The following is a 56,234-nucleotide window of genomic DNA, read 5'->3' on the forward strand; positions in this document are numbered from 1 at the left end:
TCTGCGATGCCTGACTCCTTGGAACTGGGGTCCATTCCGGTGCCGGACACTGCCGATTCCGGCAGCGCACACGGATCCCACAGCGCCCCCTCGTCGGATTTCGCGCTCGTACTGGCCGCCGCGCTCCCGGTTCCCGAGGTCTGCCCGCTGTCCGGGCTGGTCGCCACGCTCTCCACCGCCGTTGGCGAACCCTCGGTCGACCCGGAGCACCCGGCAACCCCGAGCATCGCTGCCGCGAGCAGGACCGCTCCGCGTACGCGCCCGGCGCAACGGAACCCGCTGTTGTCCACGGACACGTAGCCCCCTTCAGTACCCATAAAGGCCGCCGCGAGCCGACACCGACCGGCTCGGCCCACCCGACACATTTCCCCAGCACGCTACCGCCCACCCCGACCCCCAACAACCCCGGGAGCTTCACGCCGATGTGGAGGTCGCACACCGTATAGCGAGCTCGCACTGGCTAGAACCTATGCGAACTCGCGGTAGCCTGTGCGACCTCGCCATACGGTGGCGGACGCCGCGCGCCAGGGCCGGGCGGCGATTACTGAGGCTCTGGCCAATGGTGCCGGAGCGGCCTCGATTGGTAGCGTGGATCGACCAGAGCACGATCAGGGCGGGGTGGGATGAGCGACGACTACGAGGAGTACCGGCGCAAAGTCATCGATGCGCAGCGGCAGTGGAATCAGGATCGGTCGGCGATCTATATCGGGACAGCGCTCGTCGCCTCGACATTCGATGGGCAGTACGAGGATCCGCGGATCAAAGGGCCCGATAACTACGACACGATGACGCTGGCCGAGATGGTGCAGAAGGTCAACGAGATGAAGCCGGAGCTGGTCGAGGCCGCGGGGGCGGCCTGGTGGCAGATCGGCAAGGACATCAAAGACGCTGCGGCGGCGTTCAACACCGAATTTCAGAAGACGGTGGGCGGCGAAGGCAAGGCCCCGGCGTGGGGTGGCGTTTCCGGAGCGAAGGCCGTCGAGGCGGTCAATACCTATGCGACCCGCACAGAACCGCTCAGCACCGCTGCCCATCTCGTCGGTAACAAGCTGCACGAGCTGGTGACCGGCCTGCACCAGACCAAAGCGCTGATGCCCACCGCCGAACCGCCGAAAGACCTGGACGGCAAGGTTCTTCCGCCCGACGGGATCATGAAGGAAGGCGATTACACCGCCGAAGAAGCCGAGGACGAGGGGCGGCGGATTCTGCGCACCGTCTACGGGCAGGTCGCGCATCAGACCGACCATGGTGTTCCGGTGCTGCCCGCCGCGCCGAAGGTCGTCGACGACGGGCCGGATCAGCCGTACGTTCCGCCTGGTGAGGGCGGCGGCGAGAACGGCGGCGGGGGCGGCGACAACGGTGGCGGCACGGGTGAGAACGGTGGGGGTACCGGTGAGAACGGTGGCGGCACGGGCGAAACCGGCGGTGGCGAGGACACCGGTGGCGAGACCAGCACCGAACCGGAAGACACCGGCACCACCGCCGCGAGCACCGAAACCCAGAGCACTCCACAAACCACCAGCACACCGACCGACACCGGACGGCCGACGACGACGGGAACCGGCACGCCGACCGGCACCGGCTACCTGCCCGGCGGCTCCGGAGGTTCGGGGTCGGGTTCCGGATTCCCCGGGCGCGGCGGCGGTTCGGGCGGCGGTGGATCGGCTGGCGGCAGCGGCCAGCCGGGGGCGGGACGCAGCTTGCCCGGCGGTGGGCAGCCCCAGTCGGGCGCGGCGCCCGCGCCGGCCGCGGCCGGGCGTGGTGGTGCGGCCGGAGCCGGCCGGATGGGTATGGGTGGTATGCCGATGGGCGGCATGGGCGGCGCGCGGGGCGGCGGCCAGGACGAGGAGAAGTCGGGTACCTCGGGGATCAAGGATTATCTGATCACCCAGGAACACGGCGAGGAACTCACCGGGCTGGATTCGATACCCAAGACCGTGCCGCCGGTGATCGGCGAGGGGTGAACCGCATGAACGAGCCGACCATCCACATTCTCGCCGGCCCCCACCTGGCATCGGGAATCGAATCGTGCCGCCCGAGCGCGGCCTCGGGCCGGATCCCGACCGCTACATCCTGGCGGCCGTGCAGAGGCATCCGGAACCGGCGGATTCCGAGTGCACCGCGTGCCGTCGAGGTGCGGGCATGAGCGAATGGCGTTTCACCGGCCTGCAATTCCAGATCCTGTGGTCCGCTTACGGTTCCGATCGCCTCCCCTATCCGCTGCGCTACCGGCCGGTCGCCGACAGCTTCGAAGACCTGCGGATGCAGCGTGAGGCGGCGGTGGCACAGCTGCTGGACGGGTTCTACTCCGTCGAGCTCATGCGGGTGCTCGAGGTGCTGCGTGAACCCGAGGCGCGGGTGGAGATCAAAGGCTTCGGGGAGCAGGGATCGGGGACGACCTACCGATTCCACGGGGCCGTGAACGGGTACGCGGGCGCGGCGCTGGTGCAGTTGGCGGGGACGGCCGAGGACATCGGAGGTGACGTCGTCGTCACCGCCTGTGCGGCCGATCAGTTGCCCGCGCAAGCCCTTGCGGCACTGCCGAAAGCGCAGGCCGGCACCGCGCCGCCGCTCGAGGTGCGGCGCGAAGAACTCGCCGCCGACCGCTCGCGGTACGTGCGCGGCCACGGCGAGGCGAGCCTCACCCAGCAGCTGGACCGGGTCTTCAAACGCACCCGGCGCTCGTTCGGCGAGATCATGGTCTTCCCCGGCCCCGCCGTCGACGCACGCCCCTCCTTCGGCCGCAGTTTCTGGTGGATGGATTACGACGACGGCCGCTACTACGTGAAAACCGGCGACCCGATCGTCGCGAAACCGGCGAGCCCGGCGGCGCTCGGCAACGAAATCGGCAGATTGATCTCGATCACCCAGCGGTTCTATCGGGAAGACCGCGACCACGACGAATACCTGCGGACCCGCAGGTAGCGGGTCCGCAGGTCCGGAACGGATAACACACACCCGCCGACACGGAAGGCACCCTGGGAGCGGGCACAAACCTCGACGGACGGCCTCCCCCCATAGCAGCGCACGGTGTTTCGTAGACGCGATGCCGAATCACCCACTACCCGAAAAACATCGCCTCCTGCACGCCTGCCGCACCGAGATGTACACCGATCATCCGATGCTGCGGCTGGCCTATCAGCTCACCACGTTGCACGAACGTCGGCTGTGCAGTGCGCGCGAGAGCATCGACGACCGCAAGGCGATCGACGACCTCGATGCCGAGCGCCTACGCCACATCCGCGCGATCGACACCTGGGTCAACAGCCAGATCCCGCCGACTCCCGGTTCCGCGCACCTGCACACCGAAACCCTCGGCACCATCGTCGACCGCCTGGCCCGATACACCGCCCAGGCCTATGCGGCGCTCGCCGACGGCTCCGGCGAACTCGGCGACGCATGGGAGCGACTGGCCGAACTCGCGGTGGGTTACGACGATCTCGCATCCGAGGTCGCGGCCGGGCGGCGCCGACTCCCCGGGCCCCTGTAGCGCATCAGCTCCGGGCGTCCCCGCTCGTCCAAGGCGGCTTCCGATAGTAGGAATTTGACGCCGTCGACGATATTGCGGCGCCACTCACCATCAGCCCTCGACCACAAGCCAGCTCGCAGCAGCACCTTATCTCGCGATGAAATCCACGGCGGTTTCGACATTACCCGGCTGCATTCCGGTATCCGTCAATACCTTGAAGTCGCACCTGCTCCGAAGCCGATACCAACGCCCCTGGTCGATCCGAACACTGGAGTGGAGTAGATAGTCCGGCGGGATTTCAGGATGGTTATCCGAGTATCCGGCAATTCCGCCTATCGTGGTTCGACAGCTCATCGATCCGTACACGACCTTCTGAGCGGCGGGCTTGAGCTTCAAGGACCAAGCGAAAGTCCCTGTACTGTAGTCCACCTGGCCGGTGAATCTCGCCACATTATTGTCATGGTCATCGTGCGGCTTGCTTCTGGAAAATTCCATGTCTACGGGATTTGGAGCCGCCTCGGCGGATACTGGCACCGCAGCCAGCAGTATAGCGGCGACTATTGAAGCTAGAGAAACCTTATTCATTTCATCCCCCCGGCAATAAGGTACTGCTAATTAATCCACGTTATTCGAACAGCACGCAAACTGTGCGAATCCTGCTGAGCATTCTCGTACTCGACTTCGACTGCATCCTCGAGGTTGATATCGTCGAAATTTCTACCCCACAAGGAATCCACGCCGAACCAGATTTGATCACCAGCTGTGGATAGGACTATGCCCGTTGCGCGCTTTCGGTTCCAGCGCCATATCTTCCCCCTGGTGGTGTGCACCCCCTCCTCCTGCATGCTGTGCAGCGTATCGGAGTGGGAGGGGACAAGCAACGTCGCCTTCGATCTACAGCTAATCCGATGCGCCGCAGCGCAATCCGGCTCGGCATGCCTGACTGCGCGGCGCAGTAGCGCGAATAATCTGCGGTCAGAGACCCGCCCAGTTGCAGGGACCACGGCGTTGCCAGTGGCATACGGCCGGTACCCGATCGGCGGTCAGCTCGCCGCGGCGCTCGCCGACGGCTCCGGCGAACTCGGCGACGCATGGGAGCGACTGGCCGAACTCGCGGTGGGTTACGACGATCTCGCCTCCGAGGTCGCGGCCGGGCGGCGCCGGCTCCCCGGGCCTCCGTGAAACGCGCCGGGCAATCCGGGCCACCATCGGACTCCGGCCTGCCGTTCTCGCACCGAACGCCACCGAGCCGATCTTGGTACCGTGATCAGGCAGGAGTCGATCACCGAGGGAAGTACACGATGGCGCTGGTGGAAGCGGGCCGGAGTGGCCTCGACGAAGTGCTGGCCGGGTTGCAGTGGCGGTTCGTGCGCCGCGACGTGTTCGAGCGCGGGGCCGGCGAGTGGGAGTTCCTGTCCGGTCGAGCGAACGCGATCCTGGTGCTCGACGGGCTGATCCGGGTCGAAGGACTCGGCGAGTCCGAGGATCTGACACCCGGCGACTTCCTGTTCGTACCGCATGAGGATCGCTTCGCGCTGCACGCGCTCTCCGAAACCACCGTGCTGCGCCTCCAGCTCGCCCCGGCGCGCACCGGCGCGGCCATGGCCGCGCTGCCGCAGCGGGTGCTGCTCACCGAGTTCGCCAGGCACACGCCGCTGGCGGCGACGATGATGCGGCACCTCATCGAGGAATGCGCGGAACCGGAAGGGGTGCAGGGCGATCGGGTGGCCACCTTGATCGCATCGATGGCGATCGAATCCTGGCACCAGCGCGGGTGCGCGCCGAAACGGTGGCTGTTGCGGGTGAACGAGCCGGGGGTGGCGCGGGCGGTGGCCGCCATGCACGCAGACCCCGGCAAGGACTGGACGGTCGAAGCGCTCGCACGGGTGGCGCTGGCCTCGCGGTCGGGGTTCGCCGCGCGGTTCCAGGCGGCCACCGGGCTCACGCCGGGCCGCTATCTGACGCAGCTGCGGGTCGAACGAGCGCAGCGGTTCCTGACCGAACAGGACGCCTCGGTCGGGGCGGTGGCCCGGCGCCTTGGATACCGGTCCGAGACGGCGTTCGGGCGGGCGTTCCGCAGGCATACCGGCCGCACGCCGTCGGAATGGCGGCGCGCGGCCGGTACCTCGACGTAGCGGTCAGCCGGCGGCCCGGCTCAGCGACAGGCGCAGCGTGATCGCGCCGAACACGGCAGCGGCGGCGGCCACGCCGTAGGTCGCGGCCAGGCCGATGCCGTCCACCCCACGTCCACCGACGGCCGAACCGAGAATGATCGCGAGCTGGAATCCGCCCACCAGCAGCCCGCTTCCGGCTTCCACCCGATCCGGCAGCACCCGCGACACCCACACCTGCACGACATTGAGGATGCCGCCGAACGCACCACCCCAGATCACCACCGCGACATAGGCGAGCGGGGCGAGGGCGGCGGAACCGATGATCGCGAGCAGTGAGCCGCCGATGGCCACCGGCACCGCCACCAGCAGCATGCTCAGCCGGCGGTCGGCGAGTGAACCGAGCACGAAATTACCGACCAGGCCACCGATGCCGAACAGCGCCAACAACACCGGGATCGCCGTCGGCCCCGCGCCGAGCAGCTCGTCGAGCGCCGGACGGATGTAGGTGTAGCCGGCGAAATGTCCGCCGATCACGGCGACGACGCTGATCAGGCCCAGCGCCGCACCCGGTGCGCGCAGGGCGCCACCCATGGCCGACCAGCCGACACCCTGCGTCGGCGCGATCGGTGGCAGCACCACCTGCACCGCGACAGCCGCCACCAACGTCAGCGCCGCGGCGACCACGAACACGACCCGCCATCCGGCGAACGTGCTCAACAGCACTCCGAGCGGGACCCCGGCCACCGTGGCCACGGTGGTGCCCGCGTTCACGATCATCATCGCCTTGCCGAGCCGCTCGGCCGGCACCAGTTGGGTGGCGATCACCAGCGCCATCGACCAGTAGCCGCCCACCGCCACACCCAGCATCAGCCGCGCGATCAGCAGCAGGACGATGTTCGGGGCAAGTGCCACAACCAGGTTCGATACCGCGGCACCGACGGTCAGCACCATGAGCAGGGTGCGCCGATCGGCCCGCGGGAACAGCGAACTCAGCCCGAGCGCCGCCAGCAGCGCGGTCAACGCCGTCGCGCTCACCGACAGCCCGACCACGCCTTCCTGGACACGGAGATCCTCCGCGAGCGCGGTCAGCACTCCCGGCGGCAGGAACTCCGAGGTCACCAGGGTGAAGCTGCCGAGGAACATGGTGAGCAGAGCCGGCCACGCTCGCCGCGCGAAAGCCGGCGCCGAGGGTGCGGCGGTGAGAGTCGTCGTTGTCATGCCAGAGGCAACGCCCGCCGCACCCCACCCCACGCGACCGAAACGCCAAGTCACTCGCCCCAAACGCCAAGTGTCCCGTGGAGTAGCCCAGGCCGAGAGCGCCAGCGCAACCTCACGCGCCCGGCTCGACCCGCCGGACAGTGCCCACCGTGCCGATTCCCTTGTCGAACGAGGCGACCGGCGAACCCGGATCGGACTCGGCCAGGGCCACCAGGTAGGCATCGGCGAACGAGAGCCGGCCGCCGGCGATGTCACAACGTCCGACGCGGCGAGCCGGGCCCCGAAGAGCCCGGGCCCGCTCGGTTGCCTCGATCAGCGCGCGTTGGCGGTGCAGACGACGTCGACGACCTTGGCGCCGCTCAGGTCGGCCGAGCCGACATTGGCCAGCAGTGCGGTCGGGTGGTGCTCGGCGAGCTTGCGGAACGCGGCGCGCTCGGCCTCGTCCCGGTTCGCGCCGGCCGCCGCGGCCACGCCTTCGTTGTTCTCCACCAGCACGCCACAGCCGTTGGCCCAGGAGATCATCACCTGGCAGTCGGCCTGACCACAGTTGGCGAGCGCCGCGTTGCGCGCAGCCTCATCGCTGGGCTCATCGACGCTGACTCCGTACAGCACGGTCTGGCCGCTGAACGCGATCGCCGCGAACTGCCCCTCCGCACTCGCCGAGCCGGCACCGAACACCGACCCGGCCGCCAGGCCGAACGCCACCATGGCAAAGCCGACCTTGTTCTTCACACTCATCGAAAGATCTTTCCGCTGGAAAAAGCTCCGGAACCGGAGTCGCCGTATCTTTACAGGCGGCCGAAAGCTGGGCAATTTCTGCCCGATTCGCCGACCGATGTCCGCCTCAGCAGGGCCGGATCGTCGGTGCCGACGGTGTGCCGCCCGCGCGATCTCGGGTCACGGGGCGGGTTGTGGCCGGCGATCGTTGTTCGAGCGGCGGGCGATGCTGTGGACGAGCAGGCCGAACAGCACGATCACGAGGACGGGGGCGGCCACGGGGACCCACGCCAGGTGAAGGGGTAGCAGGGCAGCGGCCGCGGCGATGACGGTGAACGCTACGGCGCCGGTGACGGAGGGGATGGTGGTCGGGACCACGCCTACCGGGGCGGTGACGGTTGCGGTATTGAGCAGGTAGGCGGTGGCCACCAAACCTGTTGCGGCGGCAGCCAATACACCAGTGTCAGACCAGGCCAGCACACCGACGGCGAGCAGTACGGCAGCTACCGCGGCGGGGCGGAACCACCAGCCCGCGGCGACAAGAGCGATGGCGGGCAGGCCCGCCCACGGGATCATCAGGGTGATCGAGCCGATGAGCAGCACACCGGAAAGGACGGCGAGGAAACGGATCATCGGCGCACCCGGACGGTTCGGCGGTGTTGCGGCAGCAGGCGCATGATCTGATCCAAACGAGTGTCTTCGGGCCAGGACACGATGTCGACGCCGACGGTGCCCATATCGCGGTACATGGTGGCGCGTTCGAGCTGCCACATGCGGGCCAGCGTCGGGTCGAGACCTTCGGCGAACGGGGTGCCGCGCAGGACGTCGACCACCACCACGACGTGGCCGCGTTTGCGCAGGTCGATCAAGGCGAGCGCGAACTGGGTATCGAGCAGGGTGGAGAACGCGATGACGATCGCGCCCAGCGGCACGGCGGCGTGCGGGGCCAGGGTGCCGGTGGTGGGGATGTGCTCGTCGCCGACATCGAGGACGGTGTCGACGATGCGGTAGAACTGGCGGCGGCCGATATCGGGGCGCAGCCAGCGCGGATCCTGTCCGAGGCAGACCACGGCGGTGCGATCGCCCGCCTGCAACGTCGACTGCACCACCTGCGCCGCACCGCGCACCGACAACTCCAGCGAATCGGTGGCCGGGCCGGGCGCCTGCAAGGAGGTGTCGATCAGCACGACGACGTCGGCGGAACGGTTGGTGAGCCGCTCGGTGACGTACAGCCGGCCGCGGCGCGCGCTGACCGGCCAGTTCACGATCCGCAGCTGATCGCCCGGCGCGTACGCGCGGATATCGGCGTACTCCACACCCGGCCCGTGTTTGCGGGTCAGGTGCACACCGAGCCGTTCGGGAAGTTCGGTGCGCGGCAACCGCATTCGCTGTGGATCGGTGATCGGGTACACGAACAGCTGCCCGGCGGGCCGCCGCACCGTGGCCACCGCGAGACCGGCCGGGCTCAACGCCGATACCCGCACGTTCACCGGATAGCGGCCCCATCGCGTGGCCGACAACGCCAGCCGCAGGCCGGCCGGCGCCGCACCGGAATCACTGGCCTCCTCGATCACCGTCTCCAGCCCCTTGGTCGGCTCGGGGGTGCAGCGCAGCAGCGCATGACCTTCCTCGACGAACGCCGCGACCGTCAGCACCACTTCCTCGGTCTCGAAGCAGCGCTGGGTCGGGCCGCCGTCGATCTGGATGCGGGTGCGCGACTGCTGCCACGGCGCCGTGGCCAGCACCCCGAGCAGCGGCGCCGCGAACACCACCAGCTGCCAGCTGTTCACCGCGATCGCCAGGACCAGCGCGACGGCCGCGCATCCGGCCAGCATGTACACCAATGGTGCCGGGCGCCACTCTAATTCGGCCTCGAGCGCGGTGCTCGAGTCGCGATGCCTCATGGCGTGGCGGCGCGCGGGACGGGCAGTCGACGCAGCAGTTCGGAAATCACGTCCTCACCCCGGATCCGGCGCACCCACATCTCCGGGCGCAGCGTGATCCGGTGCGCCATGGCCGGAATCGCCAGCGCCTTCACATCCTCGGGGATGACGTAATCGCGGCCGAGCAGCAGCGCCCGCGCCCGTGACATCTGCACCAGATCCAACTCCGCACGCGGGCTCGCACCCACCTCCACCTGCGGATGGCCGCGGGTCGCCGCGGCGAGCGCGACGACATAGCCGACGACGTCCGGGTGCACGGTGACGAACTCGACCGAATGCCGCATCTCCATCAGGCCGTTCGCGTCCACCACCTGGCCCACCTGCGGGACCGTCGCGCCGCGTTCGAGCCTGCGCCGGATCATCTGGGTTTCATCGCGCTCGGACAGATAGCCCAGCCGCAACTGGATGGCGAACCGGTCCAGCTGCGCCTCCGGCAGCGGATAGGTGCCTTCGTACTCGATCGGGTTGTCGGTCGCCAGCACGATGAAAGGCTGTGGCAGCGGGAAGGTTTCACCGTCGATGCTGACCTGGCCCTCGGCCATCGCCTCCAGCAGCGCCGCCTGGGTCTTCGGCGGGGTCCGGTTGATCTCGTCGGCCAGCAGCATGTTGGTGAACACCGGGCCGCGACGGAAGGTGAACCGGCCGGTCGACATGTCGTAGATGGTCGACCCGAGCAGATCCGCTGGCAGCAGATCCGGGGTGAACTGCACCCTGGCGAAATCCAGGCCCAGCGCGGCGGCGAACGATCTGGCGATGAGCGTTTTGCCGAGGCCGGGCAGGTCCTCGATCAGCACATGCCCGCCGGAGAGCACCGCGATCAAGATGAGCTGCAACTCGTCTCGTTTGCCGACCACGACCCGGGACAGCTCCCGTAACACGGCCTCACTGCGTTGGACGGTCACGTCCAAAGGCATCGTCATTTGTCTACTCGCACTTGCTCAACCCGTTTCACATTCTCTGCAGTCGGCGCAGGATCTCGTCCAACGCCTCCCGCCCCGGTGCGCGACCGACCTGGTCACGCAATTCCGAGTTCGCCGGATCCACCCAACGCCACAGTTCGGTACCGAACTGGTGGATTCCGGCGGCCTCGATCGCCCTGCGGTTCTTGGCGACCCGCACTCCGGCCGACAATTCGAACTCCTTGGCCAGCAGGGGACGTAGGTAGCGGTCCCAGTCCGCGCGGGTGCCGTCCGCGCGGTCGGCGAGCATCTGCGCCCTGGCATGCCAGCGGTGCAGCATCTCGGCGGGGCCGTTCTCGATCTCGTCGGGCAATTCGGGCTCACGCGGGCCGGAACGGCCGAGCAGGGACCACACCAGCCAGGCCAAGGCGACCGCCACCGGGACGCCGGCGGCGGCGAGCATCGCCTCGCGGGCGCGACCGAGGGTGACCAACTCGATCACCACGACCACCAGTACCGCCGTCACGATCATGCTCAGGCGGGTCATGTGGGCACCACCTCCCCTTGCAGGTCGGCGAGCACGATGCGCAGCAACTGTTCGGCGCGCATGCGTTGCCATTCCATCATGGAGTGGGGGCTGAACCTGGCCTCTTCGAACAATGCCACCAGCTCGCGCGCCGACGCGTCGTGCAGGGCGCCGTGCTCGAACGCGCGGGCCAGCACCTCCATCGGAGTGTCGGAGGCCAGTGGGGCCGCCGAACGGGCCGCCGAGAGGCCACGCTCCATGGCGACGTAGCAGGCGATGATCGCGGTCCGCGGGTCCTGGCCGGGTGCGGCCATGGCGGCCAGGCCCATCTCGGCGGCGCGGGCCAGCGAATCGGCAGCGGTCTCCGCGGGGGGCGCGACCGGTTCGGGTTCGGGGGCGGGTGTGCGGCGGGTGGTGACGGCGACGACCACCAGGCCCGCGATGGCCACGGCCACCAACGTCACGGCGGCGACGATGGCCAGCACCAGTGCGGTGCCCGCGAGTTCGGCGGGTTCGGTAGCGGTGGCCGGGTCGGAGGGCTGGGTATCGCCGGTGGTCGGGCTCGGGGTGGCGGTGCCCGTCGGGGGCGCGACCGAGGTATCGGCGTCCGGTTGGACGCCGACGAAGTACACGGCCGAGACGAGGGCGAACAGCAGCGCCAGCGCGGTGAGGATGCCCAGCACGATCAGCCCGGCGCGGCCCAGCTTCCAGGGTTCGCGATCGGTATCCGGATCGGGTTCGGGCATGGCCAGCGGCAGCCGGTGCTGGCTGGCGATGACACCGGCCAGCAGGATGACCACCGACACCGTGAGCAGCACGGGCATGAGCGCCACGGCGATGGCGGACATGGCCGACGGGCCGTCGTCCTCGGATTCGGTGACGCCCGGCAGATAGCCGCGCAAGGCGATAACGGCGCAGACGAGCAGCGTGATCACCACGATCACGCGCGATATCGGCGCTCGCGACCGGACCACTGCGTTACCCCATACTTGTGTACTGCCCAAAACAGCCACATAGTTACATGCCGAACGGTCCGCTCGGGAGGGAATCGATTACTTCGGAGAACGTCCGTTTTAACTGCCCCGTCCCAGGTCGCGGCGGGCGCGGCGGACCTTGGTTCAGCTAACTGACAGCGACCGCCTCGGTTTGTGACAACTCACCAAGACGGCTCGCCGCTCTTGCGATATCCGGCACGCCGCGCACGCCGTCGACCAGCTCAGCGACCGGCGCCTGCGCGTAGACGGTGAGGGTTCGATCGGCGTCGTAGAGGACGTCGACAAGGTTGACCAGACGCATGGCCCAATCGGGTGGGATTTCGCGCAGGAGCGGGACGCCGTAGAGGTTCCAGGTGTGGAAACGCTCGGCGAGGTCGACATAGTCGGCGGCGGACGTGGGGACGGCGCACAGGTCGGCGAAATCGAGGGTGATGGTGGTGGCGTCGACGGCCAGCGCCCGCACGGTCCGGCTGCCCACTGCGACCTCGACTCGCGGACCGGTGCTGCCCGGCGAATCGTGGACCGCCGCTGCGTCGGCACGGTTCCCGTCAGCCGGCACTCGACCGGGGGCATTCGCTACGCCGGGTTCGATCCGCGCGCTCGCACGGGAGGGCACGGCCGGACCGGGCATGCGACCCACCTGACCGGGCCGGCCATCGGCGGACACAACCGGATCCGGCGGGTGACCGACGTGCCCGGGCCGGCCATCGACGGGCACGACCGGATCTGGCGTGCGATCCACCCGCCCGGGCCCGCCATCGACGGGTACGGCCGGATCCGGCATGCGACCCACCCGCCCGGGCCCGCCATCGACGGACACAACCGGATCCGGCGGGTGACCGACCTGCCCGGGCCGGCCATCGACCGGTACGGCCGGATCTCGCGTGCGACCCACCCGCCCGGGCCAGCTATCGACGGGTACGGCCGGATCCGGCATGCGACCGAACCGGCGGAGTGCACCATCGCCGGGCGCGCTCGACGCCGGACCGCTGATACGGCCGGAACCGGGCTCGGTGCGCGGCGGCGGGCCGACGATGTAGCGGCCGGCACGGAAACCGGTCGCGCGGCCGTGCGCGACGGTGCGGTAGTCGAGCGGGCCGTCGAGGGATACGACGTCGAGTTCGGCGACGATGCGTTCGATGGTGGGCAGGAAATGGTCGTGGAACAGCGGGTTCGGCAGGAGTTCCGCCGGCGCGTAGTTCGAGGTGACGACGAGCGTCAGGCGGCGGGCGAACAGAACATCGAGCATGCGGGCGATGAGCATGGCGTCGCCGATGTCGTGGACATGGAATTCGTCGAAGCACACCAGCTGGGCGTTGCCGAGCAGGGTGTCGATGGCCTTGTCGATGGAGCCGCGGGCGTGGTTCTCGGCGTGCAGGCTCGCGAAGAAGGTGTGGAAATGGAAGCGACGCTTGCGTTTCGAGCCGACGGAGGCGAAGAAGCGGTCCATCACCATGGTCTTCCCACGGCCCGGGCGGCCGTGCAGGTAGACGCCGCGATGATGTTTGCGCGGGCGATGATGGCGGTCCAGCAACCGGCCGAGTGCAGCGGCGGCGCGTTCCTGATCGGCGTCCCATCGGATTGTTTCCATGACACCTCCTCTACAGATGTAGAGTAGTGGTGGTCCGGCACGGCGCCATGGTTACCTCGGACACACCGACTGCTGCGGCGTCGGTCCGTTTCGGGCACATGCGGAGGCTGGGTTGCCCCACACGGGCGCTTCGGACGGCGCCGACCGACATAAACGGTCCGGGCCGAACGAACGACGCGCGCCGACACGATCAGCGCGAATCCACACAAGCCGTGCGGCCGACACGAGCCGGGCCCGCCGACACGAACGGTGGGGGCCGACACGAACGGGCGCGGCGGTCGGGGCTCCCGGCAGGAACCGAAAAGGACGAGGGATGGCTCTTCAGGATCGACGCACACTGATCGTCGATGCGGCGATCGAACTCATTGCCGCGCAGGGTATTCGCGCGCTCACGCATCGCGCCCTCGACAACGCGCTCGCCCTGCCCGCGGGCTCGACCTCGTACTACTTCCGCACCAAACGCGCCCTACTCGAGGCAGTGGTCGACCACATCACCGCACGCACCCGCGATGACTTCCTCGCCGCATTCCCCGACAACCCGCCGACGCCGGAGGCAGGCGATCATGCGCAGGTGATCGCCCAACTGGCGGGCGGAATCGGCGCCTGGCTGGACGACCTGCTGGCCCGCCGCCGCGCGCACCTGATCGTCCGCTACGCGCTCACCATCGAACTGAGCGCCGACCCCGAACTGCACCGCCGCCTCGTCGGCAGCCTCTTCTCCCACCCCCGCGCCCGCGCCCTGTTCGAGCACCTGGGCGCCGAGGACCCGGACACCGCGGCCGCCGACTTCATCGCCGTCATCGAAGGCGCCACCTTCGACCGCTTCGCCGGGGCACGGACCGGCCTACCTACCGGCACTCCGGACAGCGCGGTCCAGCTCGCCGGCGTTCTCAGCGCCTACCTGCGCGGGGCACTCCCCTGATCGTTGTCCGATGGTCCGCCACGCGCACGCTGCCACGGGTCGTCGTCATCCAAACGCCGAGAAGACCTCTCGGCCATGTGACCCTCGGTGACTCAGGCGGCGCTGAGCACCAGACCCGAGGTCGGGACGCCCGTCCCCGCGGTGACCAGAATGTTGGTGAGGTCTTCGACCTGGTTCACCGACGTGCCGCGGATCTGGCGGACGGCTTCGGCGATGCCGTTCATGCCGTGGATGTAGGCCTCGCCGAGTTGGCCGCCGTGGGTGTTGAGGGGCAGGCGGCCGCCGAGTTCGATCGCGCCGTCGGCGATGAAGTTCTTGGCTTCGCCGCGGGGGCAGAAGCCGAGTTCCTCGAGCTGCATCAGGACGAACGGGGTGAAGTGGTCGTAGAGGATGGCCGCCTGCATGTCCTCCGGACGCAGGCCGCTCTGGGCCCACAGCTGGTCGCCGACCAAGCCCATTTCGGGCAGGCCGGTCATGGCGTCGCGGTAGTAGCTGGTCATCACGTATTGGTCGGCTCCGCTGCCTTGGGCGGCGGCGGTGATGACGGCGGGACGGTTGGGCAAATCCTTGGCCCGCTCGACGCTGGTGACCACGATGGCGACGCCGCCGTCGGATTCCTGGCAGCAATCCAGCAAATGCAGCGGCTCGGCGATCCAGCGGGAATTCTGGTGATCCTCGAGCGTGATCGGCTTGCCGTAGAAGAAGGCATTCGGGTTCACCGCCGCGTGTTTGCGGTCGGCGACGGCGATGCGGCCGAAATCCTCGCTGGTGGCGCCGTATACGTGCATATAGCGGCGCGCGACCATGGCGACCTGCGCGGCCGGGGTGCCGAGACCGTGCGGATACGACCAGCCCGCATCCACACCCGAGGAGGTGGGGGCGGTCGCCAGAGCGGTGGAGAACTGCCCGAACCGCGATTCCGAGCGCTCGTTGAACGCCCGATACGCCACCACCACATCGGCCACCCCGGTGGCCACGGCTATGGCAGCCTGCTGCACCGTGGCACACGCGGCCCCGCCGCCGTAGCGGATGTCGCTGAAGAACTTCAGCTGCGGAATCCCCACCGCCCGCGCGACCGCGGCCTGGGTGTTGGTGTCCATGGTGAAGGTGGTCAGGCCGTCGACGTCGGCGGGCGTCAAGCCCGCGTCCGCGAGGGCCGCAGTGACGGCCTCGGCGGCCAGCCGCAATTCACTGCGCCCGGAATCCTTGGAGAAATCGGTGGCGCCGATTCCCGCGATCGCCGCCCGGCCGGACAGCGCCGACTGTGCACTCATCTAGGCACCTGCTTCCGAAGAACGAATGGCGATCACGACGGTGGCGACGATGTGGTCGCCCAGGCTGTCGCGCCCGGTGACGGCGAGGTGGATGTCGTCGCCGTCGATGGCGGTGACCTTCCCGGTGAGGGTGAGGGTGTCGCCGGCGTACAGCGGAACCCCGAGGCGCAGCGCGATCTTCTTGACGATGGTGCGCGGCCCCGACCAATCGGTGACGAAGCGTTGCACCAGCCCGGTATCGGTGAGGATGTTGACGAAGATGTCCTTGGAGCCGCGCTCGACCGCCTTGTCGCGATCGTGGTGCACATCCTGGAAATCCCGGGTGGCCAGCGCGGAACTGATGACGAAGGTGGGATCGGCGTGGATCACCAGCTCCGGCAATTCGGTACCGACCGCGATGGTGGCCGGTTCGATGGTGGCGGGCTCGTGCCCATTCGCATGAGCGGGACGCCCTCCGTGGTTACGCAAGCTGCCTCCTACGGGCGCTGACCCGCTCATGCGGCGATCACCTTCCAGAACGGCAGTGCCGTCTCGTCGTCGAGTTTCTCGAAGTCCACCTGCACCGGCAGTCCGACCTCGACCTTGCCGGGTTCGATGCCCCGCAGTTCACCGAGCATGCGCACGCCTTCCGCCAATTCGACCAGCGCCACCACGAACGGCAGCTGACGGCCCGGCACCTTCGGGGCGTGATGCACGACGTAGCTGAAGACTGTGCCGCGTCCCGAGGCGACCAGGTAGTCGACCGGCTCGGATTTGTCCTGCCAGATCGCGGGCACCGGCGGATGGCGCAGCGTCCCGTCTGGCATGCGCTGGATGCGCAGCTCACCGGCACGCGTTCCGGCCCAGAAGAATTCGGTATCGCGCGAGACCAGCGGACGCACCCGCGCCGACAGATCGGGCTCGGGCTCGGTGGCCGGCTTCGCGGTGCCCGGCGCGAATTTCAGCATCCGGAACAGCATTTCGGTGACCAGCTCGTCACCGACGTACCAGCGGGTGGCGAAGGTGATGAACCAGCCCTCCCCCAGCCCGGTGCGCTTGGGCCCGGTGATGTCGGTGAGCGCGCTGGTGACGGTGACCTGCTCGCCCGGCACCAGGTACCGGTGGTAGGTCTGCTCACAGTTGGTGCCGACGACGGAGGTGAAACCGGCCTCGTCGAGCAGCGCCATGGTGGCGTTCATCGGATCGTCGGGGGCGCGGTGGCCGTGCAGGCCGGGCATGGTCCACACCTGGGCCATGGCCGGCGGGGCGACGATTCCGGCGAAACCGGCGGCGCGGGCGGCGTCCTCGTCGACGTAGACGGGATTCTTGTCGCCGATCGCCTCCAGCCAGTTGTTGATCATCGGCTGGTTGACCGGGTCGCGGCCCGCGCGATGCGAGGATTCGCCCCCGGCGATGATCTTCTCACCGGCCGCGATGATCGCTTCCGGAGTGAGTGTTTCCGGCACGCGCTGCTCCTTCGTTGGTTGATGCTTGCTATCTGGGCACGCGCGGCAAGCGCAGACCGGCGGTGGCGACGAGCTCACGCATGACCTCGTTCACGCCGCCGCCGAAGGTGACGACCAGGTTCTGTTTGGTGCGCCGATCCAGCCAGGTCAGCAGTTCGGCGGTGGCCGGTTCGGCCGGATCGCCGTAGCGGCCGACGATCTCCTCGGCCAGCCGCCCCGCCTCTTGCAGCGATTCGGTGGAGTAGACCTTGGTGGCCGAGGCGTCGGCGATCACCTGGGCTTCGTCGCCGCTGCCGTGGGTGGCGGCGACCTGCCAGTTCAGCAGTTCGTTCAACCGCACCATGGCGTGGATGCGGCCGAGCGAGCGGCAGACGTCGGGCTCGTCGAGCAGGCCGCGCGGGCGGGCCCAGGTGACGACCTTGTCGTAGAGCTGCTCGATCTTGCCGGACGGCCCGAGACTGACCCGCTCGTGGTTGAGCTGGGTGGTGATCAGCTTCCAGCCCCGGTTTTCCTCGCCGACCAGCATGTTCGCCGGGACGCGCACATTGTCGAAGTAGGTGGCGTTGGTGTGGTGGGCGCCGTCGCAGGTGATGATCGGCGTCCAGGAGTAGCCGGGGTCCTTGGTGTCGGCGATCAGGATGGTGATGCCGCGGTGGCGCGATTCCACCGAACCGGTGCGGCAGGCCAGCCAGATGTAATCGGCCTCGTGTGCGCCGGTGGTGAAGATCTTCTGCCCGTTGACGATCCAGTCGCCGGACTCGTCGCGCACCGCACTGGTGCGCAGGGCGGCCAGGTCGGTGCCTGCCTCCGGTTCGGAGTAGCCGATGGCGAAATGGATATCGCCGGACAGGATGCCCGGCAGGAACTTCTGCTTCTGCTCCTCGGTGCCGAACTGCTGCAGCGTCGGGCCCACGGTCAACAGGGTGACCAGCGGCAACGGTACGTCGGCGCGGACGGCCTCGTTGAAGAAGATCTGCTGTTCGACCGGCCCGAAACCCTGCCCGCCGTACTCCTTGGGCCAGCCGACGCCGAGCCAGCCGTCGCGCCCCATCCGGCGCACCACCTCGCGGTAGGCGTCACCGTGCCGGTTCACCGCCATCGCGGCTTCTTCTTCGGGCGTGACGAGATCGGCGAAGTAGGAACGTAATTCGTCACGCAGCTTGCGCTGCTCGATGGTCAGATCGATGAACATCTGGCCCCCAATCGGTCGAGGCGCAGCGACTCGCCGCCCAGCCAGCGGGCGAGATCTTTGGCCTGGGAGTAGTAGCGGTGCATCGAATGCGTCACGTCGACGCCGATGCCACCGTGCAGGTGATGGCACTTCTGCATGGCGCGCGGCAGTTCCGCGGCCACGGTGTAGGCGAGCACGTCCAGATCGTCGTCGATCCTGGACTGGTGATCGGGGCTCGAATCGTCCTGGGCCAGCGCCCAGTTCGCGGACAGGGCGGCGGCGTGCAGGGTGCGCGAGACCACGTACAGGTCCGCGATCTGCTGAGCCACCGCCTGGAACTCGGCCAGCGGCCTGCCGAACTGATGTCGGGTGCGCACATGCTCGGCGGTGAGCTTCAGCGCGCCCTCCAGCAGGCCATCGGCGACGGCGCCGATCGAGGCCAGTGCACAGCGATGTAGATCGGCCAGTGCTTCCGGCAGCAACCATTCGGCCGGGATCTCGACCGAATCGAAATGCAGCGTGTACTCCGGCACCGCACCCGATACCGGCGACGCGGTGCGGGTGACGCCGGCGGCGGCCGCGTCGACCACGGCGACACCGACCTCGGTCGGCACCAGGATCCAGCGGGCCTGCTCGGCGTAGGGCACCGCCACCTTGTGGCCGGTGATGCGCACCTTGCCGCCCTCGGCGACGGCCTTGGTCGCTGGCTTGGTGGTGAACGGCGCACCGGGTTCGTGCAGCGCCGCGGTGAGCACGGCGCCCTCGGCGACGGCGGGAAATACCTTCTCCGCCACCACATCCGGCGCGCCGAGCAGCGGCAGCACACCGAAACCGAAGGTCGGCAGCGCCGGGATGGCGACCGCGTCGATGGCCAATTCGGTGAGCAGCACCGAGACCGCGGCCACGCCCATCTCGTCACCGCCGAACCGCTCCGGCAGCGCCACCGCGGGCAGGCCGGTGTCCACGAACGGCTGCCACAGGTCGGCCTCGCGGGCCGATTCCCGCTCCAGCAAGCTCACGACGACCTCGGCCACGGCGTCCTGGGCCTCGTCTCTGGTGAAGTCCACGCTTATCTCCAGTCGTTCCTCGAAGCCACCGGCCCCGTGTCCTGTTCGCGCATTCAGCTGCCATCCCTCGGCAGCCCGAGGATCCGCTCACCGGCCAGGGTCAGCAGGATCTGCTCGGTGCCGCCGGCGATGGACAGGCAGCGGGTGAGCAGGAACTCCTTGGTCGCCTCGTTGTCGAGGGCGCCGGCCGGGCCCGCCACCTCGACGGCGAATTCGGCCACCTCCTGCCGGTGCCGCACCCCGACGAGCTTGCGCACGCTGCTCTGCGGGCCCGCGTCGGCGCCGGCCAGGATCAGCGCCGCACCCCGCTGCTCCAGCAGCAGCCCGGCGGTCGCGTCGGCGACGAACCGGCCGAGCCGGTCGTTGATCAGCTCGGCACCGGGGCCGGTCGCGGGAAGCTTGCCGACCAGCTCTTCGAGCAGCTGGCCGATCCCCTTGCCGCCCATGGCGATCCGCTCCGCGGACAGCGTGGAGCGGGAGATCTTCCAGCCGTTGCCGAGCGCACCCACCACGCACTCGTCTGGCACGAAGACGTCATCGAGGAAGACTTCGCTGAACTTCGCCTCGCCGGTGATCTGCACCAGCGGACGGATCTCGATGCCCGCGCTGCGCATATCGACCAGGAAGTAGCTGATGCCCTTGTGCTTGGGCGCCGCCGGATCGGTGCGGGCCAGGCAGATGCCCCAGTTCGCGGTGTCGGCCAGCGAGGTCCACACCTTCTGCCCGCGCAGCATCCAGCCGCCGTCGACCTTGGTGGCGGTGGTGCGCAGCGCGGCCAGATCGGAACCGGCGCCCGGCTCGCTGAACAGCTGGCACCAGACGACATCGCCGTGCAGGGTCGGCCAGACGAACCGCTCGATCTGCTCCGGGGTGCCGTGCTGCAACAGGGTCGGCACGGCCCAGCCGCCGATCGCCAGGTCCGGCGTCTCCAATCCGGCGCGGGCGAGTTCCTCCGAGATGAGCAGGCCCGTCATCGGATCGGCGGCGCGGCCGTAGGGCTCGGGCCAGTGCGGCATGACCAGGCCGGCCTCGACCATGGCCTTGCGCTGTTGATCGACCGGCAGTGCGGCGATCGCGGCGACCTCGGCGGCCACACCGGTCGCGGCCGCACCGAGCTCGAGCGAGACCGCGGCCGCGTTGCCGACGGCGGCCGCCACACCCACCGCGGCGCCGACGCCTTCGCCGGACGATGCCGTCTCGGTGGCGGCGTCGGCGAGGATGCGGTCGGCGCCGGTGGTGCGGCGCGCACCCGCCCTGGTCAATTCGGTCACCCGCGCGCGCCAGTACCCGCCGCCGCCGAGCAGCTGCCGCAGCGCGGTCGCGCGGCGCAGGTAGAAGTGCGCGTCGTGCTCCCAGGTGAAGCCGATACCGCCGAGCACCTGGATGCAGTCCTTGGCGGTCTCGACCGCGGCATCGAGGGAGATGGCGGCGGCGATGGCGGCGGCGATCGGCAGTTCGGAGCCAGCGGGGTTCGCGAGGGCGTCGTCGGCGGCCGCGGCGGCGTCGGCGGCGACCGAGCGGATCAGCTCGGTGCGGCACAGCATCCACGCGCAGATGTGCTTGACGGCCTGGAAACTGCCGATCGGCTTGCCGAATTGCTCACGCACCTTGGCGTATTCGACCGCGGTCTCCAGGCACCAGCCCGCGACACCGGCCAGTTCGGCCGTGGTGAGCGCGACGATCAGGTCTTCGACGGCGAAATCGGGGGCGAACACGTCGGCGGCGGGCACCTGGACCTCGGCGCAGCGGACCCGCGCCAGCGGGGTGCTCGGATCCAATGCCGGCAGAGGCTCGATGGTCACACCGGGGGCTTCGGCGGGAATCAGACACCAACGCGAACCGTCGGCAACCCGCACCGGCAGCAGCACCGCAGCGCCCGGCGCGGCGCCGAGCACCGTCTCCCAGACCCCGTTGAGCACCAGCTCACCGCCGTCACCCTGCCGCGGGCGATCCACAGCCGATAAGCTGCTCGCCGACTCGACAACGGTGTCGAGTGCGACTCCGCACGGCTGCTGTTCGTCCAGTCGTCCGCCGGTCACCACGCCGGCCAACGCGGTGGTGAGCACCGGTCCGCCCACCAGATCGTGCGCGGCCTGCTCCACCAGCACGGCGAGATCGGTGATCGATCCACCCGCGCCGCCGGCCTGCTCGTCGACCGCCACCCGGAAGATCCCGAGGTCGGTCAGCTGATCCCAGTACGTGCGCCAGAAGCCGGTCGTATCGTCCCGCATTGTTGCAATCGGACGTACCGCTGCAGCCCATCCGCTCATCGACTCCTGAACGGCTTTATGCTCGTCAGTGGTGGCGATGGTCACAGTACATACCGCCTTTCCGGCGTGACTCCCACACCTAGAACATGTTCTAATATCCTGGCCGGGCGGAAGTCAAGCGATGCTTTCGTCCACAGGATCGAACGCGTACGACCCACCGACCGAGCGGGTCCGGCGCGAGTGACGCCCCGCGAATCCACGCGGGCCTCGCACTCCGCCGCGGCCCGACACGAAAGGACCAGCACCGATGGCCAGCCCCTCCCGTTCGCAGCCGGCCGACTCGAACGGGGCGCCCGCAGCGGGCACCCGAGCCGCCGTGACCACGCTCAGCGAGGACGAGCTGAGCTCCAGCGCGCAGCGCGAACGCCGCAAGCGCATCCTCGATGCGACGCTGGCATTGGCCTCCAAGGGCGGATACGACGCGGTGCAGATGCGCGCCGTGGCCGAACGCGCCGACGTCGCCGTGGGCACGCTGTACCGCTACTTCCCCTCCAAGGTGCACCTGCTGGTGTCGGCGCTCTCGCGCGAATTCGAGCAGATCGAGGGCAAACGCAAGCCGCTGGCCGGGCAGACCCCGCGCGAACGGATGCACCTGCTGCTCACCCAGATCACCCGGATGATGCAGCGCGATCCGCTGCTCACCGAGGCCATGACCCGCGCCTTCATGTTCGCCGACGCCTCCGCCGCCGCCGAAGTCGATCGCGTGGGCAAGGTGATGGACCGGGTCTTCGCCCGTGCCATGAACGACGGCGAACCCACCGAACGCCAGCTCGCCATCGCCCGCGTCATCAGCGACGTGTGGCTGTCGAACCTGGTGGCCTGGCTCACCCGCAGGGCCTCGGCGACCGACGTCACCGAACGCCTGGAATTGACCGTCGACCTGCTGCTCGGCAACAACTCCTGAGCAAAGAGGCGGCACACGGGCAGCACACGGGCATCGCCGCATGTCGGTGATGAGAATTCAACCCAGTATTGTCATGCGCGCCCCCTGAAAAACTCCTCCGATCCATAAGGTTGGATGCGTGAGCGCACAGGATCTCCCACTGGAACTTCGTCGTGCCCTGTCGACGGTCGCGCGGGTCCCACGCCTGTTGGTCGCATCGGATTACGACGGGACTATCGCACCCATCGTGTCCGATCCGGCCAAGGCGTACCCGCACGGCGAGTCGGTCCGCGCGTTACGCGCGCTGGCCGGCCTGTCCGGCACCACGGCCGCCGTCATCTCCGGCCGGGCGCTGCGTGATCTCGCGGCGCTGTCGCGGCTGCCCGTCGAGGTGCAGCTGATCGGCAGCCACGGCTCGGAGTTCGATGTCGGCTTCGTGCACGCCATCGACAACGACGCCAAGCAGCTGTTGCAAGAACTGACCACCGCGCTGAATCAGATCGCCGCGGAGAATCCGGGCGTGACGGTCGAGACCAAGCCGGCCAGCATCGCGCTGCACGTGCGCAATGCCGGGCCGGAGATCGGGCGGCGCGCGCTCAATCAGGTTCGCCAGGGCCCGGCCTGCTGGGTCGGGGTGCAGGTCACCGAGGGCAAGGCCGTCATCGAGCTGGCCGTCATCCCCACCGATAAGGGCAGCGCGCTCGACACCATCCGGCATCAGGAGGGCGCGTCGGCGGCGGTGTTCTTCGGCGACGACGTCACCGATGAGAAGGCCTTCCGGATGTTGTCCGGTCCCGACGTCGGCATCAAGGTCGGCGAGGGCGAGAGCCTGGCCAAGTACCGCGTGCCCAATACCGAGGCCGTGTCGTGCGCGCTGGCCTTTCTGCTCGAGGAGCGCCGCACCTGGCTGGCCGGCGCCAGCGCGCCCCGCATCGAGCGGCTGAGCATGCTGGCGAGCCCGCGCTCGGTGGCGCTGCTGACGCCCGACGCGACGGTCACCTGGTTCTGCCATCCCGAACCCGATTCGGCCGCGGTGTTCGCCCATCTGCTCGGCGGACCGCAGGCCGGGCATTTCAGCATCGCGCCGGAACGCCCGGGCCTGCCGCTGTCGCAGCGCTACATCGACGGCACCATGACCGTCGAAACCCGTTGGGCCAAGCTGCAAGTGGTCGACTATCTGCCGCATGACGTGGCGCCCGACCGCACCGATCTGACTCGCGTGATCACCGGCGACACGCGCGCCGTGGTGACCTTCGCGCCGCGTCCGGAATTCGGCCAGGTGCCGGTCACCATCGAGGCCGAGCCGAACGGGCTGCGGGTGCGCGGCACCAACGATCCGACGGTGCTGCGCTCCCCCGGCGTCGAATGGACCATCCAGAGCGACGGCGTGCACAGCTCCGCGACCGCCGTCGTCGATCCGTCGCAGGGCCCGGTGGTGCTGGAACTGCGATGCGGCACACCGGATCTCGCGCCCGCCATGACGCCGGAACCCGAGCGCAGGCGGATCGCCGAGACCTACTGGTCCTCCTGGGCGGCCTCGCTTGACCTGCCGCCGCTGAAGCCGGATCTGATGAAGCGCTCCGCGCTGACCCTGCGCGGGCTGGTGCACGCACCGTCCGGCTCGATCCTGGCCGCGGCCACCACCTCGCTGCCCGAGGACATCGGCGGCGTGCGCAACTGGGATTACCGCTACTGCTGGCTGCGCGACGCCGCGCTCACCGCGTCGGCGCTGGTGTCGCTGGGTTCACTGAGTGAGGCCGAGGACTTCCTCGGCTGGGTGCACCGGGTGCTGGAGACGCTGCCCGGCCCTGAGCGGCTGCACCCGCTGTACACGCTCTACGGCGAGACGCTGCCGCCCGAGGCCGTCATCGATCAGCTGCCCGGCTATGCTGGATCTCGGCCGGTGCGCGTCGGCAACGCGGCGAACATGCAGGTCCAGCTGGACGTCTTCGGCCCGATCGTGGATCTGATCGCCACCTTGGCGCACGCAAGGGAAACCCAGGGCGTCGGCGATCCGCGGATGGCGCTGCCGGATCAGGACTGGGAGCTGGTGCACGCCATGGTCTCGGCGGTGCAGCGGCGCTGGCACGAGCCCGACCACGGCATCTGGGAGATCCGCGGCAACCCGCGCCACCACGTGTACTCCAAGGTGATGGGCTGGCTCACCATCGACCGCGCGCTCACCCTCGCGCAGAAGTTCGACCGCCCGATCCATCCGGAGTGGGCCGCGCTGCGCGATCAGATCGCCGACGAGGTCAAGACCAAGGGCTGGAACGAGGAAGTGCAGTCGTTCACCGCCGCCTACGACGGCACCGATCTGGACGCCGCGACCCTGCACATCGGGTTGAGCGGGCTGATCGATCCGTCGGATCCGCGTTTCGCGGCCACCGTCGTCGCCACCGAGGCGGAGCTGCGCAGCGGTTCCACCGTGTACCGCTACCACCACGACGACGGCCTGCCCGGCGGCGAGGGCGGGTTCCATCTGTGCGCGGCCTGGCTGGTGGAGGCGTACCTGCTGATCGGCAAGCGCTCCGATGCCGAGGCGCTGTTCGCCCAGCTGGTGGACGTGGCCGGGCCGACCGGGCTGCTCAGCGAGGAGTACGACCCGGTGGCCGAGCGTTCCCTCGGCAACCATCCGCAGGCCTACAGCCATCTCGGTCTGCTGCGCTGCGCTCAGCTGCTGAGCCAGCCGGTGAACGCGCTGGTGAGCTGATCCGGACCACGGCCCACGTCGACGGCAGGCTGCCCGCCGGTCGCCGACGTGGGCCGATCCGCGTCCGGGGAACACAGATCACACGGATTCGGTTCGTATCCGCAGAAACGCCCTGATAAAGTAAAACGGAAACGATTTCCATTAAGCTTTCCGGGAGCCCGCGTGAGAACCAGATCTGCCACCACCTTCGCAACCGTCGCGGTGGGTCTGGCGACCGCGCTGAGCCTCACGGCCTGCGGCACCGGCTCCGACGACGCGTCGGGAAAGCCGTCGGTGGTCGCCTCGACCAATGTCTGGGGCAATATCGCGGCTACCGTTGCCGGGCCGGACGCCGAAGTCGAATCGATCATCACCGACCCCGCCGCCGACCCGCACTCGCATGAGACCTCGGCCATCGAATCGGCCGCGATCACCGACGCCGATCTGGTGGTCTACAACGGCGGCGGCTACGACGAATTCATCGAGAAGGCCATCGAGGGCACCGGCAAGCGCACCGTCGACGCCTTCGCCTCGCGCGCCGAGGACATCCGCGACGACGAGAACGAGCACGTCTGGTACGACATCGACACCGTCGCGGTGGTCGCCGACCAGATCGCGAAGGCCCTCGGGGAGATCGACCCCGACCATGCCACCGGATACACCGACCGCGCGGCAGCCTTCAAGGACAGCCTCAACGGCGTCCGCTCCTACACCACGCCGGCGCGCACGTCGGACCCCGGCGCCCCGATCGTGCAGACCGAACCGCTCGCGCACTACCTGCTGCTCGACGCCGGCGCCAAGGACGTGACACCACACGAGTACCAAGAGGCGATCGAGCAGGAAACCGATCCGGCCCCGGCCGCCGTGGCGGCCACTCGCGATCTGATCACCGGCAAGCAGGTGCGCGCCATGGTCTACAACGTGCAGACCGAGGACAACACCAGCAAGGAACTACGCGCCCAGGCCGAGGCGGCCGGTATCCCGGTGATCGAGGTGACCGAAACGCTGCCCGCCGGGGTCGACTACGTCACCTGGCAGACCGACAACGCCCGCGCCATCGCCTCGGCACTGGACTGATATGCGCGCCGAACGTCGGGTCGAGCGGGCCGAGCTGGTGGACACCGGCGAACCGGAAGTGGCCGGTTCGCCGGTCGAGACCGCGGTACCGGGCGGGACCACGGCGCCGGTCGACCGGTCCGCGCCCGTGGCCGCACCGCCGGAACGCACCGCCCCGGCCACGCCGGCGATCAAGCTCGATTCGGCACGGCTGTCGTTCGGCGATCGGACACTGTGGCAGGGGCTCGATCTGGAGGTGGCGCCCGGCGAATTCATCGCGATCCTCGGGCCGAACGGATCGGGTAAGACCTCGCTGCTGAAAGTGCTGCTCGGACAACTCGGCTTGAGCTCCGGCAGCGCCGAGATCGCCGGGGTTCCCGCGCGGGCGGGGCATCCGGATATCGGCTACATCCCGCAGCAGAAGACCATCGATGCCGGGGTGCAGTTGCGTGGCACCGATCTGGTCGGGCTCGGGGTGGACGGGCATCGGTGGGGGCTCGGCTGGCGCACGCGCCGCGAACGTAAGCGCAAGGTCGCCGCGGCCGTGGCCGATGTGGGCGCGCAGGCGTTCGCGGACGCGCCGTTGGAGAGCATGTCCGGCGGCGAGCAGCAGCGGCTGCGAGTGGCGCAGGCCCTGGTCGGCGATCCACGCGTACTGCTGTGTGACGAACCGCTGCTGAGCCTGGACCTGGCGAACCAGCGGCTGGTGTCGGAGCTGATCGACCGGCGCCGCCGCATCCACGACACCGCCGTGCTGTTCGTGACCCACGAGATCAACCCGATCCTGCCGCTGGTCGACCGGGTGCTCTACCTGGTGGACGGCAAGTTCCGGATCGGCACCCCGGACGAGGTGATGACCTCCGAGGTGCTGTCCGAGCTGTATCAGACCGAGGTGGATGTGCTGCGGGTGCGCGGCAGGCTGGTGGTCGTCGGTACCGGCGACACCATGGACGCGCTCGGCGCCGCGGGCGCGCACTGCCACGGCGATCCCGGCACGCCGCACCCGGCCCCGCGCGATAGTGAGGCGCGTGCGTGAACGACAAGCTCGCCGACGTGCTAGCGAAGATGTTCGACTTCTCCACCACCGCGCATCTGCTGTCCTACGACTTCGTGCAGCAGGCGGTGATCGCCGCCGCGCTGCTCGGACTGCTGGCCGGGGTGATCGGGCCGTTGATCATCAGCAGGCAGATGTCGTTCGCCGTGCACGGCACCAGCGAGCTGTCGCTGACCGGTGCGGCGGCGGCGCTGCTGGCCGGTATCGGTGTCGGGCTCGGCGCCATCGCCGGGTCAGTGGTGGCGGCCGTGCTGTTCGGTGTATTGGGAACGAAAGCGCGCGAACGTGATTCGGTGATCGCGGTGGTGCTCTCGTTCGGCCTCGGGCTCTCGGTGCTGTTCCTCTGGCTGGGCCCCGACCGTGCCGGTTCGAAGTTCTCGCTGCTGACCGGGCAGGTGGTCAGTGTCGGCAACAGCGGGCTCGGGCTGCTCGCGTTCTGCACCGTCGGCGTGCTCGCTGTCCTGGCGTTCGTCTACCGGCCCTTGCTGTTCGCCAGCTCCGACCCCGAAGTCGCGGTGGCGCGCGGAGTGCCGGTGCGTGCGCTGTCGATCGTGTTCGCGGTGCTACTCGGCATCACGGCGGCCTTCGGCGTCCAGATCGTCGGGGCGCTGCTGGTTCTGGCCCTGCTGATCACTCCAGCGGCCGCCGCCGCGCAACTCACCGCGAGTCCGGCTCGCGCCACCCTGCTGACGGTGGTGTTCGCCGAAATCGCGGCCGTCGGCGGCATCCTGCTCTCGCTGGCGCCCGGCGTCCCGGTGTCCACCTTCGTGACGGGACTGTCGTTCCTGATCTACCTGGTGGCCCGACTGGTGGGCACCCGGCGACGCCGAGCCGCCAGGGCGGCCTGAGGGCTCGTCAGCGCCGGTGGTCGCCCGGCGATCCGTACGACTCGTGGAACACATTGCGTTCCCGAGCCCGACGGCCAGGATGGCGCCGCTCCTCCGCCGGATAACCGATGGACATCAGTAGGGCGATGGCCAGATCGTCACGGTCGTCGATGCCGATCACCTTCTTCACCGCGGCCTCGTCCCAGCCGTTCATCGGTGACGTGGCGAATCCCATCTCCGTCGCCGCGAGCATCACATAGCTGGCCGCGATCATCGCGTCCTTGATCGCGTACTCGCGCAGCAGGCCACGCTCCTCGAGGTCGGCCTGGAAGGCTTGCGATGCCGCGGAGAACATCGTGACGAACTCGTCGTTCCACGCGCCATTGCGGCGAGCCTGCTCATAGACGTCGCTGTGGTCCTCGCGCCAGGACAGCGGCTCGGCGACGAAGACCAGCATGAGCGGGGCCTCCTGTGGCTGTGGTTGGCCACCGGTGGCCCAGGTCAGCCCCGCACGGCCTTCGGCACTGGTGACGGCGACGATGGACCGGTCCTGGAGATTCCAGCTGGTGGGTGCCTCGATGGCGAGAGCGAGGAGTGCGTCGAGCGCGGCCGCGGGGACCGCCTCGGGACGGTAGTGGCGAACGGTACGGCGAGTGCGGATGGCTTCGGCAACAGACATGGTGTGCATGCCACTCACTATTGGAGAGTGACTCGCCATTGGGAAGAGGGCACTAATTAGTGCGTTACTCTCCTTTCATGGCGACCATTGTGGAGTCCTCCGGGCTGCCGGCCGACGTCTTCTCGGCGAAATGCCCCACCCGCCAGGTGCTGGATCACATCGCAGGCAAGTGGACGATCCTCGTCGTGGACGCCCTCCTCGAGGGCACCATGCGCTACACCGACCTGAGCCGACGCATCGAGGGCGTCTCCCAGAAGATGCTCACCCAGACCCTGCGCAGCCTCGAAGGCGACGGTTTCATCACGCGCACCGTCCACCCCACCATCCCGCCCCGAGTCGAGTACGACCTCACGCCGCTCGGGCGCAGCCTGGCCGAACCCATCACGGCGCTGCGTCGATGGACGGAGAACCACATCAACGAGATCGAGCAGGCACGCAGCCGAGCGCAGGACCGAGCGGTATCGGTACTCGAACCGGCGCCTCCATCGTCTGCCGAGTGATCGGCACCTGCCACCGGAGCTGCCGTTTCCGCGACCGCCACCGAAGCTGCGCGAGGTGCGTTCGGCGGTCTGATCGGCGCTCGTCGGCCGGGCGCCGGTCTGTGCGCGCCGGTCTGGGCGCGCCGGTCTGGGCGCGCCGGTCTGGGCGCGCCGGTCTGGGCGCGCCGGTCTGGGCGCGCCGGGCTGGGCGCGCCGGTCTGGGCGCGCCGGGCTGGGCGCGCCGGTCTGGGCGCGCCGGGCTGGGCGCGCCGGGCTGGGCGCGCCGAATGTGAGCCGGCCGGTGTCAGTCGCTGCCGGCCCGGGAGCCGGGCCCGCGTCATGCGTGATCGAGCTGCCGAGAGCAGGCGCGCAGAATTCGGCCGGTCCGCCGCCGCCCCGGATCGCGTCAACCCAATTGCGCGGTGGCTTCATCGCGCGACATCTCGGCGCCTCGCCGGTAGGCCTGGTGGAAGGCGCTCTCGCCGAGTTCGGCGATCAAGCCGGCGATGAGGGTGGCCAGGAGGGGCTCGCCCGCGTCGAATTCGCCTCGGATGGATTCGCTCATGCCGAGCGCGGTGGCGGCGGATTCGGGCGCGTTCTCGGCGGCGCGCAAGTGCGCGAGTAGTTCGGCGGCCTCGGCTGCGGCGGCGGTGGTTCCCCAAGCCAGGCAGGCCGACAGGGCCTGCTGCCAGAAGCCCCGGGGGCCGGCCGGGTCGCCGGCCACGAGCCGGTTGGCCATGCGGGCTCGGGCCACAAGGCCTGCCGCGACGGCTGCGGGGAGCTGGAGGCGATCGGTCAGGGGCTCCAGGCGATCCACAGCGGCGTCGGCGGCGGCCGGATCACCGCAGCGGCGATGCCATTCCGCGACGCTGAACAGAATTTCGGCCGCGGCGCGGCGGTCGCCCAGCTCATCGGCCTGCCTGCGGGCCACCTCGAGATCGCGCCAGGCGCCGGGTAGATCGCCGGAGCGCATGCGTTCGGTGATGAGGGCGGCCCGGCAGTGGAAGAGGTCGGCGGCATTCAGTTCCGCGCTCAGCGCCACACCGCGTTCGAAGGCGGAGATGGCCTCGGCGCTGCGTCCGCGCAGGGAATGCTCCTGGCCGATGGCGAGCAGGGCCATGCCCAGGCCCCAGCGGTCACCGACCGATGCGAATTCCGCCAGCGCCGCCGCGCGTGACTCGGCAGCGGTGAGCCCCTCGCCCACGTGGCCACGAACATCGCCGGCCTGGACCGTACGCCGGTCCGGATGAAGTTCTGCCCGGGCCGAATGGGCATTCGCGCGCACCCATGGATCCGGCGCGGACGAAGCCCGCGCCAGCAGCCGGTCACCGAGGGCCGGGTCGCCCGCCGCGTACGCCAACCGCGGCGCGAGCAGCAGCACCGCGGGATGGAACTCGAGTGCTCCGGCCGCTTCGGCTTTCGCGATCAGGTCCAGGACCGGCAGGTCGCGGTGGACCGGGGTGCCCGCGAACAGCCGGATCAGCGCGAATGCGGCAGCGGTGCGCTCGGGCAGTTCCGGTTCTCGCTGCCGCAGCCTTTCCAGATGGGAATCGAAATGGGTGCTCATCCCGCGAATTCCCCAGTACCAGAACATCACTGCGACGAAATCGGCCGCCCGCTCGGCATCGGCGCCGTCGAGAGCGGTGCGTAGCGCCGCGAGCAGGTTGTCGTGCTCGGCGTCGAAGCGGGCGATGGCTTCGAGCTGACCGCGGGAGCGGAGCACGGGTTCGTGCGTTGCGGCCAGTTCGAGGTGGTACGCGACGAACGCGTCGGCGATATCGTCGCCGGAGCGGTCGAACTGCTCGATCGCGTACGCGCGGATCGTCTCCAGCATGCGATAGCGCGGATCGCTGTCATCGGACAGCTGCACCATCGACTTCTCCACCAGCGCACGCACGGTGCCGAAGACCTTCGCAGCAGGCAACCGCGCATCGGCGCATACCGCCTCCAACGCCGCCAGCGTGGCACCGCCCGGGAACACGGCCAGCCTGCGGGCCAGGATTCGCTCGGGTTCGCTCAGCAATTCCCAGCTCCACTCCACCAGCGCGAGCAGGGTGCGCTGATGCGGCAGCGCGGTCCGGCTGCCCGCTTCGAGCACGCGGAACCGGTCGTCGAGACGATGCGCGAGCTGCTGGATATTCATCGAGCGCAAGGTGGCGGCCGCCAGCTCCAGGGCCAGCGGGAGCCCGTCGAGGCGGCGACAGATCTCGGCGACCGCACCGGCGGTGGTCGCATCCAGGGCGAATTCGCTGCGCACCGCAACAGCGCGATCGACGAACAGCCGCACCGACGGCACCGCAGCCAGCGCGGCGGGATCCAGCACGTCCACCGCGTCTCCCGGCACACCCAGCGGCCCGAGATAAAGCAGCGATTCACCGGTGAGGGCGAGCGCTTCGCGGCTGGTGGCGACGATCCGCAGATCCGGCAGGGCGGCCAGCAGCCGGTCGACGAGCTCGGCGACGGCGTCGAGCACGTGTTCGCAATTGTCCAGCACCACAATCGCTTCGCCCACGTCGAGCGATGCGATCACCCGCGCCGTCGGCGTGGACGGGCCGCCCTCGGGCGGGCGCACCTCATGGGGTCCGAGCGCGCCGAGCAGCGCCTCGATCACCTGATCGGCGTCGGCGGCACCGGCCAGCGACACGAACCACACCCGACCGCGTTCGCCCGCGCGGTGTCGCGCCACTCCCTCGACCGCCAGCCGGGTCTTGCCCGCACCGCCCGGCCCGACCAGCGTGATCAGCCGGGCATCGGCCAGGCGCAGCGCGAGCCGTTCCAGGTCTCGGTCCCGGCCGACAAAGCTGGTGAGCCGCAACGGCATCCGGCTCGCCGCGCGCCCCGATCCGGTGACAGGCCTGGGTAATTCACCGCGCAGCAGCGCCAGATGGGTCTGCTGCAATTCGGCCGAAGGATCGACACCCAATTCCGCGGCGAGCGATTCCCGAGTCCGCTCGTAGACCGCCAGCGCGTCGGATTGCCGCCCACTCGCGGCCAAGGCGCGGATCCGCAATGCGGCCAGCCGTTCACTCAATGGCCTTCGCGCACCGGCGGATTCGAGATCGGCGAGAATCTCGCCTACCCTGCCTGCCCGCAACTGCGCGTCGAAGTGTTCCTCCTCGGCGGCGGCGCGCAGCTCGTGCAGCCTGCTCGCGGCGAGCTCGGCGAACGGTGCGGCGGACAGGTCGGCCAGGGCCGGACCGCGCCACAGTGCGAGCGCGGCGGCCAGCGTGTCGGCGGCGGCCTCGGGTTTGCCCGTCGCCAGTTCGCGCCTGCCCCGGCCGAGCGATTCCTCGAAGCGGAACGCATCGACGTCCTCGGCCCGCACGCGCAACCGGTATCCACCCGCCGCCAACTCGACCACCGCCGGATCCGGCATGGCCCTGCGCAACCGGGAGACCAACGCCTGCAACGCACCCGCCGCATCGACCGGCGGCTCGGCGCCCCACAGTCCGTCGATCAGGCCATCGACGGACACCGTGCGCCCACCCTCCAGCGCCAACCGCGCCAACAGCATGCGCAACCGCAGACCACCGATAGCGATCGGCTCCCCGTCATCGGTGTGTGCGGTGAGGGGGCCGAGTACTGCGATACGCACGCGCTCAGCATTCCAGACGCCGGCGCGGGCCTTCAGCGCATCGCGCGTCGGCTCCGGCCGAATGCGGCGTGGATATCGCTGGAACGAAGGCCCGCGCAGTATGCGGGCAACCCTTCGACGCCGATCAGCCCGGCCCGCACAGCGGACCGGGCTCTCCGGCGACCCTCTACGAGACGCGGCCGAACAACCGTCCCGCGAGGTCGACACCGATCACCGCACCGTCGGCGTCCCTGCTGAAATACCCGCGCTGACCCTCGAACGCCCCCGCCGTCACGATGTACTCGTCGCCGGGCAGCAGGCCGAACGGGAACGGCTCATGGTCGGCAGGCATCTCCTCCTCCGACGCCGCGCGCAATTCCGGCTTGATCAGCACCTCGAGGGTCAGGCCGGCGCCGTCGGTGGTGATGTCGAAGGTCATCGCCTCGCTCTCGTAATGGCCCACGACCTCGGCGGCGCGCTCGCCGTCATAGGGCAGCGGCTCCGGATCGCGGTCGATGATGCCGAGGTAGTGCTCGAGCGCCCAGCGCATGATCGCGCGATTGCACGGGATGCCGTCGGGGTTCGCATTGCTCATCACGACCAGCGCAAAATTGCGTTCCGGGACCAGCAAGAGTTCGGAGAACTGCCCGAACCCGGAACCGCCGTGCCCGGCGGTCTGCACACCGTCGACCTCGCGCAGGAACCAGCAGATCCCCATGGCGTCACCGAGCGAGGTGCCGCGCAGGGTGACGGTCGGTCGGCGCATCGAGCGCAACACCTGCTCGGGCACGATCACGGTGCCGTCCGCCGCCCGGCCGTCGCCGAGGTGGAAGCGCGCCCATCGCAACAGGTCGACCGCCGGTGCCGCCAGCCCGCCGCCCGGGTTGTTGGCCCGGCCGGGCTTCCACCGCGAGACGACGGCGAGCGCGCCATCGGCGTCGAATTCGTGGCCGACGGCGAATCGGCGCAGCATCGCCTCACCGGTGCTGAGCACACTGTTCGTCATACCGAGTGGAGCAAGCACCAGTTCGGTGACGGCCTGTTCGTAGCTCTGGCCGGTGACCTGCTCGATCACCCGGCCGAGCATGTTGTACCCACCCTGGCTGTACGAGGAGCGCTCCCCCGGCTCCCCGATCAGCGGCAGCTCGGCCATGGCGGCGGTGAATACGGCCAGCGCGTCGTCGCCCTCACCCGGCTCGATCAGATGATTCCAATCCAGGCCCGCGGTGTGGTTGAGCACCTGGGCCACGGTGATGCGGGCCGCGGCCGAATCCTCGGCGATGGTGAGTTCCGGCAGGTAGCGGCGCAGCGGCGCGTCGAGTTCGACCTTGCCGTCGGCGACCAGGCGCATGAGCGTGGTCGCGGTCAGGGTCTTGCTCACCGAGCCCAGCTGGAACAGGGTGTGCTCGTCGACCGGCAGCGGGTTGTCGAGGCTGGTGACGCCGTGCGCGGCGAAGATCTCGGTGCCGTTGACCCATACCCCGGCGCTCACACCGGGCATGCCGAACTGCTCCGCGATGGTGGCGACGGCTGTGGAGAACGCGTGGTCGGACATTGTCGATCCCTTTCGTTGGCTGCGGCTCGCGGCTCGAGGTCTGGTGCCTCGCCCGCTGTGCCGATGACGTTGCCCGCCGCCGCTGACAGCGCACCGACAGAACGCCGACAGCCACTGACAGCCCGGTCCATCCCCCATTTGATGGCGCCCGCCTTCAGTCTGGGTGCCGCCGTTTCGTATGCTCATCGCATCTGCCGCCGACCGAATGGTGACCACTGATGATCGACTTCAGCATTCCCGCCGACCTCGCCGCCGAACGCGATCGGATCCGCCGGTTCGTCATCGACAAGATCGTGCCGTTCGAGCGGGATCCACGGCTCACCGCGCACGGCCCGACCGATGAGCTGCGGCAGGAACTGGTCGAATTGGCCCGCGCGGAGAAGCTGCTGACCATCCAGGCTCCCGAGGCACTCGGCGGACGCGGGCTCACTCACGTCGAGCAGGCGGTGCTCTACGAGGCGGCGGGCTGGTCCACCCTCGGCCCTATCGCGATGAACTGCGCCGCCCCCGACGAAGGCAATATGTTCCTGCTGTCCAAGATCGCGAACCCGGAGCAGACCGAGCGCTACCTGATGCCGGTGATCAACGGCCACCAGCGTTCGGTGTTCGCCATGACCGAACCCGGCGGCGCGGGCTCGGACCCGAACCAGCTGGCCACCACCGCCACGTTCGACGGCGAGAACTTCACCATCAACGGCCGCAAATGGCTGATCACCGGTGCGAACGGCGCCAAGACCTGGATCATCATGGCCCGCCTCGCGGAGAACCCGCACCTGCCCGCCGGGCCGACGCTGTTCCTCACCGACGGCGATCAGCCCGGCATCGTCATCGAACGCACCATGAACACCATGGACCGCAATTACGTCGCCGGGCACGGCGTGGTGCGCTTCGACCAGCTGACCCTGCCCAAGGACGCGCTGCTCGGTGAGGCGGGTCAGGCGTTGCGCTACGCCCAGCTGCGGCTGGCCCCGGCCCGCCTCACGCACTGCATGCGCTGGCTTGGGGCGGCCGAGCGGGCGCACAGCATCGCGGTCGACCACGCCAAGACCAGGACCGCGTTCGGCAAGACCATCGGCGAACACCAGGGCGTGTCGTTCATGCTGGCCGACAACGAGATCGCGCTGCACCAGTGCCGGTTGACGATCTGGCATGCCTGCTGGCTGATGGATCAGGGCGAGAAGGCACGGCATGAGAGCTCGGTGGCCAAGGTCTTCGTCTCCGAGGAGCTGTTCAAGGTCACCGATCGCTGTGTGCAGGTGCTCGGCGGCATCGGCATCAGCGACGAGACCGTGGTGGAGATGATCTTCCGCGATATGCGCGCGTTCCGGCTCTACGATGGCCCGACCGAGGTGCACAAGTACGCCATCGGCCGCAAGATCCTGCGCCCCTGAGCACCCCGGCCGAGCGCCCACCGGTCGGGGCGCGGTCGTCTACGATCCAAGACATGAGTTCGGAACTGCTCGTCGATGTCTCCGCGGGCATCGCCGTCCTCACCCTGAATCGCCCCGCCCAGCAGAACGCCTTCACCCCGGCGATGATCGCCGAACTCAGCGCGGCCTTGCAGCGCTGCGATATCGAGGACGCCATCCGCGTCGTCGTCATCACCGGCACGCCACCCGCGTTCTGCGCGGGCGCCGATCTGTCCGACCGGGTCGGCGAGGTGACCGGCACCATCGACCCGCCGCCGTTCCGGGTGCGCAAACCGGTGATCGCCGCCGTCAACGGGCACGCCGTCGGCATCGGGCTGGCGCTGGCGCTGCAATGCGATCTGCGCTACCTGGCCGACGACGCGGTGTACGGGCTGAGCCAAGTGCGTCGCGGCGTCCTCGCCGACGGTTACGCGCACTGGACGCTGCCGCGGCTGGCCGGCCTGGCCAATGCCGCCGACATCCTGCTCACCGGCCGCACCTTCGACGGCGCGGAGGCCAAGGCGATGGGCCTGGCCAATGCCTGCCTGCCGGGCGGTGAGGTGCTGCCGACGGCGTTGGCGGTGGCGCACGATATCGCCAATGGTTCGGCCCCGCTGACGGCCGCGCTGTCCAAGCGGCTGCTGTGGGAGAGCATGGATATGGCGCCATCGGTGGTCGGGCGGCTGGAGTCCGAGCTGAATCAGCACGTCGCCAAGAGCATCGACGGTGGCGAGGCGATGACGGCGTTCCGGGAGCGGCGCCAACCGGAGTGGTCCGGTTCGATCTCCGAGGAATGGCCCGCGTGGGATAACCCCGACGAACCGGAACGGCCGAGCCTGCGCTGACCGGATCGGGCGGTGGGCCAGGGCCCGCCGCGCGCCGCTCGGGTCGATGATCTTGCCCGCGCCTCGCTCCGGCCGCGGCTAGGCGTTGCCGCCGAGCAGGATCAACAGGAACAGCAGCGCCCAGATGATCATCATGATGGTGCCGATGACGCCGAGGATGTAGCCGACCATCACCTGCGCGCGGCCGCTCAGCGCGCCGTGGGAATCGTTGATCTGGTCGAGCGCCTGTTTGCCCAGCGCCCAGGCCACCGGCCCGAGGACCCCACAGCACATCAAACTCACGGCGCCGAGCACCAGCACCATGGTCGCCCGCGGGTGCTCGATCGTCTGACCGATGGGCTGATTGGGTATCACCACGAGCCGAATTGTACGGGGGTAAGGCGCCTTTGCGCGTTCTTTACCGGGTGTCGCGGCCGCGCGGCGTTTCGTGCACGCGCCCGGACGAGCGTGTCCGCCCGGGCACGGTCGGTCTCAGACCCGGCGCTGACGGGCCACTTCGGCGAGCACCACACCCGCTGCGACGGAGGCGTTGAGCGACTCCACCGGACCCGCCATCGGGATGCTCAGAATCGCGTCACAGCTCTCGCGAACCAGTCGCGACAGGCCCTTGCCTTCGGAACCGACCACGATCACCGTCGGCGCGGTGCCGTCGAACTCGTCGAGGGTGGTGTCGCCGCCGGCGTCCAGGCCGACGATCTGATAGCCCTTGGCGGCGAAATCCTTCAGCGTGCGAGTCAGATTGGTGGCACGGGCGACGGGCAGCCGGGCCGCGGCACCGGCGCTGGTACGCCAGGCCACCGCGGTGACGCTGGCACTGCGCCGCTGCGGGATCACTACACCCTGACCGCCGAAGGCGGCGACCGAGCGGATCACCGCGCCGAGATTGCGCGGATCGGAGATGTTGTCCAGCGCCACGATCAGCGCGGGCTGCCCCGAATCGCGGACCCGTTCGGCCAGATCGTCGGGGTGGGCGTAGCGGTAGGGCGGCACCTGCAGGGCCAGGCCCTGGTGCAATCCATTGGCGCTGAGCCGATCCAGATCGGTGCGCGGAACTTCCAGAATGGAAATGCCGGTGTCGGCGGCGATCCGGACGCTCTCGGTCAGCCGCTCATCGTTCTCGGTGCCGACCGCCACATACAGCGCGGTCGCGGGTACCCCGGCGCGCAGGCATTCGACGACCGGGTTGCGCCCGAGCACCATTTCCGGCCCGTCATCGCTCTTGCGACCGGCCGTGCGGGTCTGGCGGCCACCCGAAGCCGCTTGCGCCGCTTTGGCTTTCGCCGCGGCGCGCTTGGCCGCCGGATGGTACTTGCGCGCCTCGGCGGGCGGGGTCGCGCCCCGGCCCTCGAGCCCGCGCCTGCGCTTGCCGCCGGATCCGACAACCTGGCCCTTCTTGGTTCCGCCCTTGCGGACAGCGCCTCGGCGCTGCGAATTGCCTGCCATCAGTCGGCCTTTCCTGGCTGTGGGGTGACCAGCGACCATTCCGGGCCGTTGGGGGTATCGGTGACTTCGACACCCGCGGCGTGCAACCGGTCGCGCACCGCATCGGCGGTCGCCCAGTCCTTGTCGGCACGCGCCTGCTGACGCCGTTCGAGTTCGGCGGTCACCAGCACATCGAGCGCGGCGGTCGCGGCGGAGGAATCACCGGGGGTGTACCACTGCGGATCCAGCGGATCGACCCCGAGAATGGCCAGCATGCCGCGCACCTGGCTCGCATGCTCGCGCGCGGTCTCCAGCACACCGGCGTCGAGTGCCTTATTGCCTTCGTGCACCACGTGGTGGATCTCGGCCAGCGCCTTCGGCACCGCGAGATCCTCGTCGAGCGCTGCGGCGAAGGCGTCGGTCCATTTGCCGACCGGCACGTCACCGCCGCGTTCGACCACCCGCTGCACGAAAGCCTCGATGCGCTGGTAGGTCTGGGCGGCGTCGTGCAGGGCCTTCTCGGAGTACTCCAGCATCGACCGGTAGTGCGCACCACCGAGGTAGAACCGCAGCTCCACGGCCCTGACCTGCTTGAGCACATTCGGCACCGAGAGCGTATTGCCCAGCGACTTGGCCATCTTCTCGCCGCCGAGGGTGACCCAGCCGTTGTGCAGCCAGTACTGGGCGAAACCGTCACCGGCCGCCTTGGACTGGGCGATCTCGTTCTCGTGATGCGGGAAGACCAGATCCATTCCGCCGCAATGGATATCGAACGAAGAACCGAGATAGAACTCGGCCATCGCCGAGCATTCCAGATGCCAACCGGGGCGGCCGGGCCCCCACGGCGACGGCCAGGTGGGCTCGCCCGGCTTGGCGGCTTTCCACAGGGTGAAATCGCGCGGATCGCGCTTGCCCTCGCCTGCGCTTTCGCCCTGGTGCACGTCATCGAGGCGGTGCCCGGACAGCGCGCCGTACTCGGGGAAGCTGACCACATCGAAGTAGACGTTGCCCGCCGAGGCATAGGCGTGCCCGCGGTCGATCAGCCGCTGCATGAGCTCGACCATCTGGGTGATGTGGCCGGTGGCGCGGGGCTCCGCCGAGGGCGGCAGCACACCGAGCTGCCGATACGCCTCGTCGAAGGCGCGTTCGTGGGTCGCGGCCCACTCCCACCACGGACGGCCCGCGGCGGCGGCCTTGTTCAGGATCTTGTCGTCGATATCGGTGACATTGCGGATGAACGCGACATCGTGGCCGTTGGCGGTGAGCCAGCGACGCAGCACGTCGAAGGCGACGCCGCTGCGCACATGTCCGATGTGGGGTTCGCCCTGCACGGTGGCGCCACACAGGTACACCGAGGCATGGCCGGGGACCAGTGGCGTGAAATCACGCATGGTCCGCGTCTCGGTGTCGAATAGGCGCAGAGTCACGGCAGTCGATCCTAGCTGGTATATGGGGTTGCGCTGCGGGCGGAGTATCGAAGTTCCGACAGGTCCCGGCCGGTACGGCGGGCGGTCGGCGAGGCTGGACTAACGACAGTGCAGCAGTGCGGTCGCCATGGCGGCGACGCCTTCACCGCGTCCGGTGAGCCCGAGACCGTCGGTGGTGGTGCCCGATACCGAGACCGGGGCGCCCAGCAGATCGCCGAGCACCTGCTGCGCTTCGGCCCGGCGCGGACCGATCTTTGGGCGATTGCCGATCACCTGGACCGCCGCGTTGACCACGTCGTATCCGGCCTCGTCGAGGAGTCGGCGCACTTCTTTCAGCATGGCGGCGCCGGAGACGCCCGCCCATTCCGGGCGGCCGGTGCCGAAGACGGCGCCGACATCGCCGAGCCCCGCGGCCGAGAGCAGGGCGTCGCAGAGCGCGTGCGCGGCGACGTCACCGTCGGAGTGGCCGGCGCAGCCGTCATCGCCGTCGAAGAGCAGCCCGGCCATCCAGCACGGGCGGCCGGGTTCGATGGGATGGACATCGCTGCCGATGCCGACGCGCATGGTCATCGGACCCCCGCCGTGGGTAGTTCGGCGCCGGCGAGTACGGCCTCGGCCAGGCGCAGGTCGAGCGGGGTGGTGATCTTGAAAGCGAGCGGATCGCCCGGCACCGTGCGGACCGGATGGCCGAGCCGTTCGACCAGCCCGGCGTCATCGGTGGCGGCGACGTCGGCGGCGTAGGCGGCGCGCAGCAAATCGGCCGCGAATCCCTGCGGGGTCTGGATGGCGCGAAGGCCCGATCGGTCGGGCGTTCCGGTCACGATGCCGTGCTCGTCCACCGATTTGACCGTGTCGACGACCGGTAGCGCCGGCACCACGGCCGTATGCCCGGCGCGCAGCTCAGCGGCCACCCTGGCGATCAGCTCGGGCGGGGTGAGCGCGCGGGCGGCGTCGTGAACGAGGTAGTAGGCGGCCTGCGGAGCGGCGGCGATTCCGGCGCGGACCGAATCGGTGCGTTCGGCCCCGCCGACGACGACGCGGACCGGCGCGGAGGACGGCAGGAGGGCAACTGCGGTCTGCACCAGTTCGGTCGGAACCATGACAATTATCTCGTCCACGGCATTCGAGGCGAGCAGCCCATCGACGGCGGATCTGAGCATAGGTGTACCGCCGACCGCGACGAACGCCTTGGGTGTCGATTCACCCAAGCGCACGCCACGGCCGGCGGCAGGCACCAACGCGACCACGCGGCCGCGGCCGTCAGAGCTGTTCACGGTCAGGAAGCCGCTGCGAGAACCTCGTCGAGCAGCGTCTCGGCCTTGCCGTCGTCGGTTCCCTCGGCGAGCGCGAGCTCACCGACGAGGATCTGCCGGGCCTTCGCCAGCATCCGCTTCTCGCCCGCGGACAAACCGCGGTCCTGCTCCCGACGCCACAGATCGCGGACGACCTCGGCCACCTTGTTCACATCGCCGGAGGCGAGTTTCTCCAGGTTGGCCTTGTAGCGGCGGGACCAGTTGGTCGGCTCTTCCGTATGTGGCGCACGTAGCACCTGGAAAACCCGATCGAGACCTTCCTGCCCGACGACGTCGCGGACGCCGACGTATTCCGCATTCTCTGCGGGAACCCGAACAGTCAGGTCACCCTGGGCGACCTTCAGGACCAGATACTCTTTCTGCTCACCCTTGATGGTGCGAGTCTCGATAGCTTCGATCAGCGCCGCTCCGTGGTGGGGGTAAACGACGGTGTCTCCGACCTTAAAAATCATGTGTCCCGTGCCCCTTTCGATGTTCACAGTTTAACATGCGGCTCGATAACGGCGCGATCAACTGTGCAGGTCAGGGCCACAACGGGCCGACCTCGGGGCTTGACAGAATCTGCGCGATGTGCATTGCGTTGCGCCAGAACGAGTTACCTCCTGGCACTTCCAGCGCCGGGAAACCCAGCGGGACAGTAGCACTGCGCACAGCCGCGCGCACAACCGCGAATCGTGATCACCCCGAGACAACGCTTCCGCGCGTCGCCCGTCGCGCCCCGCGGGCGGGCGCGCCGCGACGGGCGAGCTTCCGCTTTCAGGCGGAACTCGCGCACGCACGCGGCCGGGCGCACCACCGCACGCACCTACGCGCGGCCCGGCGCACCCGCCTCCGCGCCCAGGCGATCCGGACCCGACACATACTCCCCGCGCGCCCGGTACTCCCGGCCAACTACTACAGTCCCTAGTTGGAGTGAGCCCGCTCGACATGGAGGACAACCCGTGACTGCCCTGAAAGCTGTGACCGCCCCGGCGGCAGGTACGACCCCGCGGCGTCGCATGGCGATGGTTGCCGCCCTCGCGGCCGGCGCGGCGCTCGCCCTGACCGGCTGCAGCGCCGGCCAGATCTCGCAGACCGCCGACCAGGTGGCCGCGATCAACGGCAACCATGCCGACGTCGGCAAGATCTCGCTGCGCAACGTGCACATCGTCTACCCGCCCAGCGGCGAGCACACCAATGCCACGGGCGGCAAGGCCGTGCTGGCGCTGTCGTTCGTCAACACCAGCGAGACCACCGCCGACGAGCTCACCAAGATCAGCACCGATCTGGGCGAAGTGAAGATCACCGCCCCCGGTGGCGGTTCGACGCTGAAGCTGAAGCCGCAGCAGACCGTCGTGGCCGCGGGCGCCGACGCCACCGCCGCCGCGGGTGAGCACGGTTCCTCCGACGAGCACGGCAGCTCCGGCGAGCAGCACGGCACCGAGACCACCACCGCAGCGCCGACCACCACCACCGCTGCTCCGGCCGCCGCCGAGGGCGAGGACCCCGAGGCCGATCCGGCGCGCATCGAGATCACCGGTCTGACCAAGGACATCACCCCCGGTCTCACCTACACCGTGACCTTCGACTTCAAGGAGAACGGCACCGTGCAGATGCAGGTGCCGGTCGACGCGGGCACCGTGGCCGAGCGCCACGAGTCCGACCTGTCGCGCGCCAGCGAAGGCGGTGCCAAGGGCGGGCACTGAGCCCCGATCCACAGCGCAACGGCCGTCGCATCCTCGGATGCGGCGGCCGTTCGCCGTTGCGGGGCGGCGTGTCGGTGCGGATGCGTAGGGTGCGCGTGTGGCGAAGAGTAAGCAGGTGTTCCAGTGCTCCGCGTGCGGGCACGAGGTCGCCAAATGGGTGGGCAAGTGCCCCGACTGCGGTGCCTGGGGCACCGTGGAGGAGATCGCTCCCTCGGTGGCGGCGCCCGCCGGGCGGCGGGCCATGCTGCCGAGTACGGCCGCCTCGCCGATCTCGCAGGTCGATTCCCAGCTCACCGCGGCTCGGTCGACCGGTGTGGCGGAGTTGGACCGGGTGCTCGGCGGTGGCGTCGTCGCCGGGTCGGTGGTGCTGCTGTCGGGCGAGCCGGGGGTCGGTAAGTCGACGCTGTTGCTCGAGGTGGCGCATCGGTGGGCCGCCGCTCGGGACGAGCGCGCCCTGTACGTGACCGCCGAGGAGTCGGCGGGGCAGGTGCGGTTGCGCGCCGACCGCACCGGGGCGGTGCACGAGCGGGTGTATCTGGCGGCGGAATCGGATCTGTCGATCGTGCTCGGACATGTCGAGCAGGTGCGCCCGACGCTGCTGGTTGTCGACTCGGTGCAGACCATGCTCGCGCCGGACACCGATGGCGTGATCGGCGGCGTCACCCAGGTACGCGCGGTGACGGCGGCGCTCACCTCGCTGGCGAAATCCAGTGGAATCGCCGTGCTGCTGGTCGGGCACGTCACCAAGGACGGCGCGGTCGCCGGCCCGCGCACCCTCGAGCACCTGGTGGATGTGGTGTTGCAGTTCGAGGGCGACAAGAACTCCACCCTGCGAATGGTGCGCGGCATCAAGAACCGCTTCGGCAGCGCCGACGAGGTTGGCTGTTTCGAACTGCACGACGACGGCATCACCGGCGTGGCCGACCCGTCGGGGCTGTTCCTGCACCACCGCACCGATTCGGTGCCGGGTACCGCGGTCACGGTCGCGCTCGACGGTAAGCGCCCGCTGGTGGGCGAGGTCCAGGGCCTGACCGTGGACACCCAGGTGCCCGCGCCGCGGCGCGCGGTGAGCGGACTGGACTACAACCGGGTCGCGATGATTCTGGCGGTCTTGCAGAGCCGTTGCGGGTTCTATGTCGGCAAGCAGGACATCTATGCCGCGACGGTCGGCGGTATGCGATTGGTCGAACCCGCCGCCGATCTGGCGGTGGCGCTGGCCATCGCCAGTTCCGCGCGCGATACCGCCATCGAACCCGGCTGGGTGATCCTCGGCGAGGTGGGCCTGGCAGGCGAGGTGCGCCGGGTCACCGCGACAGCCCGGCGCCTCGCCGAAGCCGAGCGGCTCGGATTCACCACCGCGATCGTGCCGCCGGGAACCGATGCGAAATCGACGCCGATGAAGTTGATCGAGGCGACGTCATTGCGCGGCGCGATCCGGATGGCCGGCCTCGGCAAGGGCAAAGGCTGACCGGTGGTGCCGAGGGCCTAGGCGATGTTGAACGGCTCCGGCGCACTGCGGATCGCGCCCAGCTGCGCCACCACGGTGTACGCGCCCGCAGGAACCTGCACCCGCTCCCCCGCGCATTCCGGCTGCGAGGTCGCGCCGGTCCAGGTGACGGTGAAGGCGGCCTGCTCGCCCGGCTGCAAGGTGCGGACATCGGGCTCGCCGTCCGGATAGCAATCGGTGCTTGCCCACAGCCGCCGCTGGCCGTCGAGGGTGTGCACGGAGACCTGCTGGAGGCCCGAACCCGTATCGCGGGTGCAGGGATCGGCGGAGATATTGGTGATGACGATGCCGAAGACCGGCTGCTCACCCACCCGATAGGTGGGCTGGGCGACCGTCACCTTCACCGCGAGCGACTGATCCGAGCATTGACCGGCCGCTACCGGCGCGCCGCTGCTCGGGGTGCCGGAGCCGGACGGCGTGGACGATTCGGCCGCGGCTTCCTTCTTCGTCGAAGCCTGCCCCGCCGGCTTGTTCGTCTCGGTCGACGACGTCGCCGCCGTCTGGGTATCGCCGGGCGAATCCCCGCCCCGCGATACCGCGACCACCAGCCAGATCACCAGCACGAGCGCGACGACCAGTACGCCGATGGCAAAAACACGTCGCCGCCAATAGATCTCCGGAGGCAGCGGTCCATTCGGTTCCAGCACGAGTCAACGGTAAGCGCACCGCTCGGCACAGCAACTCAGGGGCACGGCGTGTCGGGCCGTCAACCGTGTCGACGACGCCCCGCGCACCCGCCGAGAGCTGGGCGTATGTGAGCGTTCGCGGCTCAGGCGACCTCGCCGATGTCACCGAGCGAGCTGTGCAGCTTGGCCCTGCCGTCGGCCAGGGTGTAGGTGACGCACGCGATCGCGAGCTGCCCGCTGGCGACCCGGTCGGCGATGATCGACGAACGCTGACGCAGCAGTTCGGCGGTCTCCTGGACGTGGCGCGCTTCGAACTCGTCGACGGTGGACAGTCCTTCGCGGCGGCCGAGCAGCACCGACGGGGTGACGCGCTCGACCAGACTCCGGATGAACCCGCCGGGGACCTCGCCGCCGTCGAGGGCGTCGAGGGTGGCCTTCACCGCGCCGCAGCTGTCGTGGCCGAACACCACGATCAGCGGCACGTTGAGGATCTGCACGCCGTATTCGATGGAGCCGAGCACCGACGAGTCGACGACGTGGCCTGCCGTGCGCACCACGAACATGTCGCCGAGGCCCTGGTCGAAGATGAGCTCGGCGGCCACGCGGGAATCACCGCAACCGAAGAGGATGGCGGTCGGATGCTGACCGCCGACGAGCTTGGCTCGATCCGCGGCGCCCTGATTAGGATGCAACAACGTGCCGTTGACGAAACGGTCGTTGCCGTCGCGAAGGGATTTCCAGGCGCTGATCGGGTTCGACTGAGGCATGTGTCCATTTTGCACAGATCGTGTGTTACCGACGAGTCGGTTCCCGTTACGGGGCCGCTAACACCGTCTGGCCAGGCCCGAACGAACGCGGTGAGCAGCAGGTGAGGACGACGCCCGAGACAGCGACGGTGGACCCGGACGCCCTACTGGACTGGTACCGGGCCACCGCGCGCGATCTGCCCTGGCGCCGGCCGGGCGCGAGTGCCTGGCAGATCCTGATGAGCGAGATCATGCTCCAGCAGACGCCGGTGGCGCGAGTCGAGCCGATCTGGCGGGAATGGGTGGCGCGCTGGCCGGTGCCCTCGGCCATGGCGGCGTCCTCGCAGGCGGAGGTGCTGCGGGCCTGGGGCAAGCTCGGCTATCCGCGCCGTGCGCTGCGGCTGCACGAATGCGCGCGGGTGCTGGCGAGCGAGCACGGTGATCGGGTGCCCGAGGACGTCGAGGTGCTGCTCGGCCTGCCCGGCATCGGCGATTACACCGCCCGCGCCGTCGCGTGTTTCGCCTATGGGCAGCGAGTTCCGGTGGTGGACACCAATGTTCGCCGGGTCGTTGCCCGCGCGGTACACGGGCGCGCCGATGCGGGTAATCCTTCGGCGAGGGATCTGCGCGAGACCGAGGCGCTGCTGCCCGCGTCGGTGCCGAGGGCCGCGACCTTCTCCGCCGCTCTGATGGAACTGGGCGCGCTGATCTGCACCGCCCGCTCCCCCGGCTGCGACAACTGCCCGCTGCCGCGGTGCGCGTGGAACGAGGCGGGCAGGCCCGCTTCGCAGGTGGTGCGGCGCACGCAGAAGTACGAGGGCACCGACCGGCAGGCCCGCGGCCGGCTCATGGACGTGCTGCGTGATGCGGCCGGGCCGGTGGAACGGGTGCGGCTCGACATGGCATGGACCCGGGACCCGGGCCAGCGTGACCGTGCCCTGGATTCGCTGCTGGTGGACGGGCTGATCGAGCAGACCGCCGACGGGCTGTTCGCGCTGGCGGGCGAGGCCGGGCACCGCGAGCCCGGGAGCTGAGTTCGCGCACGAACCCGAGAACCGGGGCCGGCCGACGCACCCGGAGCCGGGCTCGAGCTCGCCGATACGAACCGGGGCCGAGCCGGCCGAGTGGAGCCCGGTCCGAGTTGACGCTCAGCACGTCTCGGTATCGGTCGCCGCTCTCGAATTCCCTGGGCCGACCGCCCGTTCGCCCGCATTGTGCGCATCGTCGACGCGACCATTCTCGGCAGTCCGAGTCCTCGCGGAGCAGTCGACGGCACCGTTCGATTCCTCGGTCCCGAGCACCCCGCCGAGGAACCGGGTCACCTCCGCCCGATAACGCTCGGGCTGATCGTCGTGCACCAGGTGGCCCGCGTCGGGGACCAGCACGTATTCGGCCCCCGGATGGACCTCCGCCATGGCGCGCATCTGGCCGGGCGGGGTGATGGTGTGTTCGCCCTCGATCAGCAGGGCGGGCACGCGGATCGTGCGCCACTGGGCCCAGAAATCGCGCGTGCCCCATTCCTCGGAGATGTCGCGGAAGGTGGAGACCGAACCGTGCAGCCGGTAGCCGTCGGGGCCGTGGTCGAAGGAGGCGAGGAAGTAGCGTCCGGCGACGGGGCCGAAGAAGTCGAGCACCGCCCGCTCGTCCGGGAACGGCTGCGGCCAGGCCTCGATCATGGCCGCCCAGTGCGCGGCCGTTCGGCCGGTGAAATCCGGGGCCATATCCTCGACCACCAGCGCTTTCACCCGTTCGGGGAACTGCGCGGCGAACATCCAGGCGTGCAGCCCGCCCATCGAGTGCCCGATCACCACCATCGGCTCGGCGATGGGCGCGGTCGCGGCGGCCAGATCGGCGACGAACGCCTCGGTGCTCAGTTCGGCGGGGGCCGGCCTGCCGTGCCCGGCGGCATCGAAGGTGTAGACGTGGCCGAAGCCGCGCAGCCAGTCCAGGTGATCGCGCCAGGTGCGGGCGCTGCCCATCAGGCCGTGCAACAGCAGCAGCGGCGTGCCCGTCCCGCCTTCGTCGTACAACACGTCCGCGATTGTGCCGCACCCATCGGTGATACCGGTCGCACCCGGCCGCGGTCGCGGGGCAAGGGGGCACAATCGTGGCATGTCTGTTGTGAAGATCAATGCGATCGAGGTTCCCGAGGGCGCGGGCCCCGAGCTGGAGAAGCGGTTCGCCCACCGGGCACACGCGGTGGAGAACTCGCCCGGCTTCCTCGGTTTCCAGCTGCTGCGTCCGACCGCGGGCGAGAACCGGTACTTCGTGGTGACGCAATGGGATTCGGAAGAATCCTTCGCCGCCTGGCGCGACGGCCCGGCCCGCGAGGCGCATGCGGGCCAGCAGCAGAAGCCGGTCGCCACCGGTGCCTCGCTGCTCGAATTCGAGGTCGTGCTCGACGTCGCGGGCAAGGCCGCCTCCGCGAGCTGACGCCCCATTCGCCACGGCAGCCGTCGCCATCCGATATTGACGACGGCCGCCGCGGGGTGTCACAGTTCGAGGGACAAACGCGTAGGTGACGCGGGAATCCGGTGCAAATCCGGAGCGGTCGCGCCACTGTGTTCCAGCCACCGGGTTCGGTGCCGGAAAGCCAGACACCGGCACCTTCGCGACCACTTCGACGGGACGCGTTTATCCCAAGGAGGACTGCAATGGCCTTCGTGCACACCCCTGGCGTATCCGCCCGGGTCACCGATTCCCTGGCCACCGTGCTCATCACGGTCGGTGTCGTTCTGCTCGCTCTGCTCACCCTCTACCTGGTCGGATTCGATCAGGGCGCCATCTCGCGCAGCGGGATGTTCATGCATGAGCTGATGCACGACGGACGCCACCTGCTGGGTCTTCCGTGCCACTGATCGGAACTCTGCGCACCCTCTTGCTTCGTGGTCTGCTGGCCGGCCTGATCGCCGGCCTGCTGGCGGGCACCGTCGGCTATTTCGTCGGCGAGCCCAAGGTGGAGGCGGCCATCGCCATCGAGGAAGCCGGCGCGGCCGCCGAATCCGGCGGACATTCGCACGGCGAACAGCCCTCCGCCGGTCACTCCCATGGCGACGAGGAAGAACCGCTGGTCAGCCGTAGCGGCCAGAAGGCGGGCCAGTTCCTCGCGCTCGGGCTGGCCGGGATGGCGTTCGGTGCGATCTTCGGTGCCGTCGCCCACGTCGCGCGGCGCTACACCGCGCTGTCGGGGCCGAAGCTGGCCCTCGGGCTCGGCATCGGCGGCTGGGCCGCGATCATCGCCGTGCCGTTCTTCAAGTACCCGGCCAACCCGCCTGCGGTCGGCGATCCGGAGACGATCAACGACCGGACGCTGCTGTGGCTGGCGGCGGTGCTGCTCGGCCTGGCCGCCGTCGGGGCGGGCGTATACGTCTGGAAGCTGCTGGCCGGCCGCCCGGATACCCTCCGGCTCACCGCGGGTGTGGCCGCCTTCGTGCTGCTCACCACCATCGGCTACATCGTTCTGCCGGGCGTGAACGAGGTGGGCGCCGACTTCCCGGCGAGCCTGCTGTGGGAGTTCCGGATCTCCTCACTCGCGGTCTCGACGACGCTGTGGGCCTGCCTCGGCCTCGGCTACGCCATGCTCACCGAGTTCGCCGGCCGCACCGATGCCCCGGTGCGAGAGGCGGCTACCGCCGCGGGCTGATCCCGCATCGAGAAGCACACAGGGCAGTGTCGGTATCCGTGACCGGCACTGCCTTTTCGCCGGAGGTTCCGGGCTTCCCGATTCGGGCGGTGCGGCCTTCGCGCCGATGGCCGCCCGGGCTTTCCGTTGCGGAATGGACCCGGGCGGTGCCGACTCACGACTCCAGTGCGGCGTCCAGGGTGATGTTGTCGACCCCGGCGAGGGCCTTGCTGACCGGGCAACCGGCCTTGGCGGCTTCGGCGGCGGTGCGGAAGCCGGCCTCGTCGAGACCGTCGACGCGGCCGCGGACGGTGATCTTGACTCCGCTGATGCGGAAGCCGCCCGCCGGATCCGGCCCGAGGGTGACGTCGGCGGTGACGTCGAGGCTGCGCGGGGTGGCGCCGGCATTGCCGATCTCGGCCGACAACGCCATCGCGTAGCAGGACGAATGCGCGGCCGCGATCAGTTCCTCCGGGCTTGTGGTGCCCTCGGCGTTGTCGGCGGCCCGCTTCGGGAACGACACGTCGTACTTGCCTGCGCCCGAGCTGGCCAGCTCGACCTGTCCAGTGCCGTCCTGCAGGCCGCCGGTCCATGCGGTGCGCGCGGTACGTGTGGGCATCACAGTCCTTTCCACGATCGGTTTGTCGGTAGGTTCTCCGCTCGAACCTACCCGCACCGCTCAGACCGCGGCGGAAGTTCGTTTGTCCAGCTGCTCGAGGACGGCGGGCCACGCGGCGCGATGCCGATCGCAGGCTTCCTGGTTCGGGAACCCGCTGTGCCGCAGCTTGATTCGAATGCCGCGTGGCTGTTTCACGAATTCCACCCGGACCACGGTCTCCGCACCCTCGGTGCCGCCCGCGCCGGTGACCCAGGTCAGCTCGATGCGGCGGTCCGGCTCGAGCCGAAGGAAGCGACCGTAATGCGGGACGGGCGTGCCCTGATTGTCGGCTTCGAAGTAGAAGGGTTCACCCACCTGCGGGCGCATGCGAACCGATTCGGGGATCGCGAACCAGATATCGAAGCCCTGGGTCCAGGCCAGGTACAACAATGTCGGTGACGCGGTCATGACCCGTTCGACGGTGAGCTCGTGAGGCCGTGCCGACAGGTCCGGATAACGCACATGCTGATCGACCATCAGACCGACCTTACCCGCGCGCCCGGGCCCGTCCGACCGTTTGCGGCAGCGGTGATCCGATCATCCGGGATCGGTCATCTTGGCCAGCACGATCCCGCCGACGATCAGCGACAATGCCACAAATCTTCCCGCGCTCAACGGATCACGATGCACGGCCACGCCGAGCACGACGGCCCCGACCGCGCCGATTCCGGTGAAGACCGCGTACGCGGTGCCGACCGGCAGCGTTTGCATGGCCCGCGACAACAGGTAGACCGCGAAGGTCCCGAGCGCGAAACACAGCAGGGTCGGCAGCGGGCGGGTGAAATTCTCCGTCGGCTTGATGGACTGCGACCACGCGATTTCCACCAGCCCCGCGAGGCCGAGGATCAACCAGCTCATCAGTACCGCCCGGCCAGCTCACGCACCGTTTTCAGGGCCAGGTCATAGGAGCGCTCATGATCGGCGCGCAGGTGCGCAAGGCCCGGATCGAGCCGGGAATTGGCCAGCTCGGCATTCACGAACACCGCATCGCGCACGGCGAAATGACCGGCGAAGAAATCGCGCAGAAAGCGTTCCTGATGGTCGTAGCCGGCCTTCGGTGAACCGGGCGAGTAGGCGCCGCCACGCGCGCTGGTCACCACGAACCGCCTGTGGCCCAGTGACATTCGCGGGAACGCCACCTGATCGATCCAGGCCTTCAGGACGGCCGGGATCGAATAGTTGTACATGGGCGTGCCGATCAGCACGACGTCGGCGGCGAGTAATTCCTCGAGCAGTGGCCCGGTGACGGACCAGGCCGCGCGCTGGGCCGGCGTGTGCGCCAATTCCCCGATGCGCTCCAGCTCGGTACTGCCGTTGGCCAGCACGAGATCGCACAGTTCGGTCCAGCCCTGGTCGATGAACGGCACCGGATCCAGTGCGAGATCACGGTAGCGGTAATCGCCGTCCGGGTTGCCCGCGCGCCACTCGGCGGCGAAGGCAGCGCTCAGGCTGCGGCTTATCGATGGGTGGCGAGCGCTCGCATCGAGGTGCAACAGGGTGGTCATCGACATCCTTCCGATCAAGCGGACATTGCGTCCACTTATCTACGAACGCGACTGTAGGGCAAAAGTGGACAGCTTGTCCACATAATCCTGGATCGGCTACAGTCGCGGTCATGGATTCCCCTGCCGACCTGCTGGCCGGCGGTGCGGGCAGCGCTCCCGTCGAGCGCGCCGACGCCGCCCGCAACCGGGCCAAGGTGCTCACGGCGGCGGCCGAGCTCTTCGCCGCGCGCGATCCGCGCACGGTGACCATGGACGACATCGCCAAGGCCGCGGGCGTCGGCCGCGGCACCCTGTACCGCCGCTATCCGGATACGCATTCGATCGCCGTCGCACTGCTCGACGAACACGAACGGGCCCTGCAAGAACAGCTGGTGCGTGGCGCCCCACCGCTCGGCCCCGGCGCATCGCCGGCCGAACGGCTTGCCGCCTTCTACGCGGCCATGGTGGAACTGCTCGACACCCATTCCGGGCTGGTGCTCGGCGCCGAAACCGGCGGCGCCCGCTTCACCACCGGCGCGTACGGGTTCTGGTTCGCGCATGTCCGTGCGCTACTGCGGGCTGCGGGCGTGCCCGACCCCGACGCCATGGTCGACCCGCTGCTCGCACCGCTGGCGGCCGAGGTCTACCAGCAGCAACGCGCACGCGGCTTGGCCCCGGCACAGATCGCCGGGGCCTTGCGGCAGCTCGCGCACGCCCTGCTCGGGCGCTGAGATTCAGACCAGATCGCGGCGGCGGATCAGCCAGATCGTGGCCAGTACGAAGACCACGGTGTAGATCGTCAGCGCGAGTACGGATTCGGCGCGGGTCAGGATATCGAGCACGCCGGGCGTCGGCGGGGCATCGGTGCCGCGCATGGCCCCCGCCAATGAACCGGCGGCGGTGCCTGGCAGCCGATCGGTGACCACCTCGATCGGGTCGAAAATGCCCGCGACGCCGCGCAGCAGATTCTCCACCACCAGCACCCAGACCAGCCCGAGACCGACGGCCAGCGCCGGACCACGCGCGATCGCGCCGATCAGCGCGCCCGCCAACGTCCACATGCCCAGGATCAGGCTGCCGCTGACGATCCCGTCCAGCGAATGCCGCACCGAAGGCATCGCCACCGGCTGCGATTCACTACTCGCGATCAGTGAGGCAACGCCGAGATCCACCGCGAAGGCGACGACCACCAGGCCCACCACCACGACCGCGAGGCAGAGCAGCGTCGCCGCGATCGCCACGATGCGCGAGGGCCCCTGAGTGAGCACGGTTTTCCAGGTTCCCCAGCCATAGCCGCTGCCGATTGCCAGCGCACCGAGAATCAGCATCAACGCCCCACCGAACATGGCCATGCCCTGCGTGAACACCTCCGGCACCGCGGCGGGCAGCAACTGCTGGAGCAGTTGGTCTTTCGGCAGTCCGTCCGACATCGAGGTCTGTTCGCCGGACCGGTAGGCCAGGTAGTTGAACAGGTAGGCGAAGGTCAGGTTCAGCAGGATCCAGGTGCCGAGAATGATCCAGAACGCGGGCCATTTCGTCAGCCGCAGCCGCTCGGCTCGCATACTGGCGATCAGATCCGATACCGCCGTGGTGCGCACACTCATCTCACTGCCTCCAGACCGGTCATCTCGAAGAACACTTCCTCGAGGGATTTCTCATCGACGCGAAGTTCGAGCAGATCGGCGCCCGATTCGAGCACGGCGCGAGCGATTTTCGGCGCCGCGTCCGCGCCCGCCTCGATCCGGATGCCAGCCGCGGTGAGCGTCACCGGCTCGCCGAGCACCGCACGGATGGCCGGCACAGCGATGTCGGCGGGCGCGGCGCGAACCAACAAGGTCGCGGCGCCGCGCAATTCGGCCACAGTCGACTCGGCCAGCAGCCTGCCGCCGGAGATGACCCCGACCCGATCACAGATCTCCTGCACCTCGCTGAGCATGTGACTCGACAACAACACGGTGTGCCCGTCGGCGGCCAGATCCGTGATCAGCGAACGCATTTCCGCCATGCCCGCCGGATCGAGGCCGTTGGTCGGCTCGTCCAGGATCAGCAGATCCGGGCGCCCGAGCAGCGCGGCGCCGACACCGAGGCGCTGCTTCATGCCAAGGGAATAGGTGCGGTAGCGGTCGTCGGCGCGTCCGGCCAGGCCCACCCGCCGCAAGGCCTCGGACACCTGCGCCCGGCCGAGGCCCCGGTAACGCGCCATGACCAGCAGGTTGTCCCGGCCCGAAAGGTACGGGTAGAAACCCGGCCCCTCGATCAGTACGCCGACGCGGCGCACCACCGTGGGATCGCCCGGTGCCTGACCGAGCACCGTCGCCGAACCGGAGCTCGGTGTGATCAGCCCGACGAGCATGCGCAACGTCGTCGTCTTGCCCGCACCGTTGGGCCCGAGAAATCCGTAGATCTCGCCCGGCCGCACCCGCATATCCACCCGATCCACCGCGAGATGGGTGCCGTACCGCTTGGTCAGCTCTGTGGTCACCACAATCGAATCCGTCATGACCGAAACCCTCCTCGTCGTGGGCTGCGGCCACATCCGTCGCCGGACGCGGCTTCGGGTACGCCCGTTGACGTAGCGAGCCGGGCGGATGCGAGGGTGTGCACGGCGCGTATCCGGGAAATACGCGTCGGTACGGATGGATTCCGGCTACTGGGCGAATAGGGTGCATAAGGTGCGGGAGTTCGGGATGGCGGGTCGTGGCCTGGTCGGATGGGACTGGGGGGTGGCGCTTGTCGTCGCCGCGGTGCAGGTGTTCGGCGGGCGCGGAGCCAACTTCGGCCAGACGGGGGTGCGTTCCCTCGACGCCCTCGGCTACGCGCTGCTGCTGGTCGGGCCGGTCGCGCTGATCTTCCGCAGATATGAGCCGCTGCCGGTCCTGTTCGTCACGCTCGCGGCATGCGTGAGCTATCTGTCGCTGGACTACGGCTACGGGCCGATCTTCATCTCGCTGGTGATCGCCTTCCTCACCGCGGCCACCCGCGGATCACGGTGGTGGACCTATCCCCTGGTGCCGCTCGGCTACCTGGTGATCGTGTGGCCGCTACCCGCCCTGCTGGGCCGCCCCACCGAGGTGTGGCAGATCTTCGGGTTGATGGCGTGGCTCGCGGTGCTGGTCGGCATCGCCGAGGGGATCCGCCAGCGCCAGGCGGTGCTCGAGGCGCGCAGGCAGCGAGCCGAAGCGGCGCGGCGCGACGAGGAAGCCCAGCGCAGGCGCCAGGCCAGCGAGGAGCGGCTGGCCATCGCCCGGGAGCTGCACGACGTGCTGGCCCACAGTCTGTCGCTGATCAATGTGCAGGCGTCGGTGGCGCTGGAACTGTTCGACAAGAAACCGGAACAGGCCGCATCCGCGTTGGCCGCCATCAAGGGCGCGAGCAAGGACGCGCTCGCCGAGGTACACACGCTGCTGCACACCATCCGCACCGGGAGCCCGGTCGGCGGCGAGGGCTCCGCGGCCGAGCCCGAGGCGATCCCGGACCCCGATCAGCGCGCCAGCCGAAGCCGCCGGCGGCGCGCGCGGGCCAGGCGGCGGCGCACCGAGATGCCGGGACCCGCACGGCGAGCCGATGCCCTCGGCGCCGATACCGGCACCATGGCCGAGGGCCAGGACCACTCCACGACCGAGCCAGAGCCGGCCGATCAGACCGCAGTACCGGCCGCGCCGCGCAGCCCCGCGCCGAGCATCGCCGATCTGGACGAACTGCTGCATCGCATCCGCGAAGCCGGGCTGACCGTGCACACCAGGGTGCTCGGCACCGTCGCGCCGCTGCCGAGCGTCATCGACGTGGCCGCCGCCAGGATCATCCAGGAGTCGCTGACCAATGTCGTGCGGCACGCGCCCGGCGCGGACGCCACCGTCACCGTGCGCTACACCCCCGACTCGGTCGATTTCACCATCGACAACACCCGCCCCACCAGCGCGCCCGTCCGCACCGGGAGCACCGGCGGCAACGGGATCATCGGGATGCGGGAACGGGCCCATGCGCTCGGCGGGGCGCTGACGGCAGGGCCGCGGCCGAGCGGAGGTTTCCGGGTCGCGGCGCGGTTGCCGGTGCGGCCCGCGACGTCGAGTGAGCGGGCGAACTCGACCTCGCCCGGTGCGAAAGCCGAGCGGGCCGGCGCAGCTGGGCAGGCGGCCGGCGACACGACCTCGGTGGGCGACGCCTCCGGTCCGGCGCAGGACCGCCCGCCCGCGACGGGAACATCGCGTGCGCAACCACCCGCCGACCCGCCCGGCCGGAACGGCCGAGACCAGCCGCAGGGTTCGGCTCAGGACGAGGCCGACCCGGCGGCAGCCGCACGCGCGACCACGCAGCCGGGTCGGCCCTCCCGTCTCGGTTCCGAGCGACCGCCGGGCGGCGAGAACAACCGACCGGCCACAGCACCGGCTCGTCCCTCCGGCCCCACCGCGGGCTCGAACTCAGCCATCCACCGGCAGCCCGCGCGCACCACAGCACCCTCGGGAGCCAACGGCCGGGCACACCCGGACCCGTCCGACGGCCACGGCGGAACGGAGCCGCGATGACCATTCGGGTGCTGGTCGCCGACGATCAGGCGCTGGTGCGGGGAGGTTTCGTCGCCCTGCTCGACGCGCAGGACGGCATCGAGGTGGTCGGCGAGGCCGACAACGGCGAACAGGCCGTGCGGATGACGCGCGCGCTCGCCCCCGACGTGGTGCTGATGGATATCCGGATGCCGATCCTCGACGGCCTCGCCGCCACCCGCATGATCGCCGACGATCCCAAACTGGCGGAGGTGAAGGTGGTCGTGCTGACCACCTTCGAACTGGACGAATACGTTTTCGAGGCGATGCGCTCGGGCGCCACCGGTTTCCTGGTCAAGCACACCGAGCCCGCCGACCTGGTGCGCGCGGTCCGCGTCGTCGCCGCCGGAGACGCGCTGCTGTCCCCCGGCGTCACCCGCCGCCTGATCGCCGAATTCTCCGAACACGCCAAACAGCCCCCGCCCGCGACGTTTTCCGAGCTCACCGACCGTGAACGCGAGGTGCTCACCCTGGTCGCCGAGGGCCTCACCAACGCCGAAATAGGCGAACGCCTCTACATGAGCCCGGC

56 protein-coding genes and 1 riboswitch (2 of these 57 cut by a window edge) are annotated in these 56,234 nt (G+C 69.3%); of the genes, 23 read left to right on the forward strand and 33 right to left on the reverse strand.

Annotated elements, in window-relative coordinates; translation table 11 throughout:
- Nucleotides 1–167, reverse strand: partial view of a DUF3558 domain-containing protein gene (locus tag AC5W7N_RS02440; protein ID WP_495923171.1) — the 5' portion only. The gene continues 340 nt to the left of window position 1, outside the view; the window shows 167 of its 507 coding nt (coding positions 1–167); the start codon lies at nt 165–167; its stop codon lies beyond the left edge, outside the window.
- Nucleotides 168–623: 456 nt separating this feature from the next.
- On the opposite strand from AC5W7N_RS02440, the gene AC5W7N_RS02445 reads away from it, so the two are divergent.
- The 5 genes from AC5W7N_RS02445 (at nt 624) to AC5W7N_RS02465 (ending at nt 5,604) form a co-directional block, all read left to right on the forward strand.
- Nucleotides 624–1,964, forward strand: coding sequence for a hypothetical protein (locus AC5W7N_RS02445; protein WP_195020530.1), 1,341 nt, complete (start codon nt 624–626; stop codon nt 1,962–1,964).
- A 178-nt stretch (nt 1,965–2,142) separates the two neighbouring features.
- Nucleotides 2,143–2,925: an ESX secretion-associated protein EspG gene (locus AC5W7N_RS02450; RefSeq protein WP_195020529.1), complete on the forward strand. Its 783-nt coding sequence runs from the start codon at nt 2,143–2,145 to the stop codon at nt 2,923–2,925.
- Nucleotides 2,926–3,046: 121 nt separating this feature from the next.
- Nucleotides 3,047–3,490 (forward strand): DUF4254 domain-containing protein, encoded by a 444-nt coding sequence (locus AC5W7N_RS02455; RefSeq protein WP_194992325.1) that lies wholly within the window; start codon nt 3,047–3,049, stop codon nt 3,488–3,490.
- A 993-nt stretch (nt 3,491–4,483) separates the two neighbouring features.
- The gene (locus AC5W7N_RS02460) at nt 4,484–4,651 is read left to right on the forward strand and encodes a hypothetical protein (RefSeq protein ID WP_195020951.1); all 168 of its coding nucleotides are present in this window, start codon (nt 4,484–4,486) and stop codon (nt 4,649–4,651) included.
- Between the two features lie 119 nt (nt 4,652–4,770).
- Complete coding sequence (locus AC5W7N_RS02465; RefSeq protein ID WP_195020528.1) at nt 4,771–5,604, forward strand: helix-turn-helix domain-containing protein; 834 nt, start codon at nt 4,771–4,773, stop codon at nt 5,602–5,604.
- Nucleotides 5,605–5,607: 3 nt separating this feature from the next.
- Here the strand turns inward: AC5W7N_RS02465 and AC5W7N_RS02470 are convergent, their stop codons facing one another.
- The 8 genes from AC5W7N_RS02470 to zapE form a co-directional block, all read right to left on the reverse strand.
- Nucleotides 5,608–6,801, reverse strand: a complete 1,194-nt coding sequence (locus AC5W7N_RS02470) for an MFS transporter (protein ID WP_195020527.1) — start codon at nt 6,799–6,801, stop codon at nt 5,608–5,610.
- A gap of 312 nt (nt 6,802–7,113) precedes the next feature.
- Nucleotides 7,114–7,539 carry a DUF4189 domain-containing protein gene (locus AC5W7N_RS02475; protein ID WP_194992322.1) on the reverse strand — a complete coding sequence of 142 codons (426 nt, stop codon included), beginning with the start codon at nt 7,537–7,539 and terminating at the stop codon, nt 7,114–7,116.
- A 159-nt stretch (nt 7,540–7,698) separates the two neighbouring features.
- Nucleotides 7,699–8,151 (reverse strand): hypothetical protein, encoded by a 453-nt coding sequence (locus tag AC5W7N_RS02480; protein WP_195006922.1) that lies wholly within the window; start codon nt 8,149–8,151, stop codon nt 7,699–7,701.
- Nucleotides 8,148–9,422, reverse strand: coding sequence for a DUF58 domain-containing protein (locus AC5W7N_RS02485; protein WP_163813600.1), 1,275 nt, complete (start codon nt 9,420–9,422; stop codon nt 8,148–8,150). Before AC5W7N_RS02485 ends, AC5W7N_RS02480 begins: the two co-directional genes overlap by 4 nt.
- Nucleotides 9,419–10,381: an AAA family ATPase gene (locus AC5W7N_RS02490; RefSeq protein ID WP_036532548.1), complete on the reverse strand. Its 963-nt coding sequence runs from the start codon at nt 10,379–10,381 to the stop codon at nt 9,419–9,421. The genes AC5W7N_RS02485 and AC5W7N_RS02490 overlap by 4 nt, the downstream gene beginning before the upstream one ends.
- Before the next feature lie 28 nt (nt 10,382–10,409).
- Nucleotides 10,410–10,907 (reverse strand): hypothetical protein, encoded by a 498-nt coding sequence (locus AC5W7N_RS02495; protein ID WP_195020526.1) that lies wholly within the window; start codon nt 10,905–10,907, stop codon nt 10,410–10,412.
- Nucleotides 10,904–11,830 carry a DUF4129 domain-containing protein gene (locus AC5W7N_RS02500; RefSeq protein ID WP_324197383.1) on the reverse strand — a complete coding sequence of 309 codons (927 nt, stop codon included), beginning with the start codon at nt 11,828–11,830 and terminating at the stop codon, nt 10,904–10,906. Before AC5W7N_RS02500 ends, AC5W7N_RS02495 begins: the two co-directional genes overlap by 4 nt.
- A gap of 178 nt (nt 11,831–12,008) precedes the next feature.
- Complete coding sequence (gene zapE / locus AC5W7N_RS02505; RefSeq protein ID WP_228815238.1) at nt 12,009–13,472, reverse strand: cell division protein ZapE; 1,464 nt, start codon at nt 13,470–13,472, stop codon at nt 12,009–12,011.
- Between the two features lie 313 nt (nt 13,473–13,785).
- On the opposite strand from zapE, the gene AC5W7N_RS02510 reads away from it, so the two are divergent.
- Complete coding sequence (locus tag AC5W7N_RS02510) at nt 13,786–14,394, forward strand: TetR/AcrR family transcriptional regulator (protein ID WP_195020524.1); 609 nt, start codon at nt 13,786–13,788, stop codon at nt 14,392–14,394.
- 92 nt (nt 14,395–14,486) lie between these two features.
- Here AC5W7N_RS02510 and AC5W7N_RS02515 read toward each other — a convergent pair whose 3' ends face one another.
- The 6 genes from AC5W7N_RS02515 to AC5W7N_RS02540 form a co-directional block, all read right to left on the reverse strand.
- A complete protein-coding gene (locus tag AC5W7N_RS02515; RefSeq protein ID WP_195020523.1) occupies nt 14,487–15,668 on the reverse strand; it encodes a lipid-transfer protein in 1,182 nt (393 codons plus the stop codon).
- A complete protein-coding gene (locus tag AC5W7N_RS02520) occupies nt 15,669–16,082 on the reverse strand; it encodes a MaoC family dehydratase (protein ID WP_324197411.1) in 414 nt (137 codons plus the stop codon).
- Between the two features lie 80 nt (nt 16,083–16,162).
- Nucleotides 16,163–17,113: a bifunctional MaoC family dehydratase N-terminal/OB-fold nucleic acid binding domain-containing protein gene (locus tag AC5W7N_RS02525; RefSeq protein ID WP_163813606.1), complete on the reverse strand. Its 951-nt coding sequence runs from the start codon at nt 17,111–17,113 to the stop codon at nt 16,163–16,165.
- 28 nt (nt 17,114–17,141) lie between these two features.
- The gene (locus AC5W7N_RS02530; protein ID WP_163813607.1) at nt 17,142–18,305 is read right to left on the reverse strand and encodes an acyl-CoA dehydrogenase family protein; all 1,164 of its coding nucleotides are present in this window, start codon (nt 18,303–18,305) and stop codon (nt 17,142–17,144) included.
- Nucleotides 18,290–19,351 (reverse strand): acyl-CoA dehydrogenase family protein, encoded by a 1,062-nt coding sequence (locus AC5W7N_RS02535; protein WP_490724533.1) that lies wholly within the window; start codon nt 19,349–19,351, stop codon nt 18,290–18,292. The genes AC5W7N_RS02530 and AC5W7N_RS02535 overlap by 16 nt, the downstream gene beginning before the upstream one ends.
- A 53-nt stretch (nt 19,352–19,404) precedes the next feature.
- Complete coding sequence (locus AC5W7N_RS02540) at nt 19,405–21,621, reverse strand: acyl-CoA dehydrogenase family protein (RefSeq protein WP_495923176.1); 2,217 nt, start codon at nt 21,619–21,621, stop codon at nt 19,405–19,407.
- A gap of 247 nt (nt 21,622–21,868) precedes the next feature.
- Here AC5W7N_RS02540 and kstR point away from each other — a divergent pair, with 247 nt between their 5' ends.
- From kstR to AC5W7N_RS02565, 5 genes are all read left to right on the forward strand, one after another.
- Nucleotides 21,869–22,525, forward strand: a complete 657-nt coding sequence (gene kstR / locus AC5W7N_RS02545; protein WP_175585883.1) for a cholesterol catabolism transcriptional regulator KstR — start codon at nt 21,869–21,871, stop codon at nt 22,523–22,525.
- 118 nt (nt 22,526–22,643) lie between these two features.
- Nucleotides 22,644–25,217 carry a trehalose-phosphatase gene (gene otsB / locus AC5W7N_RS02550; RefSeq protein ID WP_163813610.1) on the forward strand — a complete coding sequence of 858 codons (2,574 nt, stop codon included), beginning with the start codon at nt 22,644–22,646 and terminating at the stop codon, nt 25,215–25,217.
- A gap of 162 nt (nt 25,218–25,379) precedes the next feature.
- Nucleotides 25,380–26,273 carry a metal ABC transporter solute-binding protein, Zn/Mn family gene (locus AC5W7N_RS02555; RefSeq protein WP_280498790.1) on the forward strand — a complete coding sequence of 298 codons (894 nt, stop codon included), beginning with the start codon at nt 25,380–25,382 and terminating at the stop codon, nt 26,271–26,273.
- Nucleotide 26,274: 1 nt separating this feature from the next.
- A complete protein-coding gene (locus AC5W7N_RS02560; protein WP_490724531.1) occupies nt 26,275–27,288 on the forward strand; it encodes a metal ABC transporter ATP-binding protein in 1,014 nt (337 codons plus the stop codon).
- A 29-nt stretch (nt 27,289–27,317) separates the two neighbouring features.
- Nucleotides 27,318–28,154 carry a metal ABC transporter permease gene (locus AC5W7N_RS02565; protein ID WP_178127857.1) on the forward strand — a complete coding sequence of 279 codons (837 nt, stop codon included), beginning with the start codon at nt 27,318–27,320 and terminating at the stop codon, nt 28,152–28,154.
- Nucleotides 28,155–28,161: 7 nt separating this feature from the next.
- On the opposite strand, the gene AC5W7N_RS02570 is transcribed toward AC5W7N_RS02565, so the two are convergent.
- Entirely contained in the window at nt 28,162–28,821 is a 660-nt protein-coding gene (locus AC5W7N_RS02570) for a nitroreductase family protein (protein ID WP_228815232.1), read from the reverse strand.
- 68 nt (nt 28,822–28,889) lie between these two features.
- Between AC5W7N_RS02570 and AC5W7N_RS02575 the strand changes: the two genes are divergently transcribed.
- Complete coding sequence (locus AC5W7N_RS02575; protein ID WP_195020519.1) at nt 28,890–29,312, forward strand: winged helix-turn-helix transcriptional regulator; 423 nt, start codon at nt 28,890–28,892, stop codon at nt 29,310–29,312.
- A gap of 385 nt (nt 29,313–29,697) precedes the next feature.
- Here AC5W7N_RS02575 and AC5W7N_RS02580 read toward each other — a convergent pair whose 3' ends face one another.
- Complete coding sequence (locus AC5W7N_RS02580; protein ID WP_495923179.1) at nt 29,698–33,093, reverse strand: AfsR/SARP family transcriptional regulator; 3,396 nt, start codon at nt 33,091–33,093, stop codon at nt 29,698–29,700.
- The gene (locus tag AC5W7N_RS02585) at nt 33,053–34,420 is read right to left on the reverse strand and encodes a serine hydrolase domain-containing protein (RefSeq protein WP_490724529.1); all 1,368 of its coding nucleotides are present in this window, start codon (nt 34,418–34,420) and stop codon (nt 33,053–33,055) included. Before AC5W7N_RS02585 ends, AC5W7N_RS02580 begins: the two co-directional genes overlap by 41 nt.
- A 218-nt stretch (nt 34,421–34,638) precedes the next feature.
- Between AC5W7N_RS02585 and AC5W7N_RS02590 the strand changes: the two genes are divergently transcribed.
- Both AC5W7N_RS02590 and AC5W7N_RS02595 read left to right on the forward strand, forming a co-directional pair.
- Complete coding sequence (locus tag AC5W7N_RS02590; RefSeq protein ID WP_490724528.1) at nt 34,639–35,811, forward strand: acyl-CoA dehydrogenase family protein; 1,173 nt, start codon at nt 34,639–34,641, stop codon at nt 35,809–35,811.
- A gap of 53 nt (nt 35,812–35,864) precedes the next feature.
- Nucleotides 35,865–36,674, forward strand: a complete 810-nt coding sequence (locus AC5W7N_RS02595; protein ID WP_163813616.1) for an enoyl-CoA hydratase/isomerase family protein — start codon at nt 35,865–35,867, stop codon at nt 36,672–36,674.
- 78 nt (nt 36,675–36,752) lie between these two features.
- On the opposite strand, the gene AC5W7N_RS02600 is transcribed toward AC5W7N_RS02595, so the two are convergent.
- From AC5W7N_RS02600 to carD, 6 genes are all read right to left on the reverse strand, one after another.
- The gene (locus tag AC5W7N_RS02600) at nt 36,753–37,031 is read right to left on the reverse strand and encodes a DUF4190 domain-containing protein (protein ID WP_163813617.1); all 279 of its coding nucleotides are present in this window, start codon (nt 37,029–37,031) and stop codon (nt 36,753–36,755) included.
- Nucleotides 37,032–37,145: 114 nt separating this feature from the next.
- On the reverse strand, nt 37,146–38,117 hold the full coding sequence (rlmB, locus tag AC5W7N_RS02605) for a 23S rRNA (guanosine(2251)-2'-O)-methyltransferase RlmB (protein ID WP_163813618.1): 972 nt from the start codon (nt 38,115–38,117) through the stop codon (nt 37,146–37,148).
- On the reverse strand, nt 38,117–39,523 hold the full coding sequence (cysS, locus tag AC5W7N_RS02610; RefSeq protein ID WP_163813619.1) for a cysteine--tRNA ligase: 1,407 nt from the start codon (nt 39,521–39,523) through the stop codon (nt 38,117–38,119). Before cysS ends, rlmB begins: the two co-directional genes overlap by 1 nt.
- Before the next feature lie 99 nt (nt 39,524–39,622).
- Nucleotides 39,623–40,087 carry a 2-C-methyl-D-erythritol 2,4-cyclodiphosphate synthase gene (ispF, locus tag AC5W7N_RS02615; protein ID WP_036532498.1) on the reverse strand — a complete coding sequence of 155 codons (465 nt, stop codon included), beginning with the start codon at nt 40,085–40,087 and terminating at the stop codon, nt 39,623–39,625.
- Between the two features lie 2 nt (nt 40,088–40,089).
- Nucleotides 40,090–40,797 (reverse strand): 2-C-methyl-D-erythritol 4-phosphate cytidylyltransferase, encoded by a 708-nt coding sequence (ispD, locus tag AC5W7N_RS02620; protein ID WP_490724527.1) that lies wholly within the window; start codon nt 40,795–40,797, stop codon nt 40,090–40,092.
- A gap of 2 nt (nt 40,798–40,799) precedes the next feature.
- On the reverse strand, nt 40,800–41,288 hold the full coding sequence (gene carD, locus AC5W7N_RS02625) for an RNA polymerase-binding transcription factor CarD (protein ID WP_011206964.1): 489 nt from the start codon (nt 41,286–41,288) through the stop codon (nt 40,800–40,802).
- 489 nt (nt 41,289–41,777) lie between these two features.
- Between carD and AC5W7N_RS02630 the strand changes: the two genes are divergently transcribed.
- Together AC5W7N_RS02630 and radA are read left to right on the forward strand one after the other, a co-directional pair.
- Entirely contained in the window at nt 41,778–42,521 is a 744-nt protein-coding gene (locus AC5W7N_RS02630; RefSeq protein WP_416381995.1) for a copper chaperone PCu(A)C domain-containing protein, read from the forward strand.
- A gap of 97 nt (nt 42,522–42,618) precedes the next feature.
- Nucleotides 42,619–43,989 carry a DNA repair protein RadA gene (radA, locus tag AC5W7N_RS02635; protein WP_163813621.1) on the forward strand — a complete coding sequence of 457 codons (1,371 nt, stop codon included), beginning with the start codon at nt 42,619–42,621 and terminating at the stop codon, nt 43,987–43,989.
- 17 nt (nt 43,990–44,006) lie between these two features.
- On the opposite strand, the gene AC5W7N_RS02640 is transcribed toward radA, so the two are convergent.
- Together AC5W7N_RS02640 and AC5W7N_RS02645 are read right to left on the reverse strand one after the other, a co-directional pair.
- Entirely contained in the window at nt 44,007–44,675 is a 669-nt protein-coding gene (locus tag AC5W7N_RS02640; RefSeq protein ID WP_194991402.1) for a DUF4232 domain-containing protein, read from the reverse strand.
- A 122-nt stretch (nt 44,676–44,797) separates the two neighbouring features.
- Complete coding sequence (locus tag AC5W7N_RS02645) at nt 44,798–45,421, reverse strand: carbonic anhydrase (protein WP_163813623.1); 624 nt, start codon at nt 45,419–45,421, stop codon at nt 44,798–44,800.
- Nucleotides 45,422–45,522: 101 nt separating this feature from the next.
- Here AC5W7N_RS02645 and AC5W7N_RS02650 point away from each other — a divergent pair, with 101 nt between their 5' ends.
- On the forward strand, nt 45,523–46,434 hold the full coding sequence (locus AC5W7N_RS02650; RefSeq protein ID WP_490724526.1) for an HhH-GPD family protein: 912 nt from the start codon (nt 45,523–45,525) through the stop codon (nt 46,432–46,434).
- A gap of 114 nt (nt 46,435–46,548) precedes the next feature.
- On the opposite strand, the gene AC5W7N_RS02655 is transcribed toward AC5W7N_RS02650, so the two are convergent.
- The gene (locus AC5W7N_RS02655) at nt 46,549–47,433 is read right to left on the reverse strand and encodes an alpha/beta fold hydrolase (protein WP_490724525.1); all 885 of its coding nucleotides are present in this window, start codon (nt 47,431–47,433) and stop codon (nt 46,549–46,551) included.
- A 79-nt stretch (nt 47,434–47,512) separates the two neighbouring features.
- Here AC5W7N_RS02655 and AC5W7N_RS02660 point away from each other — a divergent pair, with 79 nt between their 5' ends.
- The 3 genes from AC5W7N_RS02660 to AC5W7N_RS02670 all read left to right on the forward strand — a co-directional run bounded on the left by AC5W7N_RS02660 (nt 47,513) and on the right by AC5W7N_RS02670 (nt 49,043).
- On the forward strand, nt 47,513–47,833 hold the full coding sequence (locus tag AC5W7N_RS02660; RefSeq protein ID WP_163813624.1) for an antibiotic biosynthesis monooxygenase family protein: 321 nt from the start codon (nt 47,513–47,515) through the stop codon (nt 47,831–47,833).
- 37 nt (nt 47,834–47,870) lie between these two features.
- Nucleotides 47,871–48,023, forward strand: a riboswitch (cobalamin riboswitch).
- A 31-nt stretch (nt 48,024–48,054) separates the two neighbouring features.
- Complete coding sequence (locus AC5W7N_RS02665; protein ID WP_014348729.1) at nt 48,055–48,258, forward strand: CbtB domain-containing protein; 204 nt, start codon at nt 48,055–48,057, stop codon at nt 48,256–48,258.
- Nucleotides 48,249–49,043, forward strand: coding sequence for a CbtA family protein (locus tag AC5W7N_RS02670; protein ID WP_163813625.1), 795 nt, complete (start codon nt 48,249–48,251; stop codon nt 49,041–49,043). The genes AC5W7N_RS02665 and AC5W7N_RS02670 overlap by 10 nt, the downstream gene beginning before the upstream one ends.
- A gap of 154 nt (nt 49,044–49,197) precedes the next feature.
- Here AC5W7N_RS02670 and AC5W7N_RS02675 read toward each other — a convergent pair whose 3' ends face one another.
- The 4 genes from AC5W7N_RS02675 to AC5W7N_RS02690 are packed head-to-tail and all read right to left on the reverse strand — an operon-like array spanning nt 49,198 to nt 51,185.
- The gene (locus AC5W7N_RS02675; RefSeq protein ID WP_195020515.1) at nt 49,198–49,641 is read right to left on the reverse strand and encodes an OsmC family peroxiredoxin; all 444 of its coding nucleotides are present in this window, start codon (nt 49,639–49,641) and stop codon (nt 49,198–49,200) included.
- Between the two features lie 60 nt (nt 49,642–49,701).
- The gene (locus tag AC5W7N_RS02680; RefSeq protein ID WP_163813627.1) at nt 49,702–50,157 is read right to left on the reverse strand and encodes an SRPBCC family protein; all 456 of its coding nucleotides are present in this window, start codon (nt 50,155–50,157) and stop codon (nt 49,702–49,704) included.
- 60 nt (nt 50,158–50,217) lie between these two features.
- On the reverse strand, nt 50,218–50,538 hold the full coding sequence (locus AC5W7N_RS02685) for a DMT family transporter (RefSeq protein ID WP_195020514.1): 321 nt from the start codon (nt 50,536–50,538) through the stop codon (nt 50,218–50,220).
- On the reverse strand, nt 50,538–51,185 hold the full coding sequence (locus AC5W7N_RS02690) for an FMN-dependent NADH-azoreductase (RefSeq protein ID WP_163813629.1): 648 nt from the start codon (nt 51,183–51,185) through the stop codon (nt 50,538–50,540). The genes AC5W7N_RS02685 and AC5W7N_RS02690 overlap by 1 nt, the downstream gene beginning before the upstream one ends.
- 110 nt (nt 51,186–51,295) lie before the next feature.
- On the opposite strand from AC5W7N_RS02690, the gene AC5W7N_RS02695 reads away from it, so the two are divergent.
- On the forward strand, nt 51,296–51,895 hold the full coding sequence (locus AC5W7N_RS02695) for a TetR/AcrR family transcriptional regulator (RefSeq protein WP_490724524.1): 600 nt from the start codon (nt 51,296–51,298) through the stop codon (nt 51,893–51,895).
- A 3-nt stretch (nt 51,896–51,898) separates the two neighbouring features.
- Here the strand turns inward: AC5W7N_RS02695 and AC5W7N_RS02700 are convergent, their stop codons facing one another.
- Both AC5W7N_RS02700 and AC5W7N_RS02705 read right to left on the reverse strand, forming a co-directional pair.
- Nucleotides 51,899–52,768, reverse strand: coding sequence for an ABC transporter permease (locus AC5W7N_RS02700; RefSeq protein ID WP_490724523.1), 870 nt, complete (start codon nt 52,766–52,768; stop codon nt 51,899–51,901).
- On the reverse strand, nt 52,765–53,664 hold the full coding sequence (locus tag AC5W7N_RS02705; RefSeq protein ID WP_490724522.1) for an ABC transporter ATP-binding protein: 900 nt from the start codon (nt 53,662–53,664) through the stop codon (nt 52,765–52,767). The genes AC5W7N_RS02700 and AC5W7N_RS02705 overlap by 4 nt, the downstream gene beginning before the upstream one ends.
- A gap of 172 nt (nt 53,665–53,836) precedes the next feature.
- On the opposite strand from AC5W7N_RS02705, the gene AC5W7N_RS02710 reads away from it, so the two are divergent.
- Entirely contained in the window at nt 53,837–55,687 is a 1,851-nt protein-coding gene (locus tag AC5W7N_RS02710; protein WP_490724521.1) for a histidine kinase, read from the forward strand.
- Nucleotides 55,684–56,234, forward strand: partial view of a response regulator transcription factor gene (locus tag AC5W7N_RS02715; protein WP_014348722.1) — the 5' portion only. It continues 112 nt past the right edge of the window; 551 of the gene's 663 nt are visible here — the first part of the coding sequence; the start codon lies at nt 55,684–55,686; its stop codon lies off the right edge, out of view. The genes AC5W7N_RS02710 and AC5W7N_RS02715 overlap by 4 nt, the downstream gene beginning before the upstream one ends.

Source organism: Nocardia sp. CDC519, assembly GCF_059509835.1.

Bases quoted from the DNA above. Each gene is read 5' to 3' on its own strand.
- AC5W7N_RS02445 (WP_195020530.1), top strand. From the start codon at position 624: ATGAGCGACGACTACGAGGAGTACCGGCGCAAAGTCATCGATGCGCAG.
- AC5W7N_RS02450 (WP_195020529.1), top strand. From the start codon at position 2,143: ATGAGCGAATGGCGTTTCACCGGCCTGCAATTCCAGATCCTGTGGTCC.
- AC5W7N_RS02455 (WP_194992325.1), top strand. From the start codon at position 3,047: ATGCCGAATCACCCACTACCCGAAAAACATCGCCTCCTGCACGCCTGC.
- AC5W7N_RS02465 (WP_195020528.1), top strand. From the start codon at position 4,771: ATGGCGCTGGTGGAAGCGGGCCGGAGTGGCCTCGACGAAGTGCTGGCC.
- AC5W7N_RS02470 (WP_195020527.1), bottom strand. From the start codon at position 6,801: ATGACAACGACGACTCTCACCGCCGCACCCTCGGCGCCGGCTTTCGCG.
- AC5W7N_RS02475 (WP_194992322.1), bottom strand. From the start codon at position 7,539: ATGAGTGTGAAGAACAAGGTCGGCTTTGCCATGGTGGCGTTCGGCCTG.
- AC5W7N_RS02480 (WP_195006922.1), bottom strand. From the start codon at position 8,151: ATGATCCGTTTCCTCGCCGTCCTTTCCGGTGTGCTGCTCATCGGCTCG.
- AC5W7N_RS02485 (WP_163813600.1), bottom strand. From the start codon at position 9,422: ATGAGGCATCGCGACTCGAGCACCGCGCTCGAGGCCGAATTAGAGTGG.
- AC5W7N_RS02490 (WP_036532548.1), bottom strand. From the start codon at position 10,381: ATGACGATGCCTTTGGACGTGACCGTCCAACGCAGTGAGGCCGTGTTA.
- AC5W7N_RS02495 (WP_195020526.1), bottom strand. From the start codon at position 10,907: ATGACCCGCCTGAGCATGATCGTGACGGCGGTACTGGTGGTCGTGGTG.
- zapE (WP_228815238.1), bottom strand. From the start codon at position 13,472: ATGGAAACAATCCGATGGGACGCCGATCAGGAACGCGCCGCCGCTGCA.
- AC5W7N_RS02510 (WP_195020524.1), top strand. From the start codon at position 13,786: ATGGCTCTTCAGGATCGACGCACACTGATCGTCGATGCGGCGATCGAA.
- AC5W7N_RS02515 (WP_195020523.1), bottom strand. From the start codon at position 15,668: ATGAGTGCACAGTCGGCGCTGTCCGGCCGGGCGGCGATCGCGGGAATC.
- AC5W7N_RS02530 (WP_163813607.1), bottom strand. From the start codon at position 18,305: ATGTTCATCGATCTGACCATCGAGCAGCGCAAGCTGCGTGACGAATTA.
- AC5W7N_RS02540 (WP_495923176.1), bottom strand. From the start codon at position 21,621: ATGAGCGGATGGGCTGCAGCGGTACGTCCGATTGCAACAATGCGGGAC.
- kstR (WP_175585883.1), top strand. From the start codon at position 21,869: ATGGCCAGCCCCTCCCGTTCGCAGCCGGCCGACTCGAACGGGGCGCCC.
- AC5W7N_RS02560 (WP_490724531.1), top strand. From the start codon at position 26,275: ATGCGCGCCGAACGTCGGGTCGAGCGGGCCGAGCTGGTGGACACCGGC.
- AC5W7N_RS02565 (WP_178127857.1), top strand. From the start codon at position 27,318: ATGTTCGACTTCTCCACCACCGCGCATCTGCTGTCCTACGACTTCGTG.
- AC5W7N_RS02570 (WP_228815232.1), bottom strand. From the start codon at position 28,821: ATGCACACCATGTCTGTTGCCGAAGCCATCCGCACTCGCCGTACCGTT.
- AC5W7N_RS02575 (WP_195020519.1), top strand. From the start codon at position 28,890: ATGGCGACCATTGTGGAGTCCTCCGGGCTGCCGGCCGACGTCTTCTCG.
- AC5W7N_RS02585 (WP_490724529.1), bottom strand. From the start codon at position 34,420: ATGTCCGACCACGCGTTCTCCACAGCCGTCGCCACCATCGCGGAGCAG.
- AC5W7N_RS02590 (WP_490724528.1), top strand. From the start codon at position 34,639: ATGATCGACTTCAGCATTCCCGCCGACCTCGCCGCCGAACGCGATCGG.
- AC5W7N_RS02595 (WP_163813616.1), top strand. From the start codon at position 35,865: ATGAGTTCGGAACTGCTCGTCGATGTCTCCGCGGGCATCGCCGTCCTC.
- rlmB (WP_163813618.1), bottom strand. From the start codon at position 38,117: ATGGCAGGCAATTCGCAGCGCCGAGGCGCTGTCCGCAAGGGCGGAACC.
- ispF (WP_036532498.1), bottom strand. From the start codon at position 40,087: ATGCGCGTCGGCATCGGCAGCGATGTCCATCCCATCGAACCCGGCCGC.
- carD (WP_011206964.1), bottom strand. From the start codon at position 41,288: ATGATTTTTAAGGTCGGAGACACCGTCGTTTACCCCCACCACGGAGCG.
- AC5W7N_RS02645 (WP_163813623.1), bottom strand. From the start codon at position 45,421: ATGCCTCAGTCGAACCCGATCAGCGCCTGGAAATCCCTTCGCGACGGC.
- AC5W7N_RS02660 (WP_163813624.1), top strand. From the start codon at position 47,513: ATGTCTGTTGTGAAGATCAATGCGATCGAGGTTCCCGAGGGCGCGGGC.
- AC5W7N_RS02665 (WP_014348729.1), top strand. From the start codon at position 48,055: ATGGCCTTCGTGCACACCCCTGGCGTATCCGCCCGGGTCACCGATTCC.
- AC5W7N_RS02675 (WP_195020515.1), bottom strand. From the start codon at position 49,641: ATGCCCACACGTACCGCGCGCACCGCATGGACCGGCGGCCTGCAGGAC.
- AC5W7N_RS02680 (WP_163813627.1), bottom strand. From the start codon at position 50,157: ATGGTCGATCAGCATGTGCGTTATCCGGACCTGTCGGCACGGCCTCAC.
- AC5W7N_RS02685 (WP_195020514.1), bottom strand. From the start codon at position 50,538: ATGAGCTGGTTGATCCTCGGCCTCGCGGGGCTGGTGGAAATCGCGTGG.
- AC5W7N_RS02690 (WP_163813629.1), bottom strand. From the start codon at position 51,185: ATGACCACCCTGTTGCACCTCGATGCGAGCGCTCGCCACCCATCGATA.
- AC5W7N_RS02695 (WP_490724524.1), top strand. From the start codon at position 51,296: ATGGATTCCCCTGCCGACCTGCTGGCCGGCGGTGCGGGCAGCGCTCCC.
- AC5W7N_RS02700 (WP_490724523.1), bottom strand. From the start codon at position 52,768: ATGAGTGTGCGCACCACGGCGGTATCGGATCTGATCGCCAGTATGCGA.
- AC5W7N_RS02705 (WP_490724522.1), bottom strand. From the start codon at position 53,664: ATGACGGATTCGATTGTGGTGACCACAGAGCTGACCAAGCGGTACGGC.